The organism is Pantoea sp. GM01 (genome assembly GCF_000282675.1).
Lineage (GTDB): Bacteria > Pseudomonadota > Gammaproteobacteria > Enterobacterales > Enterobacteriaceae > Pantoea > Pantoea nemavictus.
Window position 1 is genome coordinate 1 of the sequence record NZ_AKIU01000081.1, and the last position, 57,671, is coordinate 57,671.

54 protein-coding genes, 2 pseudogenes and 1 other annotated feature (1 of these 57 running past the window's edge) are annotated in these 57,671 nt (G+C 51.0%); of the genes and pseudogenes, 32 read left to right on the forward strand and 24 right to left on the reverse strand.

The features are described 5' to 3' along the window. Positions 1-165: 165 nt before the first annotated feature. Together purU and PMI17_RS20575 are read right to left on the reverse strand one after the other, a co-directional pair. A complete protein-coding gene (gene purU / locus PMI17_RS20570) occupies positions 166-1,014 on the reverse strand; it encodes a formyltetrahydrofolate deformylase (RefSeq protein ID WP_007892358.1) in 849 nt (282 codons plus the stop codon). Between the two features lie 57 nt (positions 1,015-1,071). Next, positions 1,072-1,527, reverse strand: a complete 456-nt coding sequence (locus PMI17_RS20575; RefSeq protein ID WP_007892359.1) for a YchJ family protein — start codon at positions 1,525-1,527, stop codon at positions 1,072-1,074. A 96-nt stretch (positions 1,528-1,623) separates the two neighbouring features. On the opposite strand from PMI17_RS20575, the gene rssA reads away from it, so the two are divergent. From rssA to PMI17_RS20600, 5 genes are all read left to right on the forward strand, one after another. Further along, positions 1,624-2,529 (forward strand): patatin-like phospholipase RssA, encoded by a 906-nt coding sequence (gene rssA, locus PMI17_RS20580; RefSeq protein ID WP_007892360.1) that lies wholly within the window; start codon positions 1,624-1,626, stop codon positions 2,527-2,529. Positions 2,530-2,631: 102 nt separating this feature from the next. After that, positions 2,632-3,648, forward strand: a complete 1,017-nt coding sequence (gene rssB, locus PMI17_RS20585) for a two-component system response regulator RssB (RefSeq protein WP_007892361.1) — start codon at positions 2,632-2,634, stop codon at positions 3,646-3,648. A gap of 193 nt (positions 3,649-3,841) precedes the next feature. Beyond that, on the forward strand, positions 3,842-4,750 hold the full coding sequence (gene galU / locus PMI17_RS20590) for a UTP--glucose-1-phosphate uridylyltransferase GalU (protein WP_007892362.1): 909 nt from the start codon (positions 3,842-3,844) through the stop codon (positions 4,748-4,750). Positions 4,751-4,773: 23 nt separating this feature from the next. Beyond that, positions 4,774-6,117, forward strand: coding sequence for a UDP-glucose/GDP-mannose dehydrogenase family protein (locus PMI17_RS20595; RefSeq protein WP_007892363.1), 1,344 nt, complete (start codon positions 4,774-4,776; stop codon positions 6,115-6,117). Positions 6,118-6,127: 10 nt separating this feature from the next. Beyond that, a complete protein-coding gene (locus tag PMI17_RS20600) occupies positions 6,128-7,135 on the forward strand; it encodes an NAD-dependent epimerase (RefSeq protein ID WP_007892364.1) in 1,008 nt (335 codons plus the stop codon). A 96-nt stretch (positions 7,136-7,231) separates the two neighbouring features. Here the strand turns inward: PMI17_RS20600 and hns are convergent, their stop codons facing one another. Then, entirely contained in the window at positions 7,232-7,639 is a 408-nt protein-coding gene (hns, locus tag PMI17_RS20605) for a histone-like nucleoid-structuring protein H-NS (RefSeq protein ID WP_007892366.1), read from the reverse strand. A gap of 415 nt (positions 7,640-8,054) precedes the next feature. Here hns and tdk point away from each other — a divergent pair, with 415 nt between their 5' ends. Next, a complete protein-coding gene (gene tdk / locus PMI17_RS20610; protein ID WP_007892368.1) occupies positions 8,055-8,675 on the forward strand; it encodes a thymidine kinase in 621 nt (206 codons plus the stop codon). A gap of 60 nt (positions 8,676-8,735) precedes the next feature. Here the strand turns inward: tdk and adhE are convergent, their stop codons facing one another. After that, positions 8,736-11,411, reverse strand: coding sequence for a bifunctional acetaldehyde-CoA/alcohol dehydrogenase (adhE, locus tag PMI17_RS20615; protein ID WP_007892370.1), 2,676 nt, complete (start codon positions 11,409-11,411; stop codon positions 8,736-8,738). Positions 11,412-11,856: 445 nt separating this feature from the next. Between adhE and PMI17_RS20620 the strand changes: the two genes are divergently transcribed. The 7 genes from PMI17_RS20620 to oppF all read left to right on the forward strand — a co-directional run bounded on the left by PMI17_RS20620 (position 11,857) and on the right by oppF (position 20,467). After that, on the forward strand, positions 11,857-12,504 hold the full coding sequence (locus tag PMI17_RS20620; protein ID WP_007892371.1) for a YchE family NAAT transporter: 648 nt from the start codon (positions 11,857-11,859) through the stop codon (positions 12,502-12,504). A gap of 571 nt (positions 12,505-13,075) precedes the next feature. Then, on the forward strand, positions 13,076-14,710 hold the full coding sequence (locus tag PMI17_RS20630; protein ID WP_007892373.1) for an ABC transporter substrate-binding protein: 1,635 nt from the start codon (positions 13,076-13,078) through the stop codon (positions 14,708-14,710). Positions 14,711-14,869: 159 nt separating this feature from the next. Next, positions 14,870-16,510 carry an oligopeptide ABC transporter substrate-binding protein OppA gene (gene oppA / locus PMI17_RS20635; protein ID WP_007892375.1) on the forward strand — a complete coding sequence of 547 codons (1,641 nt, stop codon included), beginning with the start codon at positions 14,870-14,872 and terminating at the stop codon, positions 16,508-16,510. 80 nt (positions 16,511-16,590) lie between these two features. Beyond that, a complete protein-coding gene (gene oppB / locus PMI17_RS20640; RefSeq protein WP_007892378.1) occupies positions 16,591-17,511 on the forward strand; it encodes an oligopeptide ABC transporter permease OppB in 921 nt (306 codons plus the stop codon). A 15-nt stretch (positions 17,512-17,526) separates the two neighbouring features. Continuing rightward, on the forward strand, positions 17,527-18,435 hold the full coding sequence (gene oppC, locus PMI17_RS20645) for an oligopeptide ABC transporter permease OppC (RefSeq protein ID WP_007892380.1): 909 nt from the start codon (positions 17,527-17,529) through the stop codon (positions 18,433-18,435). Positions 18,436-18,446: 11 nt separating this feature from the next. Then, the gene (locus tag PMI17_RS20650; RefSeq protein WP_007892382.1) at positions 18,447-19,466 is read left to right on the forward strand and encodes an ABC transporter ATP-binding protein; all 1,020 of its coding nucleotides are present in this window, start codon (positions 18,447-18,449) and stop codon (positions 19,464-19,466) included. Then, on the forward strand, positions 19,463-20,467 hold the full coding sequence (oppF, locus tag PMI17_RS20655) for a murein tripeptide/oligopeptide ABC transporter ATP binding protein OppF (RefSeq protein ID WP_007892384.1): 1,005 nt from the start codon (positions 19,463-19,465) through the stop codon (positions 20,465-20,467). Before PMI17_RS20650 ends, oppF begins: the two co-directional genes overlap by 4 nt. Before the next feature lie 47 nt (positions 20,468-20,514). On the opposite strand, the gene PMI17_RS20660 is transcribed toward oppF, so the two are convergent. Then, positions 20,515-20,844 carry an HI1450 family dsDNA-mimic protein gene (locus tag PMI17_RS20660; protein ID WP_196761379.1) on the reverse strand — a complete coding sequence of 110 codons (330 nt, stop codon included), beginning with the start codon at positions 20,842-20,844 and terminating at the stop codon, positions 20,515-20,517. 37 nt (positions 20,845-20,881) lie between these two features. Further along, on the reverse strand, positions 20,882-22,342 hold the full coding sequence (gene cls, locus PMI17_RS20665) for a cardiolipin synthase (RefSeq protein ID WP_007892388.1): 1,461 nt from the start codon (positions 22,340-22,342) through the stop codon (positions 20,882-20,884). A 162-nt stretch (positions 22,343-22,504) separates the two neighbouring features. Between cls and PMI17_RS25240 the strand changes: the two genes are divergently transcribed. Further along, positions 22,505-22,678 carry a YciY family protein gene (locus PMI17_RS25240; protein ID WP_007892390.1) on the forward strand — a complete coding sequence of 58 codons (174 nt, stop codon included), beginning with the start codon at positions 22,505-22,507 and terminating at the stop codon, positions 22,676-22,678. Positions 22,679-22,871: 193 nt separating this feature from the next. On the opposite strand, the gene PMI17_RS20670 is transcribed toward PMI17_RS25240, so the two are convergent. Further along, positions 22,872-23,168 carry a YciI family protein gene (locus PMI17_RS20670; protein ID WP_007892393.1) on the reverse strand — a complete coding sequence of 99 codons (297 nt, stop codon included), beginning with the start codon at positions 23,166-23,168 and terminating at the stop codon, positions 22,872-22,874. A gap of 204 nt (positions 23,169-23,372) precedes the next feature. Here PMI17_RS20670 and tonB point away from each other — a divergent pair, with 204 nt between their 5' ends. After that, positions 23,373-24,101 (forward strand): TonB system transport protein TonB, encoded by a 729-nt coding sequence (gene tonB / locus PMI17_RS20675; protein WP_193372789.1) that lies wholly within the window; start codon positions 23,373-23,375, stop codon positions 24,099-24,101. Positions 24,102-24,154: 53 nt separating this feature from the next. Here the strand turns inward: tonB and yciA are convergent, their stop codons facing one another. From yciA to PMI17_RS25855, 4 genes and pseudogenes are all read right to left on the reverse strand, one after another. Further along, entirely contained in the window at positions 24,155-24,574 is a 420-nt protein-coding gene (gene yciA, locus PMI17_RS20680) for an acyl-CoA thioester hydrolase YciA (protein WP_007892397.1), read from the reverse strand. A 54-nt stretch (positions 24,575-24,628) separates the two neighbouring features. Then, positions 24,629-25,168: a septation protein A gene (locus PMI17_RS20685; RefSeq protein ID WP_007892400.1), complete on the reverse strand. Its 540-nt coding sequence runs from the start codon at positions 25,166-25,168 to the stop codon at positions 24,629-24,631. A 59-nt stretch (positions 25,169-25,227) separates the two neighbouring features. Beyond that, on the reverse strand, positions 25,228-25,962 hold the full coding sequence (locus tag PMI17_RS20690) for a YciC family protein (RefSeq protein ID WP_007892402.1): 735 nt from the start codon (positions 25,960-25,962) through the stop codon (positions 25,228-25,230). 27 nt (positions 25,963-25,989) lie between these two features. Then, a pseudogene (locus tag PMI17_RS25855) lies at positions 25,990-26,082 on the reverse strand (YkgJ family cysteine cluster protein); the annotation flags it as partial. A 250-nt stretch (positions 26,083-26,332) separates the two neighbouring features. Between PMI17_RS25855 and ompW the strand changes: the two are divergent. Further along, entirely contained in the window at positions 26,333-26,968 is a 636-nt protein-coding gene (gene ompW, locus PMI17_RS20695; RefSeq protein WP_162830416.1) for an outer membrane protein OmpW, read from the forward strand. Between the two features lie 46 nt (positions 26,969-27,014). Here ompW and PMI17_RS20700 read toward each other — a convergent pair whose 3' ends face one another. The 6 genes and pseudogenes from PMI17_RS20700 to PMI17_RS20730 form a co-directional block, all read right to left on the reverse strand. Then, on the reverse strand, positions 27,015-27,329 hold the full coding sequence (locus tag PMI17_RS20700) for a BON domain-containing protein (protein ID WP_007892406.1): 315 nt from the start codon (positions 27,327-27,329) through the stop codon (positions 27,015-27,017). Between the two features lie 253 nt (positions 27,330-27,582). Continuing rightward, positions 27,583-28,386, reverse strand: coding sequence for a tryptophan synthase subunit alpha (gene trpA / locus PMI17_RS20705; protein ID WP_007892407.1), 804 nt, complete (start codon positions 28,384-28,386; stop codon positions 27,583-27,585). Beyond that, positions 28,386-29,579, reverse strand: a complete 1,194-nt coding sequence (trpB, locus tag PMI17_RS20710) for a tryptophan synthase subunit beta (protein ID WP_007892408.1) — start codon at positions 29,577-29,579, stop codon at positions 28,386-28,388. Before trpB ends, trpA begins: the two co-directional genes overlap by 1 nt. Before the next feature lie 46 nt (positions 29,580-29,625). After that, complete coding sequence (gene trpCF / locus PMI17_RS20715) at positions 29,626-30,987, reverse strand: bifunctional indole-3-glycerol-phosphate synthase TrpC/phosphoribosylanthranilate isomerase TrpF (protein ID WP_193372790.1); 1,362 nt, start codon at positions 30,985-30,987, stop codon at positions 29,626-29,628. Between the two features lie 7 nt (positions 30,988-30,994). Beyond that, positions 30,995-32,588, reverse strand: a pseudogene (trpD, locus tag PMI17_RS25760) (bifunctional anthranilate synthase glutamate amidotransferase component TrpG/anthranilate phosphoribosyltransferase TrpD). Beyond that, positions 32,588-34,150 (reverse strand): anthranilate synthase component 1, encoded by a 1,563-nt coding sequence (locus tag PMI17_RS20730; RefSeq protein WP_007892415.1) that lies wholly within the window; start codon positions 34,148-34,150, stop codon positions 32,588-32,590. Before PMI17_RS20730 ends, trpD begins: the two are co-directional and overlap by 1 nt. Before the next feature lie 23 nt (positions 34,151-34,173). Next, positions 34,174-34,278, reverse strand: a sequence feature (Trp leader region). Positions 34,279-34,432: 154 nt separating this feature from the next. Here PMI17_RS20730 and PMI17_RS20735 point away from each other — a divergent pair. Beyond that, the gene (locus PMI17_RS20735) at positions 34,433-35,317 is read left to right on the forward strand and encodes a PHP domain-containing protein (RefSeq protein ID WP_007892416.1); all 885 of its coding nucleotides are present in this window, start codon (positions 34,433-34,435) and stop codon (positions 35,315-35,317) included. Positions 35,318-35,329: 12 nt separating this feature from the next. After that, the gene (locus PMI17_RS20740; RefSeq protein ID WP_007892417.1) at positions 35,330-35,950 is read left to right on the forward strand and encodes an L-threonylcarbamoyladenylate synthase; all 621 of its coding nucleotides are present in this window, start codon (positions 35,330-35,332) and stop codon (positions 35,948-35,950) included. On the opposite strand, the gene PMI17_RS20745 is transcribed toward PMI17_RS20740, so the two are convergent. Continuing rightward, positions 35,951-36,607: a serine protease gene (locus tag PMI17_RS20745; RefSeq protein ID WP_180821903.1), complete on the reverse strand. Its 657-nt coding sequence runs from the start codon at positions 36,605-36,607 to the stop codon at positions 35,951-35,953. It abuts the gene before it with no gap. 817 nt (positions 36,608-37,424) lie between these two features. On the opposite strand from PMI17_RS20745, the gene rluB reads away from it, so the two are divergent. After that, positions 37,425-38,300: a 23S rRNA pseudouridine(2605) synthase RluB gene (gene rluB / locus PMI17_RS20750; protein WP_007892419.1), complete on the forward strand. Its 876-nt coding sequence runs from the start codon at positions 37,425-37,427 to the stop codon at positions 38,298-38,300. A 37-nt stretch (positions 38,301-38,337) separates the two neighbouring features. Here the strand turns inward: rluB and cobO are convergent, their stop codons facing one another. Both cobO and PMI17_RS20760 read right to left on the reverse strand, forming a co-directional pair. Next, positions 38,338-38,925: a cob(I)yrinic acid a,c-diamide adenosyltransferase gene (cobO, locus tag PMI17_RS20755; protein WP_007892420.1), complete on the reverse strand. Its 588-nt coding sequence runs from the start codon at positions 38,923-38,925 to the stop codon at positions 38,338-38,340. Next, a complete protein-coding gene (locus PMI17_RS20760; protein WP_007892421.1) occupies positions 38,922-39,686 on the reverse strand; it encodes a YciK family oxidoreductase in 765 nt (254 codons plus the stop codon). Before PMI17_RS20760 ends, cobO begins: the two co-directional genes overlap by 4 nt. A 173-nt stretch (positions 39,687-39,859) precedes the next feature. Between PMI17_RS20760 and sohB the strand changes: the two genes are divergently transcribed. Next, on the forward strand, positions 39,860-40,906 hold the full coding sequence (sohB, locus tag PMI17_RS20765) for a protease SohB (protein ID WP_007892422.1): 1,047 nt from the start codon (positions 39,860-39,862) through the stop codon (positions 40,904-40,906). 26 nt (positions 40,907-40,932) lie between these two features. Here sohB and PMI17_RS20770 read toward each other — a convergent pair whose 3' ends face one another. Next, positions 40,933-41,181, reverse strand: a complete 249-nt coding sequence (locus PMI17_RS20770; RefSeq protein WP_007892423.1) for a DUF2498 family protein — start codon at positions 41,179-41,181, stop codon at positions 40,933-40,935. A gap of 371 nt (positions 41,182-41,552) precedes the next feature. Between PMI17_RS20770 and topA the strand changes: the two genes are divergently transcribed. The 4 genes from topA (at position 41,553) to acnA (ending at position 49,279) form a co-directional block, all read left to right on the forward strand. After that, positions 41,553-44,150, forward strand: coding sequence for a type I DNA topoisomerase (gene topA / locus PMI17_RS20775; protein WP_007892424.1), 2,598 nt, complete (start codon positions 41,553-41,555; stop codon positions 44,148-44,150). Between the two features lie 192 nt (positions 44,151-44,342). Continuing rightward, on the forward strand, positions 44,343-45,317 hold the full coding sequence (gene cysB / locus PMI17_RS20780; RefSeq protein WP_007892425.1) for an HTH-type transcriptional regulator CysB: 975 nt from the start codon (positions 44,343-44,345) through the stop codon (positions 45,315-45,317). A gap of 493 nt (positions 45,318-45,810) precedes the next feature. Next, positions 45,811-45,969 (forward strand): YmiA family putative membrane protein, encoded by a 159-nt coding sequence (locus PMI17_RS24990; protein WP_071531079.1) that lies wholly within the window; start codon positions 45,811-45,813, stop codon positions 45,967-45,969. Between the two features lie 628 nt (positions 45,970-46,597). After that, the gene (acnA, locus tag PMI17_RS20790; protein ID WP_007892426.1) at positions 46,598-49,279 is read left to right on the forward strand and encodes an aconitate hydratase AcnA; all 2,682 of its coding nucleotides are present in this window, start codon (positions 46,598-46,600) and stop codon (positions 49,277-49,279) included. Between the two features lie 45 nt (positions 49,280-49,324). Here the strand turns inward: acnA and ribA are convergent, their stop codons facing one another. After that, positions 49,325-49,918, reverse strand: a complete 594-nt coding sequence (ribA, locus tag PMI17_RS20795) for a GTP cyclohydrolase II (RefSeq protein ID WP_007892427.1) — start codon at positions 49,916-49,918, stop codon at positions 49,325-49,327. A 229-nt stretch (positions 49,919-50,147) separates the two neighbouring features. Between ribA and pgpB the strand changes: the two genes are divergently transcribed. The 5 genes from pgpB (at position 50,148) to yciH (ending at position 53,759) form a co-directional block, all read left to right on the forward strand. Beyond that, complete coding sequence (gene pgpB, locus PMI17_RS20800) at positions 50,148-50,912, forward strand: phosphatidylglycerophosphatase B (RefSeq protein ID WP_007892428.1); 765 nt, start codon at positions 50,148-50,150, stop codon at positions 50,910-50,912. 127 nt (positions 50,913-51,039) lie between these two features. Further along, positions 51,040-51,345, forward strand: coding sequence for a LapA family protein (locus tag PMI17_RS20805; RefSeq protein WP_007892429.1), 306 nt, complete (start codon positions 51,040-51,042; stop codon positions 51,343-51,345). A 6-nt stretch (positions 51,346-51,351) separates the two neighbouring features. Then, complete coding sequence (gene lapB, locus PMI17_RS20810) at positions 51,352-52,521, forward strand: lipopolysaccharide assembly protein LapB (protein ID WP_007892430.1); 1,170 nt, start codon at positions 51,352-51,354, stop codon at positions 52,519-52,521. Between the two features lie 207 nt (positions 52,522-52,728). After that, positions 52,729-53,436 carry an orotidine-5'-phosphate decarboxylase gene (gene pyrF / locus PMI17_RS20815; RefSeq protein ID WP_007892431.1) on the forward strand — a complete coding sequence of 236 codons (708 nt, stop codon included), beginning with the start codon at positions 52,729-52,731 and terminating at the stop codon, positions 53,434-53,436. Continuing rightward, a complete protein-coding gene (gene yciH / locus PMI17_RS20820; protein ID WP_007892432.1) occupies positions 53,436-53,759 on the forward strand; it encodes a stress response translation initiation inhibitor YciH in 324 nt (107 codons plus the stop codon). Before pyrF ends, yciH begins: the two co-directional genes overlap by 1 nt. A 69-nt stretch (positions 53,760-53,828) precedes the next feature. On the opposite strand, the gene osmB is transcribed toward yciH, so the two are convergent. Then, positions 53,829-54,047 carry an osmotically-inducible lipoprotein OsmB gene (gene osmB / locus PMI17_RS20825; RefSeq protein ID WP_007892434.1) on the reverse strand — a complete coding sequence of 73 codons (219 nt, stop codon included), beginning with the start codon at positions 54,045-54,047 and terminating at the stop codon, positions 53,829-53,831. Between the two features lie 246 nt (positions 54,048-54,293). On the opposite strand from osmB, the gene araD reads away from it, so the two are divergent. The 3 genes from araD (at position 54,294) to PMI17_RS20840 (ending at position 57,218) form a co-directional block, all read left to right on the forward strand. Further along, a complete protein-coding gene (araD, locus tag PMI17_RS20830) occupies positions 54,294-54,992 on the forward strand; it encodes an L-ribulose-5-phosphate 4-epimerase (protein WP_007892436.1) in 699 nt (232 codons plus the stop codon). A gap of 230 nt (positions 54,993-55,222) precedes the next feature. Then, the gene (gene kdgT, locus PMI17_RS20835) at positions 55,223-56,206 is read left to right on the forward strand and encodes a 2-keto-3-deoxygluconate transporter (protein WP_007892437.1); all 984 of its coding nucleotides are present in this window, start codon (positions 55,223-55,225) and stop codon (positions 56,204-56,206) included. A gap of 145 nt (positions 56,207-56,351) precedes the next feature. After that, positions 56,352-57,218: a crotonase/enoyl-CoA hydratase family protein gene (locus PMI17_RS20840; protein ID WP_007892438.1), complete on the forward strand. Its 867-nt coding sequence runs from the start codon at positions 56,352-56,354 to the stop codon at positions 57,216-57,218. A 15-nt stretch (positions 57,219-57,233) separates the two neighbouring features. On the opposite strand, the gene pdeR is transcribed toward PMI17_RS20840, so the two are convergent. Further along, positions 57,234-57,671: the final stretch of a cyclic di-GMP phosphodiesterase gene (pdeR, locus tag PMI17_RS20845; RefSeq protein WP_007892439.1), read on the reverse strand. The gene runs 1,548 nt beyond the window's last position; 438 of the gene's 1,986 nt are visible here — the last part of the coding sequence; the start codon falls outside the window, past its right edge — the gene reads right to left on this strand; the stop codon is at positions 57,234-57,236.

The following is a 57,671-nucleotide window of genomic DNA, read 5'->3' on the forward strand; positions in this document are numbered from 1 at the left end:
TGGCCGCTCGGGAATCCCACCACTGGCCTGAATCATTGCGTCTTAAAGCGGGGCGCATCATACCAAATGCACTCAGCCTGTAAAGCGCCGTCACATAAAATAAAAATCGTTTGTCCACTTTTTACGCGTGGCGCTGAAGAGTTGAACAGCTCAGCGCCAAAGTGGTTAAAGAATGATCGTGCGATTGCCGTAAACGAATACGCGTTGGCCCAGAACTTTATACAGTGCGCGGCTCAACACATTTTTCTCAACGTCACGTCCAGCACGCATCATCTCTTCTGCGGTATAGCTGTGATCGACGTTAATCACGTCCTGCATGATGATCGGACCTTCATCAAGATTATCATTTACATAGTGCGCAGTTGCGCCAATGATTTTCACACCACGCTCGTACGCCTGATGATACGGACGCGCACCGATAAACGCTGGCAAGAAAGAGTGGTGAATATTGATGATCTGGTTTGGATAGCGCTGAACGAAGGCTGGCGTTAATACACGCATGTATTTGGCCAATACCACGTAATCCGGCTGATAGCGGTCAATTTCGTCCGCCATACGGTTATCGTGCTCTTCACGCGTGTGACCTTCGTGGCTCACCAACACAAACGGAATGTCGAAACGTTCAACCAGCGAGCGCAGGGTTTCGTGGTTACCGATGACCGCTGCAATCTCCATATCGAGACCGCCAAACGCACTTTTCATCAGCAGGTCGCCAAGGCAGTGTGCCTCTTTGGTTACCAGAATCACCACACGGCGGCGTCCGGCACTTTGCAACTCACGGACTGAACCGGTTGGCAGCGCGCTATCGAGATCGGCCAACAAGGTGTTGTCGTTGAAAATCCCTTCCAGCTCTGTGCGCATGAAAAAGCGCCCGGTACGGTGATCGACAAACTCATTGTTCTGCACAATGTTAAGTTCGTGCTTGTAGCAAATGTTGGTGATCTTGGCGATCAGACCTTTCGCATCAGGGCAAATGGTTCGTAAAACTTTTCGTTGGATGGTTTGCGCTTGCATCTCGATCAGAGTCCTGTCAAAGCGATGAATGGTAAAGCCGTTGTGTATCTGTCCAGATTAGCCACAACATTTTTTGTATTTTTTATCGGAGCCACAAGGACAGCGATCGTTACGTCCTAACTCAGGCGTTGTTCCGTCAACATAGTACCAGCGTTGATCCTCGCGAAGAAAGCGCGAACATTCATAGATCGCTGAAGTACGGCCTTTTTCGAGGTAACGCGCAAAAAACGTTACAAAGGCTTCATTCTCATGGCTTCCATCATTACAACGAGTTACATTCAAACCCAGCCATTCAGTACCGGAAAAACTTTCAGATAATAACGTTTCGAGGTCGGCCACGCGTTTACTGGAGTGCCAGGTCGCAGCCAACCACGTAGCATTTTTAACGACATAGGCACTGTAACGTGAGCGCATCAACTGTTCCGCGCTGGACGGGTTCGCTTGGCCATTCAGATAGGGTTGGCAACATAAGCTATACTCCTTTCCGCTGCAGCAAGGGCACTTTTCAGACACGTCATCTCCTGGAAGTGATTAAAGTAAATTAAAGCGTGCGCTATGGTAGCCGACTGTCAGGCGTGATGCTACGTACCAGGCTAATCACGAGGTGAGATGAGAAAAGTCAGGATTGGGCTGGCACTAGGTTCAGGTGCCGCTAAAGGATGGTCACACATCGGCGTAATTACTGCGCTCGAGCGCGCGGGGATTGAAATCGATGTGGTGGCGGGTTGTTCAGTGGGTGCGCTAGTTGGCTCGGCCTACGTAAATGGTCGGCTGGGCGTGATGGAAAAATGGGTGAGCGCATTTCGTTACTGGGACGTTATCCGCTTGATGGATCTCTCCTGGCAGCGCGGTGGGTTGCTGCGCGGCGATAGGGTGTTCAGCCATATTCGACAGCTCATTCCAAATGAACTTATTGATGACTGCGGTAAACCTTTTGGCGTAGTGGCTACCAATTTGAGTACCGGACGAGAAGTGTGGTTGACCGAGGGCGATTTGCATCAAGCTGTGCGCGCGTCCTGTAGTATGCCAGGCTTATTACCACCTATCGCTTACAATGGGTATTGGTTAGTAGATGGAGCAGTGGTTAATCCTGTGCCAATCTCACTAACCCGTGCGTTGGGTGCCGATATTGTTATTGCTGTTGATTTACAGCACGACGCGCACCTGATGCAGCAGGATCTACTATCAGTAACGCCGCAAAGCGGTGAAGAAGCGGCGGCAGTTGAAGCGCTGAGTTGGGGTAAAAAATTGCGTCAACGCATTGTGGGTTTGACGCATCGCCGAGCTAATCAAACGCCGGGTGCGATGGAGATTATGTCTACATCCATTCAGGTACTGGAAAATCGTCTGAAACGTAACCGCATGGCGGGCGACCCGCCGGATGTGCTGATTCAGCCGTTTTGTCCACAAATTTCCACACTGGACTTCCATCGTGCAGAAGAAGCCATCGCGGCAGGCAAGGCCGCCGTTGAGAAGAAAATGGATGAACTATTACCGCTGGTCCGTGGCAGATAGTCAGGTTGTTCATTCACAAGTGTTGCTACTTCAGTCGATTCTGAAAGGCGCAACTGCATTTTATGAACCACTATTGAATTATCTGGTACGCAGGGGGAGAGAATGGAAAAACCGCTAATCGGCAAAAAGATTCTCATTGTCGAAGATGAGGTCGTTTTCCGTTCATTGATAGACAATTTACTGACAAGTTTGGGCGCAAGCACGCTTGAAGCTGGTGATGGCCTTGATGGTTTGACCTTACTGTCCGCACAGTCAGTGGATTTGGTTATTTGCGATCTTGAAATGCCGCGCATGGGGGGCATTCCGTTTGTTGAACGCATTCGTACGCGCGGCAACAACGTGCCCATTTTGATTATCTCTGCCACACAAAATATGGCGGATATTGCGCATGTATTGCGATTGGGCGTTCAGGATGTGTTGTTGAAACCGCTTAAAAATCTCGAACGCTTCAGAGAGGCCGTATTCGAGTGTCTTTATCCATCGATGTTCACTTCAAAGGTGGAGGAAGATGAGCAGCTTTTTCAGGATTGGGATGCTCTGGTAAGCGATCCATTGGCCGCGTCGAAATTACTCAAACAATTACAGCCGCCGGTTCAGCAAACTATCGCCAATTGCCGTATTAATTATCGCCAGCTCACCATGGCTGAACAGCCGGGGTTAGTGCTGGATATTGCGGCATTATCTGATAACGATCTTGCATTCTACTGTCTTGACGTGACGCGCGCTGGAGATAACGGTGTGTTAGCCGCGCTGTTACTGCGTGCATTATTTAACGGTTTATTGCAGGAACAACTCTCTGGACAAAAGCAGCGATTACCAGAGTTAAATGGTCTGCTGCGTCAGGTCAATATGCTATTGCGGCAGGCCAATCTCAGCGGTCAGTTCCCTTTGCTGGTGGGTTATTACCATCGACAATTGAAAAATCTGATACTGGTTTCGGCCGGTTTGAATGCCACGCTGCATATTAATACCCACCAAATTCAACTCAGTAACGGCGTGCCCCTCGGTACAATGGGCAGTACCCATCTCAACCAAATCAGCCAGCGCGCAGATGCATGGCAGTGTCATATTTGGGGTGCCGGCGGCAGGCTACGTTTGATGCTATCAGCTGAAGAATAATCAACCGGATTTAAATTTTCCGCGGGTTAAAGACAGGACCAGGGGCAAGCTTTACACTTGGGTAATAGTCTTAATTTCCGCGGATTAGCTCCATCCAGGATAAATCCGCCTGATAGTAACTGATATACTCATTTCGTTTTTAAACCGACATATCAAGTAATAACTTGAACGGCCTATTAAGAGAGGTATTTAGATGTCTGCCTATAAGACTAAAGTAAAAAAAGCGGTAATCCCTGTTGCAGGTCTCGGTACGCGTATGCTGCCTGCTACTAAAGCTATTCCAAAAGAGATGTTACCGCTGGTCGATAAGCCGTTGATCCAGTATGTCGTGAATGAGTGCATTGCAGCAGGCATTAACGAGATTGTGCTGGTTACACACTCCTCTAAAAACGCCATCGAAAACCACTTTGATACCAGTTTTGAACTGGAATCCATGCTGGAAAAACGTGTTAAACGTCAGCTGCTGGATGAAATCCAGTCAATCTGCCCACCACACGTAACCATCATGCAGGTTCGTCAGGGTATTGCCAAAGGTCTGGGCCATGCGGTGATGTGTGCACATCCACTGATTGGCGATGAGCCTTTTGCCGTTATCCTGCCAGACGTCATCATTGATGAATACGAATCTGACCCAACCAAAGATAACCTGGCAGAGATGCTGACTCGCTATGAAGAGAGCGGTCGTAGCCAGATCATGGTTGAACCTGTAGCTGATGTTACCGCTTATGGCGTAGTTGACTGCCAGGGCGCTGATCTTGCACCAGGCCAGAGCGCGCCAATGGTAGGCGTAGTTGAGAAGCCTAAAGCTTCAGAAGCTCCATCTAACCTGGCAGTAGTGGGTCGTTACGTGCTGTCTGCTGATATCTGGCCGCTGCTGGCTAAAACCCCTCCAGGCGCAGGTGGCGAAGTTCAGCTGACTGACTCCATTGCAATGCTGATGGAAAAAGAGACCGTTGAAGCTTATCACCTGAACGGCGTAAGCCATGACTGCGGTAACAAACTGGGTTACATGCAAGCCTTTGTTGAGTACGGCGTTCGCCATCCAGTATTGGGTAAAGATTTTACCCAGTGGCTCGAAGGCGCTGTAGGCAACAAAAAGTAACTCAATAAACACAGGATAATTCAATGAAAGTCACTGTATTTGGTATCGGCTATGTCGGTCTGGTTCAGGCTGCGGTGTTAGCCGAAGTCGGACATGACGTTCTCTGTATTGATGTCGACGAAAAGAAAGTCGAAAATTTAAAGAAAGGCCATATTCCGATTTTTGAACCAGGCCTGACGCCACTCGTAATGTCTAACTATGAGTCGGGTCGCCTTAAGTTCAGCACCAATGCGGAAGAAGGCGTTAATCATGGTGTGATGCAGTTCATCGCTGTGGGTACTCCACCCGATGAAGACGGTTCTGCCGATCTGAAATATGTGACTGCAGTTGCGCGCACCATTGCACAGCACATGAACGATCATAAAGTTGTTATCGACAAATCTACTGTGCCAGTGGGTACAGCGGATCGTGTTCGTGCGGTAATGACGGAAACGTTGCAAAAGCGCGATGTGAATATCGCTTTTGACGTGGTTTCAAATCCGGAATTCCTTAAGGAAGGCGCCGCTGTTAATGACTGCATGCGTCCGGAGCGTATCGTCGTCGGAACGGATAACGATGAAGTGGTTGAGCTGTTACGTGAACTGTACGAACCGTTCAACCGTAATCATGATCGTATGATTTTAATGGATATCCGCAGTGCAGAGCTGACGAAATACGCGGCAAACTGCATGCTGGCAACCAAAATCAGCTTCATGAATGAGATTTCCAACCTGGCAGAACGTCTGGGAGCCGACGTCGAGAAAGTCCGCCAGGGTATTGGTTCCGACTCGCGTATCGGTTACCACTTCATCTATCCGGGTTGTGGTTACGGCGGTTCTTGTTTCCCGAAAGACGTGCAGGCGCTGATTCGCACTGCTGAGTCTATCGGCTACACACCGCGCCTGCTGCAGGCGGTAGAAGACGTTAACGATTCTCAGAAGAGCAAGCTGCCGAACTTCATCAAGCGCCATTTCGGTGACGATCTGCGCGGCAAGACCTTCGCTCTGTGGGGACTGGCATTCAAACCCAACACTGACGATATGCGTGAAGCTTCTAGTCGTGTGCTGATGGAAACGCTGTGGGAAGCGGGTGCAACGGTTCAGGCGTTTGACCCGGAAGCGATGGATGAAGCCCAGCGCGTTTACGGTCATCGTGATGATCTTAAGCTGATGGGTACTAAGGAAGCCGCGCTGCAGGGTGCGGATGGCTTAGTTATCTGTACTGAATGGCAAAACTTCCGTGCGCCAGATTTCGATGTCATCAAAAATGCGTTAAAACAACCCGTGATTTTTGATGGTCGTAACCTGTATGATCCAGAGCGTATTAGCAAACGCGGCTTCACGTACTATGCAATCGGCCGCGGAGCGTCAATTAAAACCGTAGAATAATGAGGGATGTATGAAGTTTCTGGTCACCGGCGCGGCAGGTTTTATTGGATTTCACGTTAGTCAGCGCTTGCTGGCCGCTGGTCACCAGGTTGTCGGTATCGATAACCTGAATGACTACTATGATGTCAGCCTGAAACAGGCCCGATTGGATCAGAACACTCAACATCCTGATTTTATTTTCGTAAAAATGGACCTGGCGGATCGCCAGGCCATTTCTTCTTTATTCGCTGAGCATGCGTTTGAACGCGTAATCCATTTGGGCGCTCAGGCCGGCGTACGTTATTCGATTGAAAATCCACATGCCTATGCTGATGCTAACTTAATCGGTCACCTCAATATTCTTGAAGGTTGCCGCCATCACAAGATCGGGCATCTTTTATATGCATCATCCAGTTCAGTATACGGGCTCAACCGTAAAATGCCTTTTTCAACGGACGACTCCGTTGACCATCCTGTTTCACTTTATGCGGCCACTAAAAAAGCCAACGAATTGATGTCGCACACCTATTCTCATCTTTATCAATTACCCACGACTGGATTACGCTTCTTCACCGTTTATGGGCCCTGGGGCCGTCCGGATATGGCTCTGTTCAAATTTACCCGTGCGATGTTAGCGGGTGAGCAAATTGATGTGTATAACAACGGGCAAATGACGCGCGACTTCACCTATATTGATGATATTGCAGAAGCGATCGTGCGTTTGCAGGGTGTCATTCCGACATCAGATGATAAATGGACAGTTGAAGCGGGTTCTCCAGCAAGCAGTTCAGCTCCCTATCGTGTTTTCAACATCGGTAATAGCCAACCTGTAAGTTTGATGACTTACATTGAGTCGCTGGAAAAGGCGCTGGGAATTGAGGCAAAGAAAAATATGCTGCCAATGCAACCTGGCGATGTGCTGAGTACCAGTGCTGATACCCAGCCGCTGTATGAAGCAATTAACTTCCGCCCACAAACGGGTGTGGAAGAGGGTGTTAAGCATTTTGTTGAATGGTATCGCCACTTCTATCAACAATAACTGAGCATAAAAAAAGGAAGCCTATGGCTTCCTTTTTCTTACCTGGTGGAAAGTGAATGCACTATTTGCTATTCACAATTCGAAGCACTGAAATGATTACAGCAGGAAATCGTCCAGTTGTTTTCCTTGTTCTTCAATTGCTTTTTTAATTACTGCAGGCGTCCGACCTTGACCAGTCCAGGTGCGGTTTTCACCGTTTTCGTCGACATATGAATATTTAGCAGGACGAGCAGCACGCTTGGCTTTACTGGATGTTTTGGTCTCAGATAATGCCTGCAACAATTCATTCGGATCGATACCGTCTGCAATTAACATCTCACGATACTGTTCAAGCTTGCGGTTACGTTCGGCATTTTCCGTTTGTAGATGCGAATCTTCTTCGCGACGCTCATTGACTACAACTTCGAGTTTTTCCAGCATCTCTTCCAGCGTTTCCAGAGAGCATTCCCGAGCTTGTGCGCGCAATGTACGGATATTATTAAGAATTCTAAGTGCTTCGCTCATTGTCCTAATCCAAAATATATTAAATGGGAGTGGTTCTGCCGTCTCATAATAGTGGTGCGAAAAAATAACTGCAATAGCCAGATTTAAAAGCAAAATGTAAATTAAAAAATAAAGCGTGATTTTAGAACGATACACAAAATATATTTACGCGTTCAGTGATATTTTTAAGCTGAGCCTTTGTAACGCATGCATTATCATCAGCTATTCCTAACACTTCACCAGTAATAGTAATGAATAAAATATCGGCAAAAGTTGTACTTTGCCAAAACGTGCTTTCTTAGTATTGTTGCAGCGAAACGGCGCTTACTAACGATGTTAATTTGAGCAGATGATAAAAAAGAATGCATCGCTACAGCTATACAACTTTATGCTAGACTGCGGCGCAACAGATTCAGGCTGCGATGAGATTTTGCTTATGGCTCAACTTTATTTTTATTACTCTGCGATGAATGCGGGGAAATCAACGGCTTTGCTTCAGTCTTCCTATAATTATCACGAACGCGGTATGCGTTCGCTGGTTTATACCGCTGAAATTGACGATCGTTTTGGCGCGGGCAAAGTCAGTTCACGCATCGGCCTCTCGTCTCCTGCGTTTTTATATAACGCAGAGACGAAGCTGGATCAGGATATTGCCGCCGAGCATGCTAAACAAGCGGTGCACTGTGTGTTGGTCGATGAAAGTCAATTCCTCACGCGTGAGCAGGTTAAAGCGTTGTCTGATGTGGTAGATAACCTTGATATTCCGGTACTGTGTTACGGATTACGTACCGATTTTCGCGGCGAGTTGTTTGTTGGTAGCCAATACTTACTGGCGTGGGCGGATAAACTGGTTGAGTTAAAAACCATTTGTCATTGTGGCCGTAAAGCCAGCATGGTTTTACGTCTCGATGCAAACGGCAAACCTTTCAGTGAAGGCGAACAGGTCGTTATTGGTGGTAATGAGCGCTATATTTCGGTGTGTCGCAAGCATTACAAGCAAGCGATTGATGAAGGTTCGTTAAACGCGATATATGCGTCCCAACAGCCGCATGCATAGCCAACATGCCGGATAAAAAACTAAAAAACCCGCCGGAACGGGTTTTTTAGTTAAAACAATTTAAACTTTCTTCGCTTTTTTCTCGATCTTAACTTCTAGTTTAGTCTCTTCAACTCTATCGCTATAAGATTCTGAAAACTCACGTCCGTAGAAAGTATCCAGCATGATTTGTTTAAGTTCAGCAATCAGCGGATAACGTGGGTTAGCGCCAGTACATTGATCATCAAATGCGTCTTCAGCAAGTTTATCGACTTTCGCGAGGAAATCAGCTTCCTGTACACCGGCTTCGCGGATAGAAGTTGGAATGCCCAATTGGGTTTTCATCTCTTCAATCCAGGCCAGCAGTTTCTCAATTTTCTGCGCGGTACGATCTCCAGCCGCTGAAAGTCCCAGATGATCGGCAATTTCAGCATAACGACGGCGCGCTTGTGGGCGATCGTACTGACTGAATGCTGTCTGCTTAGTCGGATTGTCATTCGCGTTATAACGAATTACGTTTGAAATCAGTAGGGCATTAGCCAGTCCGTGTGGGATATGAAACTCAGAACCCAGTTTATGCGCCATTGAGTGACATACACCTAAGAAGGCGTTTGCGAACGCGATACCCGCGATAGTTGCCGCATTATGCACACGTTCACGAGCCACAGGATTTTTAGCGCCATCGCGATAGCTGGCGGGCAGATTTTCTTTCAGCAGTTTCAGCGCTTGCAACGCCTGGCCGTCAGAATATTCATTCGCTAATACTGACACGTAAGCTTCAAGCGAGTGCGTAACTGCATCCAGACCGCCGAAGGCGCAAAGTGAGCGCGGCATGTCCATGACCAGGTTGGCATCAACAATCGCCATATCCGGGGTGAGGGCATAGTCCGCCAATGGATATTTTTGACCAGTAGCATCATCGGTTACCACGGCAAACGGCGTTACTTCAGAACCGGTACCAGACGTGGTGGTAATAGCAATCATGCGTGCTTTGACACCCATTTTCGGGAACTTATAGATACGTTTACGGATGTCCATAAAGCGCAGCGCCAGCTCTTCGAAATGGGTCTCTGGATGTTCGTACATAACCCACATGATTTTTGCTGCATCCATCGGTGAACCACCGCCAAGCGCAATAATTACGTCCGGTTTAAAGCTGTTCATTTGCTCAGCACCTTTACGAACGATACTGAGCGTTGGATCTGCTTCTACTTCAAAGAAAACTTCTGTTTCGATGCCGTGTGACTTCAGTACACGGGTGACTTGATCGGCATAGCCATTATTAAACAGGAAGCGGTCGGTGACGATAAAGGCGCGTTTAGCACCATCAGTTGCGACTTCTTCAAGGGCAATTGGCAGTGAACCGCGACGGAAGTAGATAGACTTTGGAAGTTTATGCCACAACATATTCTCAGCTCGCTTGGCCACGGTTTTCTTGTTAATGAGATGTTTTGGTCCCACGTTTTCAGAAATGGAGTTACCACCCCATGAACCACAGCCGAGCGTCAGTGACGGAGCCAGTTTAAAGTTGTACAGGTCTCCGATACCGCCTTGTGAGGCCGGTGTGTTGATCAGAATACGTGCGGTCTTCATTTTGTCGCCAAAATAGTGCACGCGTTCAATCTGGTTGTCCTGGTCGGTATACAGACAGGATGTATGGCCGATACCGCCCATGGTCACCAGTTTTTCTGCTTTATCGACAGCGTCGTAGTAATCCTTCGCACGATACATCGCTAATGTCGGTGACAGTTTTTCATGGGCAAATGGCTCAGATTCATCAACCAGCTTCACTTCACCAATCAGAATTTTGGTATTAGCCGGAACGCTAATGCCTGCCAATTCGGCAATCTTCGCCGCGGGTTGTCCAACTATTGCAGCGTTCAGGGCACCATTTTTCAGGATAATGTCCTGAATCGCTTTCAGCTCTTTACCTTGCAGCAGGTAGCCGCCATGGCTGGCAAAACGTTCACGCACGGCGTCGTAAGCGGAATCAACCACAATGACGGACTGTTCAGAAGCACAGATGACGCCGTTATCGAAGGTTTTTGACATCAGGATAGATGCGACAGCACGCTTGATGTCAGCCGTTTCATCAATAACGACAGGCGTATTACCCGCCCCAACACCAATTGCAGGTTTACCTGAGCTGTAAGCCGCTTTAACCATGCCCGGACCACCGGTTGCAAGGATTAAGTTAATATCCGGGTGATGCATTAATTGATTCGAAAGCTCAACCGAAGGCGCATCGATCCAGCCGATAATATCCTTTGGCGCGCCTGCTGCAATCGCCGCTTGTAGCACGATGTCTGCGGCTTTATTAGTCGCGTCTTTTGCACGTGGATGCGGGGAGAAGATAATACCGTTGCGGGTTTTAAGGCTGATCAACGCTTTAAAAATGGCGGTTGAGGTCGGGTTGGTAGTTGGCACTATGCCGCAGATCAAGCCAATCGGTTCAGCAATGGTAATTGTGCCGAAGGTATCATCGGTGGCGAGAATGCCGCAGGTTTTCTCATCTTTATAGGCGTTGTAAATGTATTCAGATGCAAAGTGATTTTTGATGACTTTATCTTCAACAATACCCATGCCAGATTCAGCGACGGCCAGTTTGGCCAGCGGGATTCGTGCATCTGCAGCAGCGAGGGCTGCAGCGCGGAAAATTGCATCAACTTGTTCCTGACTAAAATTAGCGTACTCACGCTGTGCCTTTTTTACACGCTCAACCAGTGCATTAAGTTCGGCAACATTAGTAACGGCCATAGTGCTCTCCTGAAGGAAGTTAAACTCTTTTAGTAAACAAGCCTGAATCCAGAAGTATAGTCCCGCGATGCTTAACTATTGGTCAGGTTGGCGACAATTTGCCTTTGCTTACTAAAAGGGTTTCCTGGTCAAGATGCTTGTAAATCAGGAAATGCTTTCGATGCGGTAAGATTACCCCTGATGGGGTAGGTGAATTTTGATATAGATCAATCCAGACCCAAGCTGACACCTTTCAGCAGGAACTTTCGCAAGTAAAGTTAGCGCGATGTGCCAAACATTCTGAACCCGTAAGCTTCATCCATATAACCTGACATTAATCGCAGTTGAATAAACTGATATATAGCGAAAAAAGCAGCATAAATTTCTGCTCCTGGCACTGGTTTTCTGCCCGGCTTTTGCTCTACATTAAGCGCGATTTTCTTCTCACACCTTACCGGAGCTTCCTTTGAACCCCGTGCTACTCGACCTTTCCGGCTACATTAAATTTTTTGTCGGCTTGTTTGCCCTGGTGAATCCGGTCGGCATCATCCCGGTCTTTATCAGCATGACCAGCTATCAGGCTGTAGCAGAGCGCAATAAAACCAATCTCACGGCCAACCTTGCCGTGGCCATTATTCTCTGGACGTCACTGTTTCTCGGGGATGGCATCCTGCATCTATTTGGCATCTCGATTGATTCTTTCCGCATCGCAGGCGGTATTTTGGTTGTTACCATCGCGATGTCGATGATTAGCGGAAAACTGGGCGAAGATAAACAGAATAAGCAGGAGAAGTCAGAAAGCGCCATTCGCGAAAGCATTGGCGTGGTGCCACTTGCCTTGCCCTTAATGGCAGGCCCGGGTGCCATCAGCTCAACAATCGTTTGGAGCACGCGTTATCACAGTTGGCAGAACTTAATTGGCTTCACTATTGCGATTGCGATTTTCGCCTTCTGCTGTTGGCTGCTGTTTCGCGCAGCACCTTTAATGGTACGTGTACTGGGTCAAACTGGGATTAACGTCATTACCCGAATCATGGGATTATTACTGATGGCGTTGGGAATTGAATTTATTGTCACCGGCATGAAATCGATCTTCCCCGGATTACTCAATTAATCAGGTTATTTTCAGATTTTAAATGGCGATTGAACCAAAATGGTGCGCTCTGACATTTCATTGCACCATTTTGGTAATTTTATTCATGTTTCTTAACTCATTCCCTATAACATCACTTTTACTACTTACATCCCTCTGCGCATCTCAAAACTCACATCTTATTGTGATTATTGTCACAGTTTAATGCTCTGAATAATCACGTTGAATTAGAATTCATGAAAAGCGAATGACTTAATTAAAGGCAATTTATGCGTGTTTTTGTTCATTTCGCAGTTAAATGGGTAAAAACTATAAGCTAAAGATAATAATGAATAAACTTGCAGCATTAAAATCATTTAGTGATTTTCAATCAATAGGTTGCATGATTTTTTGGCTTGAAAATTAACACTTCTCCTTACCTACTGAACGTGATAAAAGAGAATCTGCTAACATTTTTGCAGTTTAGCTTTGGCGTGCGGGCATCAGTTCTGATAATTTTCGGCACATCACAAATTTTTTATCTGATAGCGACAAATGTGTACGCTTTTTGCTTAAAGGCTATCGGGGTTATGATTAAGGTTGATATTTGTTGATGAAATGCATGGTAGCGCAAACGGCCGCACGTTCACTTATTGCGTTGTGCCTAACGGGAGTTTTGGTACAAAGTCAGGCAGCACAGGTACCAGCGGGTACGCAGTTATCAGATTCACAACGAATGGTGATCAATAACGGTAGCGAAGTTGCAACGCTGGACCCGCAAAAAGCGGAAGGTGTGCCTGAGTCCAATGTGATGCGTAATCTGCTGGAAGGGTTAGTTGAAACCGATAATAACGGTCAACTCGTGCCGGGTGTGGCTAAGCAATGGCAAAGTAATGAAGGGCGCATCTGGACTTTTACGCTGCGTGACGATGCGCGTTGGAGTAACGGCCAGCCCGTTACAGCACAAGATTTCGTTTATAGCTGGCAGCGTCTGGCTGATGCAAAAACAGCCTCACCTTATGCCAGCTATTTGCAGGCGGCGCATGTCGCGAATATTGATGCCATTTTATCGGGCAAAGCGGCTCCCACTGATCTTGGCGTTAAAGCCTTAGACGATCATCATCTGCAAGTCACGTTATCCGAACCCGTTCCCTATTTTGTTGCCATGCTGGCTCACAGCGCGATGAAACCGGTCTATCGTCCGGCGATTGAGCAATGGGGCGAGCAGTGGACGCAACCGCAGCATTATATTGGCAATGGTGCTTTTACGCTGAATGAATGGGTAGTGAATGAAAAAATCACGGTTAAGCGCAACCCATTCTATTGGGATAATGCCCACACAGTGATTGAAGAAGGGGTGTTTTTACCGATCTCTTCGGGAAACAGTGATATTAACCGCTATCGCAGCGGCGGCACTGATATGACTAATAGCGCGGTGCCGCCTGAAATGTTTAATAAATTACAGCAGGATCTTGGGGATGAAGTCAAAATCAGCCCGCTGCTGTGTACCTTTTATTACGAAATCAATAATAAAAAAGCACCGTTCAATGATGCGCGGGTGCGCACCGCATTAAAATTAACGCTCGACCGCGACATTATTGCCAAAAAGATCATGGGCCAAGGGCAGATTCCTGCCTATGGTTTGACGCCGCCATTTACCCAAGGCATTACACTTTCTCCTCCCGCCTGGGCGCAACAAACCCAGACAGCACGCAATGCCGCCGCCAAACAATTGTTGGCTGAAGCCGGTTTCAATGCGCAACATCCCCTGCGATTCACGCTGCTGTATAACACCTCAGAACAGAATAAAAGGCAGGCGATTGCGGCGGCATCTATGTGGCAGAAAAACCTTGGCGCGGTGGTGACGTTGCAGAACCAGGAGTGGAAAACGTTGCTGGAAACGCGACATCAGGCGCAATACGACGTGGTTCGTGCCACCTGGTGCGCGGATTACAACGAGCCCTCAACTTTCCTCAACATGTTGCTGAGCGGCTCATCGATTAATACCGCATTTTACCAAAGCTCTGCTTTTGACCAGCTCATGAAGCAAACGCTCTCTACTACGGATGAAGCTAAACGCGCCTCGCTTTATCAACAGGCTGAAGCTCAACTGGATAAAGACTCGCCGATAGTGCCGGTCTACTACCGCGTAAGCGTGCGGCTGGTGAAACCTTGGGTGGGTGGATTCACCGGTAAGGATCCGCAGGACATGCTGGCGTTGAAATACTATTACATAAAGAAACATTGAGTAATGTGGCGATCCGGCGCTACAGTCGGGCGGCACTTTACCGTGGTAAACCCTGAAGGGTGATTAGGGTCTTCGTACAGACAGGCGGAGTTCACCTGGAAACGGGGTACGCCGGGCGTTTAATCGACCTGGTGAAGATAATAAAACTGGAGCGTAATAATGAACAACATCACGAAAAAAAGCCTGATTGCTGCAGGCGTATTGGCAGCAATCGGCGCGCTGGCAGGGAATGCCGCGCTGGCAGCAACAGTGCCAGCAGGCGTTGAATTGGCAGCAAAACAGGAATTGGTTCGCGGTAACGGCGATGAAGTACAGTCGCTTGATCCACATAAGATTGAAGGTGTGCCAGAAGATAACATCGCGCGAGATCTGTATGAGGGTCTGATCACCAGCGACAGCGATGGTAAACCGGTACCGGGCGTGGCGGAAAGCTGGGAAAACAAAGATTTCAAAGTCTGGACTTTCCACCTGCGCAAGAATGCCAAATGGTCCAACGGCGAGCCGGTTACGGCACAAGATTTCGTTTACAGCTGGCAACGTCTGGTCGATCCGAAAACCGCATCGCCTTATGCCAGCTATCCGCAATATGGTCACATTGTGAATGTCGATGACATCATCGCCGGTAAAAAACCGACGTCCGAGCTGGGTGTAAAAGCCATCGACGATCACACGCTGGAAGTGACGCTGAGCGAGCCGGTACCGTACTTCTATAAGCTGCTGATCAACTCCGTTATGTCGCCGGTTTACAAACCAGCAATCGATAAATTTGGCGACCAGTGGACCCAGCCGCAGAACTGGGTGGGCAACGGCGCTTTCAAACTTGAATCACACGTCATCAACGAACGCGTTGTGCTGGTGCGTAACACGCAGTATTGGGATAACGAACATACCGTACTGAACAAAGTCACCTTCCTGCCAATTAACTCTGAAGTCAGCGACGTTAACCGTTACTTCTCTGAAAATGGCAGCGATATTACCTACAACAACATGCCAATCGAGCTGTTTAAAAAACTGCAGCGTGACAACGGTAAAGAGTTGATGGTGAAGCCGTACCTGTGCACCTATTACTACGAAATCAACAACCAAAAAGCGCCGTTCACCGATCCACGCGTACGTACCGCACTGAAACTGGGTCTGGATCGCGACATCATGGTGAACAAGGTTCTGGCACAGGGCCAGCAACCGGCTTACAGCTTCACGCCGCCGGCTACCGATGGTATGGAACTGCTGCCGCCGGATTGGTTCAAGTGGGATCAGAACAAGCGTAACGAAGAGGCGAAAAAGCTGCTGGCCGAAGCGGGTTATACCGCGGATAAACCGCTGACCTTTAACCTGCTCTACAACACCTCCGATCTGCATAAGAAACTGGCGATCGCCGCGTCTTCCATCTGGAAGAAAAATATCGGTGTGAACATCAAGCTAGAGAACCAGGAGTGGAAAACCTTCCTGGATACGCGTCATCAGGGCAACTTTGATGTGTCTCGTGCAGCATGGTGTGCGGATTACAACGAACCTACGTCGTTCCTGAATATCATGTTGTCTGATAGCAGCAGTAACACCTCACACTATAAGAGCGCTGACTTCGATAAAGTTATTCACGATGCAGTTAAAGCTGCCGACGACAAAGCGCGCGTAGCGGATTACCAGAAAGCTGAGCAGATTCTGGATAAAGACAGCACCATTGTGCCAGTTTACTACTACGTCAACGCACGTCTGGTGAAACCTTACGTGGGTGGTTATACCGGTAACGATCCGCTGGATAAAACCGTCGATAAAAATCTGTATATCATTAAACATTAATAGCACTCAGGCTATCGATAGTGGCGGTGCTGCGGCACCGCCTTTTTACTTTGTGAAGCAACAGCCTGGTAGGTACGGCAATGTTAAAATTCATCCTGCGTCGGCTCCTGGAAGCCATCCCGACGCTGTTTATCCTCATCACCATCTCATTCTTTATGATGCGACTGGCACCCGGCAGTCCATTTACCGGCGAACGTGTGCTCTCGCCTGAAGTGATGGCCAATATCGAAGCGAAATACCATCTCAATGACCCGATTGGGAAACAGTATCTCAGCTATCTGGTCCAGCTGGCACATGGCGATTTTGGTCCATCGTTTAAATATAAAGATTATTCAGTGAACTACCTGGTAGGCCATGCCTTCCCGGTTTCAGCCAAACTCGGCCTGGCGGCATTCTTCCTTGCCGTGGTGCTGGGCGTGACGGCGGGCGTCATCGCTGCCTTAAAGCAAAACAGTTTGTGGGATTATGCCGTGATGGGGGTCGCGATGACCGGCGTGGTGATCCCCAGCTTTGTCGTTGCACCTTTACTGGTGCTGGTCTTCGCGATCACTTTACGCTGGCTGCCCGGCGGTGGCTGGAACGGCGGCCAATGGAACTACATGCTGCTACCGATGGTGGCGCTCTCGCTGGCCTACATCGCTAGTATTGCGCGTATTACCCGCGGCTCGATGATTGAAGTCATGCACTCAAACTTTATCCGCACGGCACGCGCCAAGGGTTTACCGTTGCGTCGTATCGTACTGCGTCATGCGCTCAAGCCCGCCATGCTGCCGGTTCTTTCCTATATGGGACCTGCGTTTGTCGGCATCATCACCGGTTCTATGGTTATTGAATCCATCTATGGTTTGCCGGGCATTGGCCAGCTGTTCGTGAACGGGGCACTGAACCGTGACTATTCGCTGGTGATGAGTCTGACTATTCTGGTTGGCGTGCTGACCATTCTGTTTAACGCGATCGTTGATGTGCTGTACGCCGTGATCGATCCGAAAATCCGTTACTGATTGTGGAGCTCGCCCATGATGTTAAGTAAGAAAAACAGCGAAGCTCTGGATGCCTTCAGTGAAAAACTGGAAGTCGAAGGGCGCAGCCTATGGCAGGATGCGCGTCGCCGCTTTATTCACAACCGTGCTGCGTTCATCAGTCTGTTGGTGTTACTGGTGATCACGCTGTTCGTGGTGTTTGCACCGATGTTGTCGCAGTTCAAATATGACGATACCGACTGGGCGATGATGTCTGCCGCGCCGGATACCGTTTCTGGCCACTGGTTTGGTACCGACTCATCGGGGCGCGATCTGCTGGTGCGCGTCGCAATTGGTGGTCGTATCTCACTGATGGTCGGCATCGCTTCCGCCTTGATCGCGGTACTGGTGGGCACGCTCTATGGCTCATTAGCCGGTTATCTGGGCGGTAAAATTGATTCAGTCATGATGCGTATCCTCGAGATCCTCAACTCCTTCCCGTTCATGTTCTTCGTCATCCTGCTGGTAACCTTTTTCGGTCGCAACATTCTGCTGATCTTTGTCGCGATTGGCATGGTGTCGTGGCTGGATATGGCGCGTATTGTGCGCGGTCAGACATTAGGCCTGAAGCGTAAAGAGTTTATCGAAGCGGCGCAGGTGGGCGGGGTGAGCACCTTCAATATCGTGCTGCGTCACATCGTGCCTAATGTGCTGGGCGTGGTTGTGGTGTATGCCTCGTTGCTGGTGCCGAGCATGATTCTGTTCGAATCCTTCCTCAGCTTCCTTGGCCTTGGGACGCAGGAACCGCTCAGCAGCTGGGGCGCTCTGCTCAGCGACGGCGCCAACTCAATGGAAGTGTCGCCGTGGTTGCTGATGTTCCCGGCAGGTTTCCTGGTGGTCACGCTGTTCTGTTTTAACTTTATCGGCGATGGCCTGCGTGATGCCCTCGACCCGAAAGATCGTTAAGGAGTTTCCCGATGACCATTCATGAATTTCAGCCAGCAATGGCTGCGCGTGCGGGAAACAGTAACCTGCTGCTTGATGTGAAAGATCTGCGCGTCACCTTTAGTACCCACGACGGTGATGTCACTGCTGTGAACGACCTCAATTTTTCACTGCATGCGGGTGAAACACTGGGCATTGTCGGTGAGTCCGGATCGGGTAAATCACAAACCGCGTTTGCCTTGATGGGCCTGCTGGCAAAAAATGGTCGCATTGGTGGTTCAGCCAAGTTCAACGGCGCGGAGATCCTTAATCTGCCGGAGAGCAAGCTGAACAAGCTGCGTGCCGAGCAAATTGCGATGATTTTCCAGGACCCGATGACCTCGCTCAATCCTTACATGCGTGTCGGCGAGCAGTTAATGGAAGTGCTGAAGCTGCACAAAGGGATGAACAGCGCACAAGCGTTTGAAGAATCGGTGCGTATGTTGGATGCGGTAAAAATGCCGGAAGCGCGTAAGCGCATGAAGATGTTCCCGCACGAGTTCTCTGGCGGTATGCGCCAGCGTGTGATGATCGCCATGGCGCTGCTGTGTCGGCCGAAACTGTTAATTGCCGATGAACCCACTACAGCGCTCGACGTTACCGTGCAGGCGCAGATCATGACGTTGTTAAATGAACTGAAGCGTGAGTTCAATACTGCGATTGTGATGATTACCCACGATCTCGGCGTGGTCGCGGGCATCTGTGACAAAGTTCTGGTGATGTACGCCGGTCGTACCATGGAGTACGGTCGCGCACGCGATGTGTTCTATCAGCCTGCGCATCCTTATTCCATTGGGCTGTTAAGCGCGGTACCGCGTCTGGATGCCGAAGAGGGTGAGTCACTGACCACCATTCCAGGTAACCCGCCAAACTTGCTGCGCTTACCGCAGGGCTGTCCGTTCCAGCCTCGTTGCGCCTACGCCATGGACATCTGTTCCAAGGCACCGCCGCTGGAGCCTTTTGCTGAAGGTCGTTTGCGTGCCTGCTTCAAGCCGGTGGAGGAATTAGTATGAGCACCGTAGTTGAAGAGAAAAAAGTTCTGCTGGAGATCGCCGATCTCAAAGTGCATTTCGAGATTAAAGATGGCAAACAGTGGTTCTGGCAACCGCCGCACACCTTGAAAGCGGTAGATGGTGTCAGCCTGCGTCTGTACGAAGGTGAAACGCTCGGTGTCGTCGGTGAATCGGGCTGCGGTAAATCGACGCTGGCGCGCGCTATCATTGGGCTGGTGAAAGCCACTGAAGGACGTGTAGCCTGGTTAGGGCGCGATCTGCTGGGGCAAAGCCAGGAAGAGTGGCGCCAGGCACGCAGCGACATCCAGATGATCTTCCAGGATCCGCTGGCGTCGCTGAATCCGCGTATGACCATCGGCGATATCATCGCTGAACCGCTGCGCACCTATTATCCGAAGATGCCGCGCCAGGACGTGAAGGATAAGGTGAAAACCATGATGATGAAGGTTGGGCTGCTGCCAAACCTCATCAACCGTTATCCGCATGAGTTCTCTGGTGGTCAGTGTCAGCGTATTGGTATTGCGCGTGCACTGATTCTCGAACCGAAGTTGATCATCTGTGATGAGCCGGTATCAGCGCTGGACGTGTCGATTCAGGCGCAGGTGGTTAACCTGCTGCAGAAGTTACAGCGCGAAATGGGGCTGTCGTTGATCTTTATCGCGCACGACCTGGCGGTGGTGAAACACATCTCCGATCGCGTGCTGGTTATGTATCTCGGTCATGCGGTTGAGTTGGGTACTTACGATGCGGTGTATAATAATCCGCAGCATCCCTATACTCGTGCACTGATGTCAGCCGTGCCCATTCCCGATCCGGATCTGGAGAAGAACAAGCAGATTCAGCTGCTGGAAGGGGAGTTGCCGTCGCCGATTAATCCGCCATCGGGATGCGTGTTCCGTACGCGTTGTCCGATTGCCGGACCAGAGTGCGCCAAAACGCGACCGCTGCTGGAAGGCAGCTTCCGCCACGCGGTATCGTGCTTAAAAGTCGATCCGCTCTAAAACAAAACGCCGGGCAAATGCCCGGCGTTTTTTCTCTCAGTCGTCGCTTACTCGCGCCAAAGGATATGGCAGAGTTTATGATCTTTTTCACGGCACAGCAGAACACGCGCAAACACATCGGTAATCGGCTCGCCGTCAGCTTCACCTAATCCAATCACCACTTCAGCGAAGAAGTCAGGGTTAAGATCAAAATCGACATGTTCCTGCCAGTCTTCTGCAGGATCGAACAGTTCTGCGCCACCGCGCTCTTCAAACTGCAAATTGAAGAGAATAATGTCAGCGGGATCGAGGTTGTCGCCAGCTAGCTCAAGAAAAATATCGTAAGCCTGCTCCAGCGTTTCATCTTCAGTAAGGCGATTATTTAAATCCATGGTCATTCCTGCTTGCCGTGAGGCGGTAATATTTTCGCTCGTTTTACAGTAAAGGACTAAAGAAGTAAAACAGTCGTTCAACGATGCGTTGCCACCAGGCACGTTTCGCCCAGCGCGCACCATCCAACAAGCGTGAGCGAGCGATATAATCATCCTGTACGGTGGCGAGATCGCTGCCGAAGCCGTCATCATCAACCACCAGTGTGATCTCAAAATTAAGCCACAGGCTGCGCATATCCAGGTTGACGGTGCCGACCAAACTCAGTTGCCCATCAACCAGCACGCTCTTGGTATGCAGCAAGCCATCTTCAAATTGATAGATTTTTACGCCGGCTTCCAGCAGTTCGGTAAAGAAGGCACGGCTTGCCCAGCCCACCAGCAGCGAATCATTGTGGCGTGGCACAATGATGCTAACTTCCACCCCGCGCAAGGCAGCGGTACAGATAGCATGCAGCAGGTCATCACTCGGTACAAAGTAGGGCGTCGTCATGATCAGCTGCTCACGCGCCGAATAAACCGCCGTGAGCAATGCCTGATGAATCATATCTTCCGGGAAGCCGGGGCCGGATGCTATCACCTGAATGGTATGGCCGCTCTCCTGCTCGAACGGCATCACATTGCCATCTGGTGCTGGCGGCAGAATGCGTTTACCGGTTTCAATCTCCCAGTCACAGGCATACACAATGCCCATTGTGGTCGCGACCGGACCTTCCATGCGTGCCATTAAGTCAATCCACTGGCCAACGCCCGCTTCCTGTTTGAAAAAGCGCGGATCGACCAGGTTCATACTGCCGGTGTAGGCGATGTAATTATCAATTAACACCACTTTACGGTGCTGCCGTAAATCCATGCGGCGCAGGAACACACGCAGCAAGCTGACCTGTAGCGCTTCAACCACATCAATGCCCGCATTACGCATCATATTGACCCACGGACTGCGGAAGAAGGTGACGCTGCCTGCTGAGTCCAGCATTAAGCGGCAATGCACGCCACGGCGCGAGGCTGCCATCAGCGATTCCGCAACCTCATCGGCTAATCCACCAGGATGCCAGATATAGAACACCATCTCAATATTGTGGCGAGCCAGTTGGATATCACGAATTAATGCGTGCATGACATCGTCGGCGTTGGTCAGTAGCTGTAGCTGGTTACCTTTAACACCCGCGATGCCCTGACGATGACGACACAAATCAAATAACGAACGCGCGACATCACTGTGTTCAGTAGCGAAAATATGGCGGCACTGTTTAAGATCGTTCAGCCATTTAGCGGTGGAAGGCCACATGGTTCGCGCGCGTTCGGCGCGCCGTTTGCCCAAATGCAACTCTCCAAATGAGAGATACGCGATTATACCCACCAGCGGCAGTATGTAGATGATCAGCAACCAGGCCATTGCTGAGGTGACCGCACGACGTTTCATCAGAATTCGTAGCGTGACACCCGCAATCAGCAGCCAGTAACCAAACAGCAGCAACCAACTGATAAGGGTATAAAATGTGGTCATTAAGTGGACGTCCTGTTCGCGCTTTGTTATGCAAAGTTTACGTGCTGATCACAGGTAGTGAAACCTTTAATCGTGAATGACGTTTCGATGAAGCTTTCGATTTGGCATTTGCTAACAGATCTTTATAATGCCTGCCGAGTTTAGCCGGTCTGAGAGGGTATGATGAGACGCAGCAAAAATGAAGTGGCGCGCTGGAGAATGTTACGTCAGGTACACCGCCGTCGTTCTCGTTGGCTGGAAGGGCAATCGCGTCGTTATAAACGCATCCATACTATTCGTCATCAGGTGGCGCAGCAGCATCGCCGCTCCATCCTGTTTATCTCACAAATGGTGTGATTAGCCTGCGCGGTCATCAAGCGCCGGCGCGTAGCACCAGCAGGACGTTGACCATCTGTACCGCTGCCGCTAGCACAATCATCATGACAATTTGCTGCCGAGCGTGGCGCCAGCTGTGCCGGCGCCATACAACAAGTGCTCTGCCGATGAGCGCTAAAGCAAGCACCAGCAGTAAAACGGACTGCCACATAGATCAGAAGACGCGCTTGAACGGCTTAACCGCGACTTTCTCATACACACCTGCGGCAATATAAGGATCATCCTTGGCCCATGATTCCGCCACTTCCAGTGACGAGAATTCGGCAATGATCACCGAACCGGTGAAACCCGCCGGACCAGGATCGTTACTGTCAACCGCTGGCAGCGGGCCCGCAGCAATCAGTCGACCTTCATCTTGCAACAGCTTTAAACGAGCAAGATGTGCGGGACGTACCGAATTGCGTTTTTCCAGTGAATCAGCGGTATCTTCCGCATAAATGACGTAAAGCACGATGGGATACTCCCGTTAGACTTGCCGAAATTGCGTGACACGTTAAGTGATCGTTAATCAGAGTGCAAACGAAAGATAAATACGCTGTCATTCAGCGCAATCAGGGTTAAAAAAGCCCTTTCTGACGGCGCTTGCACATCGCTTATTGAAACTGATTGCTATTTGCATTTAAAATCTGCGCTTCACTCAATGAACATGAATGATATGACCACGTTGACTACGCCTTTGCCTACACGTACCCCCATCGCTGTAATTTTATCCGTGGTACTTCACGGTTCGTTGATTGCTGGCATTCTCTATGCATCGTTTCATCAGGTAATTGAAGTACCAAAAGCATCGCAGCCCATCAGCGTTTCGCTGGTAGCGCCTGAAGTGCAACCCGAGCCCGCTCCAGCGGAGGTGACGCCACCGCCGCCAGAACCTGAGCCGGAGCCAGAAGTTGCGCCTGAGCCACCTAAGGTTGAGCCGGTGCCGATTCCTAAACCGGAACCCAAGCCGAAGCCTAAGCCTAAACCGAAGCCAAAGGTTGAGAAGAAGCCGGAGCCAAAACCGCGTCAGGAAGTGAAGCCGCAGGAAAATCCGGTGAAACAGGAAGCGCCAACCACGCAAACGCGCCCAACTACCGCGCCAAAAGCCAATCCGACCGCGACCCCCAGCGTTTCCGATGGGCCGAAGGCAATGAACGTCAGCAAGCCTGCGTACCCAGCGCGTGCGTTTGCGCTCCGGGTTGAAGGGCGTGTGCGTGTACAGTTTGATGTGGATAGCGATGGACGTGTTGATAACGTCGAGATCCTCTCTGCCGAACCGCGCAATATGTTCGAGCGGGAGGTTAAGCAGGCGATGAAGAAATGGCGCTATCAGCCGGGGCGTCCTGGCAAGAATTTAACGATGAATATCGCGTTCCGCATCAATGGCGGCGCCAATATCGAATAAGCGTAGGCAGAGAATGGGCAAAAAAAAGCGGTCAACTGACCGCTTTTTCTGCGTTATAGATCACTCAAATTACTTCTGCCGGGCGGCAACGGGCGCGATTGACCGGTATTGTCGACCGCCACGTAAACAAACACGGCTTCAGTTGCGCAGTACGTTTGACCGATGGGTTCGGACGAGACTTTCTTAATCCACACTTCTACATTTATGGTCATTGAGCTGTTGCCGGTGCGAATGCAGCGGGCGTAACAGCTCACTACATCACCAACCGCCACCGGCTTCAGGAAGGTCATTCCATCCACGCGCACGGTGACTACCCGACCTTCGGCAATTTCTTTGGCCTTAATCGCGCCACCCATGTCCATCTGCGACATCAGCCAACCACCAAAGATGTCACCGTTAGCATTGGTATCCGCCGGCATTGCCAGGGTACGCAACACCATTTCGCCTTGCGGCGACTTATGTTTTTCGTCCATTGCTCAGTTCTTCTGCAGGTGAAGAGAAGCCCGACGATGTCGGGCGGAGTGTTATTATTTTTGTTCTTGTTGCGGCATCTGTCGCCAGATATAAACGCCGCTTAACAGGGTGAAGAGTAGAGTCAGGCCGGTCAGACCGAACACCTTAAAGTTAACCCAAAACTCTTGCGATAACCAAAATGCAACATAAATATTTGCCAGGCCGCAGGCGAGGAAGAAGATGGCCCAGGCAACGTTGAGGTTACGCCAAACGCCTGATGGCAGCTGCAGCTCTTTACCCAACATGGTTTGAATCAGCGGCTGCTTCATAAACCACTGGCTATATAGCAGCGCCACCGCGAACAGAGAATAAATTACCGTCACTTTCCATTTGATGAACTCATCGTTATGGAACACCAACGTCAGCGTGCCAAATACCGCAACCAGCACAAAGGTGAAAATGGTCATCTTTTCCAGCTTGCGGTAAAGCACCCAACTGACGACCAGCGCCAGGCCGGTGGCGACAATTAGCGCGCCGGATGCCACAAAGATGTCGTACAGCTTGTAGAAGATGAAGAAAACCACCAGGGGAAGAAAATCGAGTAACTGCTTCATAGCGTTTCCAATTAGGGCAGGAGCGTACAGTTAGGGCGCTCAGATGAGCGCCATAACGATTAACGTAACAGCATATACAGCCGGTACAGATAAATAATCAGCACAGCAGAGACCAGATTACCCAGCGCATTCAATAGCACGGAGGCGATGTTAGCGGGCAGTACCGTCAGCGATGAAAAGAAGAACATCAACACAATCTTCGCCAGCAGCCATAGCACAATCGCAGGCGCAATCACCTTAATATTCTTCCAGGCGAGGCGCATGCTAGCGCGCATGGCACCTATTACACCGAGCTTCTCATTAGCAAGAATCACTGGCGCCAGCGAAAACAGAATCGCCAGAATTACGCCTGGCACCATCAGCACCATAAAGCCCAGTTGCACCAGCAGGGTGATCAGGAAAGTTTGCAGCAGCAGCTTTGGCAGCATGGGTGCTGAAGCACCGATAGCGCGCAGCGCGCTGACGCGCTGTCCGCCTGACACCATCGGGATCAGCATTAGCATGCCGCCCAGCAGCAGCGTGTTACCAATCAACGCGGCAAATGTGCCTGCAGCAGAAGCGCGCAGCAGAATACGTTGCTGATCCGGCGACATATTTTGTACCAGCTCAAACAGCGATGATGCGCTGTCATCGGACTGGCTCAACAATGATAACTGGTCTTCACCTGGCGTTAACGCGTGGCCGACGATCACAGTAATGAACGACGTCAGCAGCGCCAGCAGTAAAATAGTAACCAACTGATGGCGCAAAAAATTTCCTGTGTCACGGTATAACGAGCTTGCCGTGATAGACATGTAAACTCCTTGAAAGAACCGGATTAATTAACCCGGCGATTGTACATGTTCTACTGGCGTGCTGGCACCCGCATTGCGATAACTTTCTGTCATCTCTGGTAAAGAAGGGTGAAAAAACGCAGTAAATGCGCAGCATGTTGGGGTTGCTAACGGGTGCCGCGCTCATCCTATGCTGAAAATGCAAACTCATTTCAGTTTGAAACCTTCACAGCAAGATTACAAATTCACCGCGCAGGGCCAAAATTGATCTGAATCAATCCATTGTTTTTTAAGTAGTTAATTTGAAATGATGCAGATGATCTTTTAGCTAAAAAGAGGTAGATCTTGGGCCGCAAATAATTTTGAGACCCTACTTTTTCGCAAAGGAGTGATGATGAAACTGGCAAAATGTGCACTGCTGATAGCCCTGGCAATCCCACAACTGGCACTGGCTCATGAAGCGGGTGATTTTTTTATGCGCGCGGGTAGCGCCACCGTACGTCCGACCGAAGGCTCTGATAATGTGCTGGGTATGGGCGGCTTTAACGTCAGCAACGATACGCAGCTGGGGTTGACCTTTACTTATATGGCGACGGACAACATCGGCGTTGAGCTGCTGGCAGCCACGCCGTTCCGTCATAAAGTCGGCCTCGGTGCTACCGGTAATCTGGCCACCGTGCGCCAGCTGCCACCAACACTAATGGCGCAGTATTATTTCCTCGACAGCAAAAGCAAAGCGCGTCCATATGTGGGCGTCGGTATTAACTACACCACTTTCTATGATGCCAAATTCAATCAGACGGGCGAGGATGCCGGTTTAAGCGATCTGAGCGTCAAAGATTCATGGGGCATGGCGGGACAGGTGGGGCTGGATTATCAAATCAACCGCGACTGGATGCTGAATGCATCGCTGTGGTACATGGACATTGATACAGAAGTGAAATTCAAAGCGAACGGTGAGCAGCAGAACATCAACACACGAATCGATCCGTGGGTGTTCTTCTTCGGCGCGGGATATCGTTTCTAACTTACGTTTAGAAAGGAAGCGGGCGACCAAAAGGTCGCCCGTTGTGTTATTTAATCTGCATATTGTTGACCACAGATTTCACGCCCGCCACGCTACGCGTAACAGAAACTGCGCGATTAGCCATCTGCGGTGAACTAACAAAACCACTCAGCTGCACTTTACCCTTAAAGGTTTCCACGTTGATCTCGGTGGATTTCAGCGCTTCGTCATTCAAAAGCTGAGCCTTAACTTTGGTGGTTACAACGGTATCGTCGATGTATCCGCCTGTGCCTTCTTTGGTTGCTGTTGGAGCACATGCGCTAAGTGTCAGCGCCATTACCGCAGCCATCATAATTCCTGCAACGACTTTAAAAAAATTCATTGGTTATCTCCCTGTCTTAGATGATGTTTCGCCGCATTGGGGCGGCGCAGTTAATTGTGGTCTGGCGTTGCGAAATCGGCAAATAGCCGTGAGTGAAAAAGATGAAAAATTTCTGATTTTTGCCACTTATTGATCCAATCATAGTGATTGCGGGGCAGCAAAGGCTGAGAGTGCCAGAGAAAATGAGCAGAGAAAGGTTTGTGGCGATAAAAAAGGCCTTATCCGCGTCGGCGAAAAAGGCCTTGAAGGATTTTTAGCGGGTGGCGGCTTTCAGGTTGCTAACAAAAGTTTTCAGTTCGCTAAGCAGCGTGGTCGGATCGTTCTGGTTACGCTCAATGATCTTCACAATCGCAGAACCCGAAATCGCACCGGCCGCGCCTGCAGCAATCGCCTCTTTTACCTGGCCGGGTTCAGAGATGCCAAAGCCCTGCAGCGGCGGCGCAGCATTGAACTCACGCAGCTTTTCAATCAGGTGATGCAGCGGCAGGCTGGCACGATTTTCCGAGCCGGTTACACCGGCCCGAGACAGCAGATAGGTATAACCGCGACCCTGTGCAGCGATCTCACGCAGCAGCTCATCGTCGGCATTTGGCGGACAGATAAAGATCGGTGCCACATTATGGCGCATCGCGGCCTGACGGAACGGCGCGGACTCTTCCAGCGGCACATCAGCAACCAGCACCGAATCGACACCCACCGCTTCACACTGTGCATAAAAGTTGTCAATACCTTTGCTGAACACCAGATTGGCATACATCAGCAGGCCAATTGGCAGATCGGGGTATTTCTGACGAACGGTCGCGAGGATTTCAAAACACTGCGCCACGGTGGTGCCCGAAGCAAAGGCACGCAGCGTTGCACCCTGAATGGTAGGGCCATCGGCCAGCGGATCTGAGAACGGGATGCCGAGCTCTAACGCATCAGCACCACCTGCCACTAAGGTATCAATGATTTTCAGCGACAGTTCAGGTGAAGGATCTCCGAGGGTGACGAAGGGGACAAACGCGCCTTCTTGCTGCGCCGACAGACGTTGAAACAGCTGGTTATAACGCTCCATCAGATCTCTCCCTTGGCTTTTAAAATATCGTGAACGGTGAAGATGTCTTTGTCGCCGCGACCGGAGAGGTTAACCACCAGCAGCTGCTCTTTTTCCGGATTCTCACGAATCATTTTCAGTGCGTGTGCCAGCGCGTGTGAGGATTCGAGCGCAGGGATAATCCCTTCCGCGCGACACAGCTCTTTAAAGGCGCTCAGCGCTTCGTCATCAGTAATTGAGACATATTCAGCGCGGCCGATGCTGTTCAGATGCGCGTGCTGTGGACCGACTGATGGGAAGTCCAGACCCGCAGAAATCGAGTAAGACTCTTCAATCTGGCCCTCTTCGGTCTGCATCATCGGTGCTTTCATCCCGAAGTAGATGCCTACGCGACCATGTTTCAGTGGCGCACCGTGTTCACCGGTTTCAATGCCGTGCCCAGCGGGCTCAACGCCGATCAGACCCACGCTCTCTTCTTCGATAAAATCAGCAAACATGCCGATTGCGTTCGAACCGCCGCCTACGCAGGCTAACACCGCATCTGGCAGACGACCTTCGCGCTCCAGAATCTGCGCTTTCGTCTCTTCGCCAATCATGCGCTGGAATTCACGCACAATGGTCGGGAACGGATGCGGGCCAGCCGCAGTGCCGAGCATATAGTGCGCGGTTTCATAGCTGCCAGACCAGTCGCGCAACGCTTCATTACAGGCATCTTTCAGCGTAGCGGAGCCGCTATGTACCGGAATCACTTCTGCGCCCATCAAACGCATACGGAATACGTTGGGTGACTGACGTTCGACATCTTTCGCGCCCATATAGATGCGGCATTTCATACCGAGCAGTGCGCAGGCTAACGCCGAGGCCACGCCGTGCTGACCTGCGCCGGTTTCGGCGATAATCTCATTTTTGCCCATACGCTTGGCCAACAGCGCCTGACCGAGCACCTGGTTGGTTTTGTGCGCGCCGCCGTGCAGCAGATCTTCACGCTTCAAATACAGGCGGGTTTTAGTGCCTTTGGTCAGGTTGCTGCACAGCGTTAACGCAGTTGGGCGTCCTGCGTAGTTCTTCAGCAGGTCAGTAAACTCGGCCTGAAATTCAGGATCGCGCTGTGCTTCAACAAAGGCGTTTTCCAGCTGGCGCAGGGCTGGCATCAGGATTTGCGGCACATATTGGCCGCCAAACTCGCCAAAATAGGGATTCAATAACGTGGTCATTTCTTCATCTTCCTTATTCGGCCCGCACGCTGGCGGGCAAGCGAAATTAATAGGCGCGCAGCGTGCGGAATACCGCCGCGACTTTGCTGGCATCTTTAATGCCTGGCGCAGACTCTACGCCGGAGTTGAAATCAAGGCCGGCACAGCCTTGCTGCGCGGCTTCGACACAGTTATCTGCGCTTAGGCCACCGGCCAGCAGCACGTTGCTCAAATCCTGGCCTTGCAGCAGGGACCAATCGAAACGCTGGCCGGTACCACCCTGGCCGTTATCTAACACGTAGCGATCAACATGTGGCCAGTCGCGTGCAGGTAAGTGATCTTTGATGCTCAACGCTTTCCAGATTTTTATTTCTGCTGGCAACGCCTGACGCAGTTCCGCGACGAACGCCTGGTCTTCATCGCCGTGCAGCTGAACCGCCGCCAGTGTTAATGTCGTGGCTTTGGTGACAACGTCACTTATGCTACTATTGCGGAAAACCCCCACATACTTCAGCGGAGCGGCAGCCTGCACCTCTTTTGCCTGTTGACTGCTGATTTTACGCGGCGAGCCTTCGGCGAAGATCAGCCCACCGTAAATGGCGCCGGCTTCGTGCGCAGCAAGCGCATCTTCGGCGCGGGTTAAACCGCAAACCTTATTATCACCCAGCAGCACGCGACGCACGCCAGCGGTCAGGTCAGCTTCTTCCATCAATGCGGATCCAATCAGGAAACCATTGGCAAAATGACTTAATTCGCGCACTTGCGCATAGTTATGAATGCCCGATTCACTGATCACGGTGACGCCATGGCCGAGGCGCGGCGCCAGCTGACGTGTGCGGTTCAGGTCGATAGACAGGTCACGCAGGTCGCGGTTGTTAATCCCAACCACTTTGGCTTCCAGCGCAATGGCGCGCTCCAGCTCTTCTTCATTACTCACTTCGGTTAGCACGCCCATTTTCAGGCTGTGTGCCACGGCGGCAAGTTGACGATACTGTTCATCGTCCAGTACCGATAACATCAGCAGAATGGCATCCGCCTGGTAATGGCGTGCTAAATAAATCTGATAAGGATCGATGATAAAGTCTTTGCACAGTACCGGTTGAGTGATAGCGGCGCTGACGATCGGCAGAAACGCAAAATCGCCCTGGAAATATTTTTCATCGGTTAACACCGAAACCGCAGAAGCGTAGTGACGATAAACCCCAGCGATGGTCGTGGGATCGAAGTCCGCGCGAATTAGCCCTTTAGAGGGTGAGGCTTTTTTGCATTCCAGGATGAATACGGTGCGCGAGCCACGCAGCGCATCGTAAAAATGGCGTGCCGCAGGTTGCAAATCGTTCTGGAAGGTTGCCAAAGGCTGCTGAGCCTGACGCGCTTCAACCCAAACGGCTTTGTCTTGTACGATCTTCTCTAAAACAGTGCCCTTAATACTCATCTCATCCTCTCGCTGCCAGAGCAACAACGCGCTCATAAGCCTGTCTGCTGCGAATGGCAGCGATGGCACGCTCTGCGTTGTCGCGCAAATCTTCATTTCCGAATACTTTCAGCAACATTGCGACGTTCACCGCAACGGCCTGCTCATGGGCGGGCTGGCCTTTACCCTGGAGTAAACGGGTCAGAATGTCACGGTTTTCTTCCGGGGTGCCGCCCGCCAGCGCTTCTTTATCGTGGAAACCAAAACCAAAGTCTTCGGGTGTCAGCTGATATCCGGTGATTTCACCATCGCGCAGCTCTGCCACTTGAGTAGGGCTGTGCAATGCAACTTCATCCATTCCTCCACCGTGTACCACCGCCGCGCGCTGGTAACCTAACACTTTCAGCGTTTGTGCAATCGGTAAAACCAATTCCGGGCTGTATACGCCAATCACTGCCAGCGGTGGACGCGCGGGATTAATCAGTGGACCCAGTACGTTAAACAGCGTGCGCGTCTTCAACTGTTGACGTACCGGCATGGCGTGACGAAAACCGCTGTGATACTGCGGTGCAAACAGGAAGCAGACGTTGAGATCGTCCAGCGCCTTGCGTGCTTGCTCTGCCGGCATATCCAGATTGATGCCAAACGCCGCCAGCAGATCGGAAGATCCCGATTTACTCGAGACGCTGCGGTTGCCGTGTTTCGCCACTTTTAAGCCGCAGGTCGCCGCGACAAAGGCGCTGGCGGTGGAAATATTAATGCTATTACTGCCGTCGCCGCCGGTACCTACGATATCGGCAAAGGTGTAATCCGGGCGCGGAAACGGCTTAGCATCTTCCAGCAGTGCGGAAGCGGCACCGGCAATTTCCTCGGGACGCTCGCCACGCACTTTCATGGCAATCAATGCGGCAGCGAGCTGTGTCGGCTCCAGCTGGCCTTTAATAATGGCGCTAAACAGCTGGTGGCTCTCTCCCTGGCTGAGGGTTTCTGATTGATAAAGTTTTTCCAGAATAGTTTGCATCATAATCTCCCTATTATTTCGCCAGCGCCCAGGCCAACGTCTGTTCTAATAAACGCGCGCCCTGAGTGGTGAGAATGGATTCGGGGTGGAACTGGAAGCCACATACCCGGTCGGCATCATGGCGTACGGCCATCACCATGCCGTTGTAGCTGGCGTTAACGGTTAACTCTGCGGGCGTATTACTGCCTACCAGCGAGTGATAGCGTGCCACTGGCAGCGGATTGCTGAGTCCGGCAAACATGCCTTCGCCGTCATGAGTAATAGAAGACGCTTTTCCGTGCAGGATTTCGCCAGCCTGGCCAACATGACCGCCATAAGCTTCAACGATTGCCTGATGACCGAGACAAATACCGATAATCGGCAGACGACCGCGCAGCGCTTGCAGCAGGTCGGGCATGCAACCGGCATCTTTCGGCGCGCCCGGACCTGGCGACAGCATCAGAATCGGATTTTCCATCTGCTGCAGGCGTTCGATCAGTACGTCAGCGGGCACATTGTTGCGATAAATCACCACGTTATGGCCGAAGGTACGCAGCTGATCAACGAGGTTATAAGTAAAGGAGTCGATGTTATCGAGCAGCAGGATATCGGCCATCAGAAAATCTCCTTGCAGTGATGGGCTGTTGCTATGGCACGTAATACCGCACGCGCTTTGTTGCGGCTCTCGTCCGCTTCGGCCTGGGGCTGAGAATCGAGTACCACACCGGCACCGGCTTGCACGGTAGCCACGCCGTCTTCGACCCAGGCGGAACGGATCACGATGCAGGTATCGAGGTCGCCGTTGGCCGTGAAGTAACCCACGGCGCCGCCGTAGCTGCCGCGACGTGTGCCTTCTTTCTCGGCGATTAGCTGCATTGCGCGCACTTTCGGCGCGCCGCTCAGCGTGCCCATGTTCATGCAGGCGCGATAGGCGTGCAGCACATCAAGGTCTTCACGCAGCGTGCCCACCACGCGTGACACCAAATGCATCACAAACGAGTAGCGGTCAACCTTCGTCAGATCAGCAACGTAGCGGCTACCGGGTACACAGATGCGTGCCAAATCGTTGCGCGCTAAATCGACCAGCATTAGGTGCTCCGCCATCTCTTTATGGTCAGTACGCATTTCAAGTTCGATACGGCTGTCGAGATCGCGGTCCAGCGATCCATCGGCATGGCGACCGCGAGGGCGCGTACCGGCAATCGGGTAGATCTCAATCTGACGCGAGGTAGCGTCATATTTCAGCGAGCTTTCCGGCGACGCGCCAAACAGGGCGAAATCCTGGTCCTGCATAAAGAACATGTAAGGACTCGGGTTGCTGTTTTTCAGCGTGTCATATGCGGCCAGTGGTGAAGGGCACGGCAGCGAGAAGCGACGTGAAGGTACCACCTGGAAGATTTCACCGATGCGAATCGCTTCCTGCATCTCACGCACTACGCTGCAATACTCTTCGTCGCTCTGGCTGGTGCTCAGCGCCATCTGCTCGACGCGCTGAACGGGCAGTGCGGGCGCCGCCTGGGTCATTTGACCGCGCAGTTGTTCAATGCGGCCTTGCAGACGCTGGAACTCGCTGGTAGATGGAGTGAACAAACTGGCCTGCAGGCGCGCGCTGCGCTGCTGGTGGTCGATCACCAATAAGGTTTCAGCCAGATAGAAGCAGTAATCCGGGCAGCGCTGTTCGTTGCGCAGTTCTGGCAGATCTTCAAATCCCGCCACTAAGTCATAGGCAAAAAGGCCACCCAGCAACATCGCTTCGCGCTCTTCTTCTGGGCTGTTAACCAGTTGCGGAATCAGGCGCAGGGCATCAAATACTGAGAGTGCTTTCAGGCGTGAATCTTCATCTTGTAGACCCTGTGGCTGAGTGAAATGCAGCTCGCGGCCATCAGGACGTACTTCAATACGTACGTCAGATGGCAGCGCTTCATCCAGCAGCGGCAAGATAGCGCGACCATTTTCGGATAACGCTTTGAGGGTAACGACATTGCCCAGCGCACTGACGCGCAGCGCGCTATCGACGATGAGCAGACTTTTCAGGTTTTGTTTGCTGTCGATATCCGCAGATTCAAGCAGCAGAGTTGCTGGACGTGCGCCGCATAACTGATGAAACACTGCGGCCGGATCTTCGCGGTAGGGCGCGGTACCGGTTATCAACTTCAATGTAGGTTTCGCAATAGCCATAATGGATTCTCTGAATTTCGCTCAAAAAAAAGCCCGCTCGGTGGCGGGCTCAGGTATCTGCACAGCGGTTACGCAAGTTGTGCACGACGACGTCGCCCGTTAAAGGGATCATCGCGCCACCAACCCGTTAAATGCGTACCCAAAATAGCCATGATTAAATACCCGTTACGTGTGAACTTGTGTACTAGTTAACTGGTTCGGGCGAAAAAAGTCAATACCCTTTTTCAGCCCAAGGCAAAATCGTTATCATGCCTGCCAGTTTATGCCGTTGCTGGAGTTCTCTTGTCAGACATTGCTCGTTTTCCCCTTTACGATTTACATAGCCACACGTTGGCTTCAGACGGCCTATTGACGCCTACCGCGCTGGTGCAACGTGCGGTTGAAATGAAAGTCGGTGTGCTGGCTATTACCGATCACGACACGGTGGCGGGGGTAGCAGAGGCGCAGGCAGCGGCAGTGACCCAGGATCTGCCAATCCGCGTGCTGGCCGGTTTAGAAGCCTCCACCTTATGGGAAAATCACGAAATCCATATTGTGGGGCTGAATGTGGATTGCCAGCACCCCGCGCTGACAGCATTTCTTGTGCATCAGCATCAGTGTCGCCTCGACCGTGCACAGCAGATTGCCGAACGCCTAGAGCGCGCACGAATTCCCGATGCGCTGGCTGGCGCGCAGCGTTTGGCGCAGGGTGGCCTGATTACTCGCGGCCATTTTGCCCGTTATCTGGTAGAAATCGGCAAAGCCGACAATATGGCGCAGGTCTTCAAGAATTATCTGGCGCGCGGGAAAACCGGCTACGTGCCTCCGCAATGGTGTACAATTAAACAAGCCATTGATGCCATTCATCATTCTGGCGGCTATGCCGTTTTAGCGCACCCAGGTCGTTATGGCTTGTCGGCGAAATGGTTAAAGCGGCTGATTGCGCATTTTGCTGAAGTGGGCGGTGACGCGATGGAAGTCGCGCAGTGCCAGCAAGCGCCGAACGAGCGCACGCAGTTGGCCACCTATGCGCGCGATAATCAGTTAGCAGGGTCACAAGGATCAGATTTTCACCAACCTTGTCCGTGGATAGAGCTAGGACGTAAATTATGGCTACCGGGTGGCGTAGAGCCGGTTTGGGAACGGTTCCCGGAGTTGGCGCCCAGCGTTGCTGTTACAGACAGGTGATATGAGGTTTTTATGAGTCAATACTTTCACATTCATCCCGACAATCCGCAGCCGCGCCTGGTTAATCAGGCGGTCGATTATCTGAATAAAGGCAGCGTGATTGTGTACCCAACCGATTCTGGCTACGCGCTGGGCTGTCGGCTGGAAGAGAAAAATGCCATGGAGCGCATTTGTCGTATTCGCCAACTGGATGGTAATCACAACTTTACGTTGATGTGTCGCGATCTGTCAGAACTGTCGACCTATGCGCAGGTGGATAACTCTGCGTTTCGTATCCTGAAAAACAATACGCCAGGCAACTACACCTTCATTTTGAAGGCGACAAAAGAGGTGCCGCGTCGATTGATGAATGACAAACGTAAAACCATCGGGCTGCGCGTGCCATCAAATCCCGTGGCGCTAGCGCTGCTGGAGCGTTTGAATGAGCCGATGATGTCGACTTCACTGATGTTACCGGGCAACGACTTTACGGAGTCCGATCCCGAAGAGATTCAATACAGCATTGGCAAGCTGGTGGATCTGATCATCGATGGTGGCACGCTGGGACAGCAGCCGACTACGGTGATCGATCTCACCAGCGATGCGCCGGTGGTGGTGCGTGAAGGCGTCGGTGACACGCGCCCGTTCCAGTAATCATGCATGGTCAGGCGTGGCGTTCAGCGTCTGACCGATATTTGATTGCAGCCAAGTTTTGAAATCTCCGTACGGAATATACAGAGAGACATCTTTTAAGATGACTTTCTTACTGCGCACATTTGAAATTTCGTGACTGTAACCGACAATAACACCACCAATAGTTTGGTCAGCATTATATACCGCACCACCTGACATACCTTGCACTACGCCCGCATTGGATGCCATTGCCATGCAGGGTTTTTTATTCCACTTATTGGTGATAGCCGTGCGCGCCAAATTAACGCCGCTCGATTCCACCGGCATGGCGGAAATAAAGCTATAACCGTACATCTTAATCGGTTCGCCCACAGCGCCGCTGCGGAATTTAGCCAGCGTTTCCGGACTGTTTTTATGATAGATAATCGCGACGTCGCAATAAGGGTGATAAGCCTTCACGCGTTGAACGGCGGTTTTCGCTACGTGAGCCGCTGTCAGACTATATTCTGGCGTCAGAGGAATGGTTGTGCCGAGGATGCCCAAACCCAATACAGTTGGGATGCCTGTCACGCTCATATCAACGTGTTGCATCGCAGTACGGCTGTACTCAGTATGGCCCACAGAACAACCGCTCAGTGCCAGCGCCGCAAGCGCAGGCCAAAGCAGAGAGGTTTTCATGGCAGTGATCTTCATTATAGCATGTCACTAAAATCCCTGGTGAAGACTTTCGACATGCGAATTAAATTCATTCCGTAAATGAATAAACGCGTTAATTCCCGCACGCGCCGGTTTATATTATCAGTGAAATTACACAGTGTTCGTTAATGACTTGTTAGCAAAACGAAGGTGATTCGTAAGCGTAAGATTTTATATAAATGCGACACACTGGATTTCAGGCTTAAATTTTACACAGTTTTTTTATCAGAACAATTCATCAAATTTAATCTTAATCAATAAATACAAAAATACAGACTTAATCCAACCTTTAGAGCCAATACGCTATAAATTTAGATTTGATATTAGATTGAAACCCATTTAAGTCTGTTATTTGGAGTTTTGTGCTGTTTTGTTGTTTTTATCTGGATTTAACGTTTGTACTATTCCAGAAGCGTGGCGAGCTCTGCTATCCACTTAGTCTTGCATGACGCTAATGTATCATGCAGCTAATATTGATGCATTTATAGGGCACAGGAGGTTAGAAGCAAATGAAAATAATTCAGACACTTGGCGGCGATGCGCGGAATAGCAATGGGGGAGATCTATCAATCTGCTGAATGTTTCATCCACTGGCACGGCAAGGGGCGTTTTTGTCAGGCCAACTATTATCGGCAGCAAAGGAAAAGGTGTTAACAAAACTTGCGTTAGTGTAAAATCGCGGGCCGCCTGAGATTGCATAAGCGATGCACAGCGGTAACAGATTCTGATATGGGAATTGGTAATCCCTGTATCGCACCTCTTCTTACCACGACGCCTGGGAAGGCGACAACGAGGCTCCATGAGCGAAAAATTACAGAAAGTTTTAGCGCGCGCCGGTCACGGTTCGCGTCGCGAAATCGAAACCATGATTTCAGCCGGACGCGTTAGCGTTGACGGCAAACTGGCGACGCTTGGCGATCGCATCGAAAGTGATAAATCACTGAAAATCCGTATTGATGGTCATCTGGTTTCCATCGCTGAATCGGCGACCGAAGTGTGCCGCGTGTTGGCGTATTACAAACCGGAGGGTGAACTCTGCACACGCAACGATCCAGAAGGGCGTCCAACCGTCTTTGATCGTCTGCCGCGTCTGCGTGGTTCACGCTGGATTGCCGTTGGTCGTCTGGATGTGAATACCTGCGGCCTGATGCTGTTCACCACCGATGGTGAACTAGCTAATCGCCTGATGCACCCAAGCCGCGAAGTTGAGCGTGAATATGCGGTGCGTGTGTTTGGTGAAGTGGATGACGACAAAATCCGTCAGCTGAGTAAAGGCGTGCAGCTGGAAGATGGTCCAGCTTCCTTTAAAACGATCAAGTTTGCTGGCGGTGAAGGTATTAACCAGTGGTATAACGTGACGTTGACGGAAGGACGCAACCGCGAAGTGCGTCGTCTGTGGGAAGCGGTTGGCGTGCAGGTGAGCCGCCTGATGCGTGTGCGCTACGGTGACATCCAATTGCCGAAAGGCCTGCCACGCGGCGGCTGGATAGAGATGGAGTTACCGGCGGTAAACTATCTGCGTACTTTAGTCAGTATGCCGGAAGAGACCGTGACCAAAGTGGCGGTTGAGAAAGATCGTCGTCGCACCAAGGCTAACCAGATTCGTCGTGCGGTAAAACGTCACGGTGTGGTGAGTAACAATCCGCGTCGCAATACTACTAAACGCGGTTCCTGATGCGATGACTGACGCCGCGTTCTGCGGCGTCAGTCTATTACCAATCAATTCCTTGCTGTGCCTGAATTCCCGCATCAAACGCATGTTTCACCGGACGCATTTCCGTCACGGTATCTGCCAGATCCAGCAATCTACGATGGCAACCACGGCCAGTTACGATCACGCTCTGCTGCGCGGGACGTTGTGCTAGCGCCTGCACCAATTCATCTAAATCCAGATAATCCATGCTCACCATGTAGGTGATTTCATCGAGGATTACCAGATCGATGCTTTCATCCGCTAACATGCGTCGCGCCTGCTGCCACACCAGCTGGCAAGCGGCAGTGTCGGTCTCGCGGTTTTGCGTATCCCAGGTAAACCCGGTGGACATCACCTGAAACTCGACGCCGTGCTGCTCCAGTAAGTTGCGTTCTCCATTTGGCCATTCGCCTTTAATAAACTGTACCGCCGCCACTTTTTTACCGTGCCCGCAGGCGCGCAGTGCGGTGCCAAAGGCGGCGGTCGTTTTACCTTTACCGTTGCCGGTGAACACCATCAATATGCCGCGCGTCTCGGTGGCGGCGGCGATACGGGCATCAACCTGTTCTTTGAGGCGTTGCTGGCGCTGCTGATGGCGATCGCTCATGCGGTTGCCGGCCCCGCTTTGCGTCCCGGCTGCGCATCAAAGCTGGTGCCCGTTTTACGACGACTGTCGTCGCCCATTAAATAGAGATACAACGGCATTAAATCAGCCGGTGTTTTAAGCAAGTTCGCATCCTCTTCCGGGAAGGCACTGGCCCGCATTTTGGTGCGTGTGCCGCCAGGATTAATGCAGTTGACTCGCAGATGACGATTTTTATATTCATCGGCCAACACCTGCATCATGCCTTCAGTCGCAAATTTTGAAACCGCATAAGCGCCCCAGCCGGCACGTCCAGTGCGACCCACGCTTGACGTGGTAAAGACCAGCGAACCCGCATCCGATTTCAACAGCAGCGGCAGCAGCGCCTGGGTTAAATAGAAGGTGGCATCAAGGTTAATCTGCATCACATCACGCCAGATTTGAGGATCAAGCTCCTCCAGCGGCACAATCTCACCGAGAATGCCGGCATTGTGCAGCACGCCATCCAGGCGCGGTACCAACGCAGCGACCTGTTCGGCCAACTGCTGACAGCTTGCTGGCGTGGCGTCGGCAAGATCCAATAACAGTGAGGCAGCAGGCTGCTTGTTCAATTGATTAATGGCCTGTTCGGTTTGCTGCAGCGTCTGCGGATTGCGTCCCAACAGAATGACGCGCGCGCCATAACGCGCATAAGTCAGCGCCGCTTCACGGCCAATGCCGTCGGAAGCGCCAGTGACGAGGATAATGCGATTTTCCAGCAGATCGCTTTTCGGTTGATAATGCACAGCGATGTCCTTTGCTCGGGTCAGAAGGTTTTTGGCTTTATGCCTTAAATTGCCGCCCGGTGCAATCGCTCAAGCTCGCATTCTGTGCCGCCTGCGGGCATTTCACGCGACGACAACGTTTAAAGCGGGTAAACTTAAATCTGTTGTAATTTACTGTTTAATAAGGCGGCAGAATGGATTTTTTCTCCAGTTACGGATTATTTCTGGCTAAAGCCGTCACCGTGGTGGTGGCGATCGCAGCTATTGTTCTGATTGTGCTCAACGCCGCGCTGCGCAAACGTCACAGCGGCGGCCAACTGCGCCTGACGCATCTCGACGATGACTATCGTGAGATGAAGGAAGATTTGCAGCTCGCCAAAATGAAACCGCAGGCGCAAAAAGTATGGCTCAAGCAGCATAAAAAAGAAGAGAAGCAGAAGGCTAAGAACGATAAGCGCAACGCCAAAGCGGGCGTGAGCGAGACGCCGAAGCCAACGCTCTATGTGCTCGAGTTCAAAGGCAGCATGGATGCAAGTGAAGTCACCTCGTTGCGTGAAGAGATCTCTGCGGTGTTGGCCGTCGCCACGCCGGGTGATGAAGTGCTGCTCCGCCTGGAAAGTCCTGGCGGCGTGGTGCACGGCTACGGTCTGGCGGCTTCACAGTTGCAACGTCTGCGCGATGCCGGACTGCAGCTGACCGCGGTGGTGGATAAAGTTGCTGCCAGCGGCGGTTACATGATGGCCTGCGTAGCGGATCGCATTGTTGCCGCGCCGTTTTCCATTATTGGTTCGATTGGCGTCGTTGCGCAGATCCCCAACTTCAACCGATTGTTGAAGCGTAATAATATTGATGTCGAGCTGCATACTGCTGGGCAATACAAACGTACCTTGACACTGTTTGGCGAAAACACCGAAGAAGGGCGCGAAAAGTTTCAGGAAGACCTTAATGAAACCCATCAACTATTTAAAGACTTCGTGCACCAGATGCGCCCCTCGCTTGATTTGAATAAAGTGGCGACAGGTGAGCATTGGTATGGTGCTCAGGCGCTGGATTTAGGCCTTGTTGATGAAATTGGTACCAGCGACGCATTGATTATTCAGCATATGGAGCGCTTTACCGTATTGGGTGTGCACTATGCCCGCAAACGTAAAATGATGGATCGCTTCACCCACAGCGCCAGTCTGGCTGCTGAGCGGTTGATTCTGAAAATGTGGCAGCGCGGCGAGAAGCCGCTGTTGTAAACGAGCCCGGCGAATGCCGGGTTTTTTTATGCCAGGTGATATTGAGCGGAGAGTTCCACGGCAAGGTATTTGAAGACATTAAACACCGTGGTGGTTTTGGCTGTAGGCAAGCCTTCATCATCAAGAAAGTAGGGACCACGAAACACCAAAACATCACCTTGCTGAATCACATCATTGGCTTCTAATCCGACAAAATAATTATCGTGCTGCGTGATTAACTGATTAGCTATTTCCAGTAACGCCTGGCGTGAAATAGATTCCGTTGGCACTGACATTGTTTACCTCATTTTTTGACAGCCAATTTTCTCCTTCTATATTACTTGCGAGTCATCGCGTTCAGCAAATCAGCATTGCGTCATAAAACTGGCGTAAAATTAGGCAGAATGCTAATTAAGTTGCGTAACGGATTTTATCAGGTAGAGTGTGGGCGATTCAGCTTTCAGGGAGATCACACCCGGATGTGTGGTTCTGTCAGATGGAAAACTCGCTCCTAATCATAAAGTTGCAGAAGTCGACGCAATCTGACCTGAGATTATCCCTGCTGCCTTGAAATGACAAATGCTGGCAGCAATATTGAACCCATTGGGTTTTGGGGCCTCCAATTCTCTCCCGTTTATCAGGACGTTTCATTTAGGTAAAGGTACATATGGGTAAAGCACTCGTCATCGTTGAGTCCCCGGCAAAGGCCAAAACAATCAATAAATACCTCGGTAATGACTACGTGGTGAAATCCAGCGTCGGTCATATCCGTGATTTGCCGACCAGCGGTTCGACTGCCCGTAAAAGTGCCGACGGGGAAAAGACGAAAACTGGCAAAAAGGTAAAGAAAGATGAGAAAGCCGCATTGGTCAACCGCATGGGTGTCGATCCCTGGCATGGTTGGGAAGCGGATTATCAAATTCTGCCTGGCAAAGAAAAAGTCGTCGCTGAGCTGAAAAACCTGGCTGCCGATGCCGACCACATCTATCTCGCAACGGACCTTGACCGCGAAGGGGAAGCCATTGCCTGGCACCTGCGGGAAGTGATCGGTGGCGACGATAAGCGCTTTAGCCGTGTGGTGTTTAACGAAATCACCAAGAATGCGATTCGTCAGGCGTTTGAGAAGCCGGGCGAACTTAATATTGAACGTGTTAATGCGCAGCAAGCGCGCCGTTTCATGGACCGCGTTGTGGGTTACATGGTCTCGCCGCTGCTGTGGAAGAAAATTGCCCGTGGTCTGTCGGCCGGTCGCGTACAGTCGGTTGCTGTGCGGTTGGTGGTAGAGCGCGAGCACGAAATCAAAGCCTTCGTGCCGGAAGAGTATTGGGAAATCGATGCTGATTTCGCCACGCCGAAAGGCGCCGATCTTGCCATGCAGGTTACACATCAGAATGACAAAGCGTTCCGCCCGGTTAATCGTGAGCAAACTCACGCCGCGGTCGCCATTCTGCAAAAAGCGCGTTATGAAGTGCTGGATCGTGAAGACAAACCGACCAGCAGCAAACCTTCTGCCCCGTTCATTACGTCTACCTTGCAACAGGCAGCGAGCACGCGTCTCGGCTTTGGTGTGAAGAAGACCATGATGATGGCGCAGCGTCTGTATGAAGCCGGTCACATTACTTATATGCGTACCGACTCCACCAACCTGAGCCAGGATGCGGTGGCGATGGCGCGTGGCTATGTTGAAAGCAGCTTTGGTAAGAAATATCTGCCAGATGCGCCGAACACCTATGCCAGCAAAGAGAACTCGCAGGAAGCGCACGAAGCGATTCGTCCTTCAGATGTGAATGTCGTGGCAGAACAGCTGAAAGATATGGAAGCTGACGCGCAAAAACTGTATCAGCTGATTTGGCGTCAATTTGTTGCCTGCCAGATGGTACCGGCGCAATATGACTCAACCACGCTGACGGTGGGCGCGGCTGAATTCAAATTGAAAGCGAAAGGGCGCACGCTGCGGTTTGATGGCTGGACGCGTGTAATGCCAGCGCTACGTAAAAATGATGAAGATCTGACGCTGCCGCCGGTTGATGTTGGCGACATGCTGGATTTGAAAGAGCTGATGCCCAGCCAGCACTTTACCAAGCCGCCGGCGCGCTTCAGTGAAGCCTCGCTCGTACGTGAGTTGGAAAAGCGCGGTATTGGTCGTCCATCGACCTATGCATCGATCATTTCCACCATCCAGGATCGTGGTTACGTGCGTGTCGAAAACCGCCGTTTCTACGCTGAGAAAATGGGGGAAATCGTTACCGATCGTCTGGAAGCGAATTTCCGCGAGCTGATGAACTATGACTTCACTGCGCGCATGGAAAACAGCCTCGACCAGGTGGCTAATAATGAAGCCGAGTGGAAAGCCGTGCTCGACTCCTTCTTCAGTGATTTCAGCCAGCAGTTAGATCACGCTGAAAAGGATCCAGAAGAGGGCGGCATGCAGCCGAACCAAATGGTTATCACGTCAATCGATTGTCCGACGTGTAGCCGACCAATGGGGATTCGTACAGCCAGTACCGGCGTGTTCCTTGGCTGCTCAGGATATGCTTTGCCGCCGAAAGAGCGCTGCAAACAGACCATCAACCTGATTCCGGAAAACGAAGTGCTTAACGTGCTGGAAGGCGATGATGCTGAAACCAACGCGTTGCGCGCCCGTCGCCGCTGCCAGAAGTGTGGTACGGCAATGGACAGCTATCTGATCGATAACCAGCGTAAGTTGCACGTCTGCGGTAATAACCCAGAGTGCGATGGCTACGAAATCGAGCAGGGCGAGTTCCGTATCAAGGGTTATGACGGTCCAATTGTTGAGTGCGAAAAATGTGGTTCTGAAATGCACCTGAAAATGGGCCGTTTCGGTAAATACATGGCTTGTACCAACGACGAATGTAAAAACACCCGTAAAATTCTGCGCAATGGTGATGTCGCGCCGCCGAAAGAAGATCCGGTGCCGCTGCCAGAACTGGCATGTGAAAAATCGGATGCATACTTCGTGTTGCGTGACGGCGCTGCGGGTGTGTTCCTGGCGGCTAATACCTTCCCTAAATCGCGTGAAACCCGCGCGCCGCTGGTAGAAGAGCTGCAGCGCTTTGCCGATCGTTTGCCTGAAAAACTGAAATATCTGTCGGAAGCGCCTGCTGCCGATCCAGAAGGGAACAAAACGCTGGTGCGTTTCAGTCGTAAGACTAAGCAGCAGTACGTTTCATCAGAAAAAGACGGCAAAGCCACGGGTTGGTCAATGTTCTACATTGATGGCAAGTGGCAGGAAGCGAAGAAGTAAATCTCCCTAAGGCCAGCATCAGCTGGCCTTTTTCCCATCCTTATAGCTAAACGTTCTACATTCTTCCTTTAACTGATATAGTGGTTATAGATTCTTTTCGTCTCGCTGATTCGCTTTCCCTCCTTTAATACCATTAAGGTGTCAATACGCCTGCTGGGAATGCACCTCTGTCGCTACCAGGAAGATATAACTATGAAATTGCAGCAGTTGCGTTACATCGTCGAAGTGGTTAATCACAACCTTAATGTCTCGTCGACCGCCGAAGGCTTATATACCTCGCAGCCTGGCATCAGTAAGCAGGTACGTATGCTGGAAGATGAGTTGGGCGTGCAGATCTTTGCCCGCAGTGGTAAACATCTGACACAGGTAACGCCTGCAGGTGAAGAGATAATCCGTATTGCACGTGAAGTGTTATCAAAAGTGGATGCGATTAAATCTGTTGCGGGTGAGCATACCTGGCCGGATAAAGGGTCGCTTTATGTGGCTACCACGCACACCCAAGCGCGTTATGCTTTACCTGGCGTGATTAAAGGCTTTATCGAACGCTATCCGCGCGTTTCACTGCATATGCACCAGGGATCGCCCACGCAGATTGCTGAAGCGGTATCCAAGGGCAATGCTGATTTCGCCATCGCCACGGAAGCTCTGCACCTCTATGACGATCTGATCATGCTGCCGTGCTATCACTGGAACCGTGCAATTGTAGTAACGCCAGACCATCCTCTGGCAGGTAAATCGAATGTGACGATTGAAGAGCTCGCTGATTTCCCCTTAGTGACTTACACCTTTGGCTTTACCGGGCGCTCAGAGCTTGATACCGCGTTCAACCGCGCGGGATTAACACCGCGCATTGTATTTACAGCGACCGATGCGGACGTGATTAAGACGTACGTGCGTTTAGGCTTAGGTGTGGGGGTGATTGCCAGCATGGCTGTAGATCCGATTGCCGACCCCGATTTGGTTCGTATTGAAGCATCAGAGATCTTTACGAATAGCACCACCAAAATTGGCTTTAGACGCAGCACCTTCCTGCGCAGCTATATGTATGATTTCATACAACGTTTTGCACCACATCTGACGCGTGATGTCGTGGATGCAGCGGTTGCATTGCGCTCCAATGAAGACATTGAAGCCATGTTCCGCGACATCAAGTTACCCTTCAAGTAAATTCCTAACTCATTCTTTTGCCAAGGTGTCCAGTGGGCACCTTAGGAATCCCATAGCGCTTAGCGCCAGTAGTACTTCAAAAAAAATCATTATTTTTATGTAAATGAAACATGGGTCACATGTTTTTCTATTGTTAGTTCTTAAATGCGAATCAGTACACAATTTTTACGATGCTACTTTGCAGCTCGCCAGGAATATTCCCATACTCTAGTTAAGAGTTGATGGAGAAGGGCTTTTTTACTGGGTTACTAAATTAAACTCAAATTTAGATTGGATCTAATTTGTCGATAACCCAAATTTACAATGTAACTATTTAATTAATAGTTATCGTGGCAATTAAATTTATCTCATCAATTTTTTGTGTTTTGATAAATAGCGTTAATCGTTGTGCTCAATAAAAATAACTGGATTTTCGGTCTTAACAAGTTTAGGATTCGTCCTAAATCTTAATCGTTGTCATCAATCGTTTTATTGAGAGTGATTATCAAAAACTATGAACACGAGAATAACTGTACAGCCGGCCTTCCGGACTAAAAGCACCAAAGTTGAGCGTTCTGGTAATACTCGTCGCAAAGCTTGGTTGACTGTCTTCGCTGCTTCAGCACTGTTCTGGGTAGTGGTGGCGTTAATGATTTGGCGTATGTGGGGTTAAGCCATGTGGGCAAATACACTCAGTCGTAAACATCCAGTATCTGCGCGTCAGCCGCAAACGCCTGCGTGCAAAGTGAAAGACGTTGTTTCCACTGAACAGCAAGTAACGATTCCTACTTCGTGGGAACTCAGTGAAAATCAGCGCAATTTTATTGAATCCTTCATGGATATGAAGTCGAAATAACGCAGTCTGCGTTGCGTACCATATACATATATTTAGTCCCTCTTTTTGCCGGATTATCCGGTGGGCAAGTTAAAAGCCCGTCCTTTAACACTCAGCATTAAAAAAACGGTGTCATCAGTACAACGCTGAAGACGGTGGACTTTTTTTGCCCGGAATCCGGGAGGGAGTGAATGATGAACATTAATACAACGACGTTATCCTGGTTTAGCGTATATACCTTTTCGTTTGCTTTTTGGGCAGCAGCCTTTTGGGCAATGATGTAAACCCATAACTTAAATTAAACTGTTCTATTTAAATGCCCTGACAAACGTCGGGGCATTTTTCATTGTGTTTTAATGTGTCATTTCGTGTTGTTATCAAAACGTTAACGGGAATGTGGTCTATCTTTAAGTTAAACCTTGCAGTCACTGAGGTTTAAAAAGAGATTTACTTACATGGAGGCGCTATGTCGTTAACGTTACGTGAGCAGAGTCAGGACACGCTGGATGTTCGGGCAAAAAAATATCATTACTACAGCCTGCCTAAAGCCGCTCAGCAATTGGGCAATATTGATCGCTTGCCCAAGTCAATGAAAGTCCTGCTTGAAAACCTGTTGCGCTGGCAAGATGGTGACTCTGTCACGCTTGAAGATATTGAAGCGCTAGTCGCTTGGCAGAAAGATGCCCACGCCGATCGCGAAATTGCCTACCGCCCCGCGCGTGTATTGATGCAGGATTTTACCGGTGTGCCCGCAGTGGTGGACTTAGCCGCCATGCGTGAAGCGGTAAAACGACTGGGTGGTGACGTTGCTAAAGTCAATCCATTATCCCCGGTTGATTTGGTTATTGACCACTCGGTCACCGTAGACCATTTCGGTGACAACGAAGCTTTCGGTGAGAACGTTCATTTAGAGATGGAGCGTAATCACGAACGCTACGTCTTCCTGCGCTGGGGGCAAAAAGCCTTTAATCGCTTCCGCGTTGTGCCGCCGGGCACTGGGATTTGCCATCAGGTCAACCTGGAGTATTTGGGTAAATCAGTTTGGCATGAAACCCTAAATGGGGAAGACGTTGCCTACCCGGATACGCTGGTTGGTACCGATTCACATACCACAATGATCAATGCGCTTGGCGTGTTAGGGTGGGGCGTTGGCGGTATTGAAGCCGAGGCTGCCATGTTAGGCCAACCGGTTTCTATGCTGATTCCTGATGTAGTGGGCTTTAAACTCACAGGGAAACTAAGCCCCGGTATTACCGCAACCGATCTGGTATTAACCGTCACGCAAATGCTGCGTAAACATGGCGTGGTCGGCAAATTCGTTGAATTCTACGGTGATGGCTTAGCTGACTTACCGCTTGCCGATCGTGCCACTATCGCCAACATGGCTCCTGAATACGGAGCAACCTGCGGCTTCTTCCCTGTTGATGACGTCACATTAAGTTATATGACGCTTACGGGCCGCGATGCAGAGCAGGTGGAATTGGTTGAAGCTTACGCCAAACAGCAGGGCATGTGGCGTAACCCAGGCGACGAACCGGTGTTCACCAGCTCCCTGGCACTGGATATGGGTACTGTTGAATCCAGCCTTGCGGGACCCAAACGACCACAGGACCGTGTTTCACTGGGCGATGTTCCGACTGCATTTGATGCCAGTAATGAGCTGGAAGTCAATCAGGCTCAAAAACCGCATAAAACCGTCAGTTACCGCGACAGTGAAACCGGAGATAGCTATCAGCTGGATGATGGCGCGGTGGTGATCTCGGCGATCACTTCCTGCACCAATACTTCAAACCCGAGCGTATTGATGGCTGCCGGTTTGCTGGCCAAAAAAGCGGTTGAACGCGGTTTGATGCGCAAACCATGGGTCAAAGCTTCGCTGGCGCCGGGATCGAAAGTCGTTTCTGATTATCTGGCCGTTGCGCAATTAACACCTTATCTGGATGAGCTGGGTTTCAATCTGGTCGGGTACGGTTGTACCACCTGTATTGGTAACTCGGGTCCGCTGCCGGATGCTATAGAAAGCGCGATTAAAGAGGGCGATTTGACGGTCGCCGCGGTGCTTTCCGGTAACCGTAACTTTGAAGGACGTATACATCCATTAATCAAAACTAACTGGCTAGCATCACCACCGCTCGTCGTTGCTTATGCCCTGGCGGGCAATATGAAAATCAACCTTCAGTCCGATCCGCTTGGACAGGATCGGCAGGGTAATGATGTGTTTTTGCAAGATATCTGGCCATCGCCGGAAGAGATTGCGGAAGCGGTGCAGAAAGTAACCAGCGATATGTTCCACAAAGAGTATGCCGAAGTCTTTGATGGCACGCCGGAATGGCAGCAAATTAAGGTGAGTGAGGCGGCAACCTATGATTGGGATGGCGACTCGACTTACATTCGCTTGTCGCCGTTCTTTGACGACATGGAGAAAACACCGAAGCCGGTACAGGATATTAAAGGTGCGCGAATTCTGGCCATGTTGGGCGATTCGGTCACCACCGACCACATTTCGCCGGCAGGAAGTATCAAAGCTGAAAGTCCAGCTGGGCGCTATTTACTTTCGCACGGTGTTGAGCGTACCGATTTCAACTCGTACGGTTCACGTCGCGGCAACCATGAAGTGATGATGCGCGGCACCTTTGCCAATATTCGCATCCGCAACGAAATGGTGCCGGGCGTAGAAGGCGGTTATACCAAACACTTCCCGAGCAACGAACAGCTGGCGATATACGACGCCGCGATGAAGTATCAGCAAGACGGCGTGCCGTTAGCAGTGATTGCCGGTAAAGAGTACGGCTCAGGTTCCAGCCGCGACTGGGCGGCAAAAGGACCGCGCTTACAAGGGGTGCGTGTGGTCATTTCAGAATCTTTTGAGCGTATTCACCGCTCTAACCTGATTGGTATGGGGATTCTGCCACTGGAATTTCCGCAAGGCGTAACGCGCAAAACGTTGCAGCTTACTGGGGAAGAGTTCATTGATGTTGCGAACCTCTCGCAACTCAAGCCAGGTGGCACGGTTGCTGTGACGCTGACGCGTGCAGATGGCAGTAAAGAGACGTTGGAAACACGCTGCCGTATCGACACCGGTAATGAATTGACCTATTACCAGAACGACGGTATTTTGCACTACGTGATACGCAACATGCTGAACTAAAAGAAAAGCCGGGATTTCCCGGCTTTTTTATTTGTTAGCATCCGCTTAAGACTTGGGTAATAAGTGACCCATTTTTTCGGCTTTGGTATCGAGATAGTGAGCATTTTTCGGGTTACGCCCGACAACCAGCGGCACGCGTTCTACGATATTGATGCCGGCTTCTGTCAGGATCTCAACTTTACGTGGATTGTTCGTCAGCAAGCGCACTTCATTGACGCCCAACAGTTTGAACATATCTGCGCACAAGGTGAAATCACGCTCATCGGCGGCAAAGCCGAGCTGATGATTCGCTTCGACGGTATCGTAACCTTTATCCTGCAGAGCATAGGCGCGGATCTTATTTAACAAACCGATATTACGACCTTCCTGACGGTGATACATCAGAATGCCACGACCCTCTTCCGCAATGGCCGTTAGCGCGGCTTCCAGCTGAAAACCACAATCGCAGCGCAGGCTGAACAGGGCATCGCCCGTCAGGCATTCAGAATGGACGCGCGCCAATACCGGATTGTGATCGCTAATATCTCCGAAAACCAGCGCGACATGGTCGTGGCCGGTTGCCAGTTCTTCAAAACCAACCATCAGGAAATCTCCCCATGGCGTGGGCAGTTTGGCTTCTGCTACCCGTTTAAGCTGCATGTGACTCTCCAGAACCTTCAGAGGATGCGCTATCATCATGATAACGCACGGGCCCACGTGGCCCGATGAAACTTACGCTATTGTGCCACAACCCGAACTCTCGCCGTTAATCGGTCAGAGTGATTGTAGTGATAAAGCACAATTATCCAAGCCGCAATGGGTATGTTATTCTTTTTTCAGCTAAAGTTATGCATGTCGCGCGGGTTAATGCGGATCTAAAAGGAAGCGAATGTTAAAAATCATTCAGCGCACCACCTTCGGGGCGTTTTTATTATTGCTGATGCCACTGGGTGTCTGGTTATCGGGCTGGCAATGGCAGCCGGGGAAAAGTGGCGATCTGCAGCGTGTGCTGTTCTGGATGACCGAAACGGTAACCAGCCCATGGGGGATTCTCACCAGTATCATCCTCAGCGCGTGGGTGCTGTGGTGTTTACGCTTTCGTCTCAAGCCGGCAATTTTGCTCATCCTTATTATGAACGGCGCAATTCTGGCCGGTCAGTACACCAAATCCTCCATAAAAGAACATGTTCAGGAACCGCGTCCTTATGTCATCTGGCTGGAAAAAAGTCATGGCATTACCGGCGATGAGTTCTATCAACTGCATCGCCAGCAGCGTAGCGAAATGGTTTCAACTTTACTGGCCAACGATACGCAACTGCCACAGTGGTTAAAAAATCATTGGGCGTTTGAGACCGGTTATGCGTTCCCTTCCGGACACACCATGTTTGCCGCCAGCTGGGCGCTACTGGCAATCGGTTTACTTTGGCCGCGCCGCCATATCGCTACGGTAGCGGTATTGTTTGTTTGGGCGACCATGGTGATGGGCAGCCGCTTAGTGTTAGGTATGCACTGGCCGCGGGATCTGGTTATGGCAACCCTGATTTCCTGGCTGCTGGTGACGGTAGCAACCCTGTTAGCCCAGCGCTTCTGCGGACCCTTAACCATTCCGCCAGAAGAACATCGGGAGATCGCGCAACGCGATGATGGATTGTAATTTGGCTGCTTGCCCCCATATGATTGATTGCGCTTACAGAAAAATGCGCTAACTGATGTGGGTATAGCAGCATCAACGGCGCTTTTTTGGCATACTTCTACTGGATAACCTCTCGACAGGACGCATTGTGAAATATTTGCTTATTTTTCTCGTGGTTTTGGTCATTTTTATCATCTCCGTGACGCTCGGAGCGCATAACGACCAAATCATCACCTTTAACTATCTGCTTGCGCAGGGCGAATTCCGGATTTCAACATTGCTGGCCAGTCTGTTTGGCGCTGGGTTCATTCTGGGATGGGCGATTTGCGGCCTGTTCTGGTTACGTTTACGCGTATCACTTGCTAACGCGCAGCGAAAACTCAAGCGGATGCAGGCGCAGAACGAACAAGCCACGACGGTGACTACGACGTCCACTGCTGGCCGTCGGGATTAATTTTCGATGCTTGAACTGCTGTTTCTGCTTCTTCCCGTTGCTGCGGCGTATGGCTGGTACATGGGCCGACGTAGTGCGCATCAGGATAAGCAACACGAAGCGAATCGCCTGTCGCGTGAATACGTTGCGGGGGTTAACTTCCTGCTTTCTAATCAACAGGACAAAGCGGTCGATCTGTTTCTCGACATGTTGAAAGAGGATAGCGGCACGGTCGAGGCGCATCTTACTCTGGGTAATCTGTTCCGTTCACGTGGTGAAGTCGATCGCGCCATTCGCATCCACCAATCGCTAATGGAGAGCGCCTCGCTCAGTTATGAGCAGCGCCTGCTAGCGATTCAGCAGCTTGGCCGCGACTACATGGCCGCCGGGTTATACGACCGCGCAGAGGATATGTTTGGTCAACTGGTCGAGGAAACCGATTTTCGTATCGGTGCCTTGCAGCAGTTGTTGCTGATTCATCAGGCGACCAGTGACTGGCAAAAAGCCATCGAAGTGGCGGAAAAACTGGTCAAGCTCGGCAAAGATAAGCAGAAGGGTGAAATCGCCCATTTCTATTGCGAACTCGCATTGCAGGCGTTAAGCAGCGACGATCTTGATCGTGCCATGAGCTTATTGAAGAAGGGCGAATCAGCCGATCATCAAAGCGCCCGTGTCTCCATCATGATGGGGCGCATCCTAATGGAGCAGGGCGAGTACGCGAAGGCTGCAAGCCGATTGCAGCGCGTGCTGGAGCAGGACAAAGAGCTAGTTAGCGAGACGTTGCCCATGCTGGAAACCTGCTATCAGCGCCTTAATCAGCCAGAGAATTGGGCACAATTTCTACAGCGTTGCGTTGATGAAAATACCGGCGCCGCAGCCGAGCTTTATCTTTCCGATATCCTCGAACAGCAGCAGGGCCCTGAAGCCGCGCAGCTCTATATCAATCGTCAACTCCAGCGTCATCCAACCATGCGTGTGTTTCATCGTTTGATGGATTTCCACCTGCACGAAGCGGAAGATGGACGCGCGAAAGAGAGCTTGATGGTGTTACGCGATATGGTCGGTGAACAGATTCGCACCAAACCCCGTTATCGCTGCCAGAAATGTGGCTTTACCGCTCATGCACTTTACTGGCATTGCCCATCATGCCGGGCTTGGTCTTCCGTTAAACCCATCCGCGGACTCGACGGCCAATAACAATGGCCGTGTTGTCTTTGTTTTATCGCCCTAATTAGTTACAACATACTTATAGCGTGAGTAATATCGCAACCTTCGACTGTCGTGCATTTAGCCGTTAAACAGGCTGGTTGATGCGGAACCACGATTGTTGTATCCGGCCTGGGCAGGTAGAATGCTTGCCGTTTGTCCATCGCGCCTGCGGGTGCCTGTCACTGAGGAAACGTTATGCCTGCAACCACTTCACCAATTCTGGTGGCACTCGACTATCACGAGCTCAACAGCGCGCTGCAGTTTATTGACCGCATCGATCCGAGCCAGTGCCGCCTGAAAGTCGGTAAAGAGATGTTCACGCTGTTTGGTCCATCTCTGGTGAAAACATTGCAGCAACGCGGTTTTGAGGTGTTTCTTGACCTCAAGTTTCATGACATCCCGAACACCACTGCGCATGCAGTGGCGGCAGCGGCCGATCTCGGTGTATGGATGGTGAATGTGCACGCCAGCGGCGGGGCTCGCATGATGAATGCAGCGCGTGAAGCGTTGGTGCCTTTTGGTAAAGATGCGCCAATGCTGATTGCGGTTACCGTACTGACCAGCATGGATGAGGACGATCTGAAAGGCTTAGGCATTACGCTGTCTCCAGCGCAGCAGGCTGAACGCCTGGCGCGTTTAACGCGTGATTGCGGTCTGCACGGCGTTGTTTGTTCGGCACAGGAAGCCGCACACTTCAAACAGGTAATCGGCCAGGATTTCGCGCTGGTGACGCCAGGCATTCGGCCGGCAGGCAGCGATGCCGGCGACCAGCGCCGTATTATGACGCCGCAGCAGGCAAAACTCGCCGGCGTAGACTATATGGTAATTGGACGTCCGATCACCCAATCCGCCGATCCTGCCGCTACGCTGCAGCAGATCCTGCAAAGTTTACAGGAGGCATAATGGCTCACGACAATCGACTGGTTTATTCCACTGAAACCGGACGCATCGCGCCAGAAGAAGAAAAAGTCGCCCGTCCTAAAGGTGACGGCATTGTGCGCATTCAGCGTCAGACCAGCGGACGCAAAGGAAAGGGCGTATGCCTGATAACCGGCGTTGACCTTGATGATGCTGCACTGGAAAAACTGGCTGCCGAACTGAAGAAAAAATGTGGCTGCGGCGGGGCAGTGAAAGAGGGCGTGATTGAGATTCAAGGTGACAAGCGCGATCTGATCAAAACGTTGCTGGAAGCCAAAGGTATGAAGGTGAAGCTGGCCGGCGGTTGATAAAGTTCGGGCCACCTTGTGAGTGGCCCGTTGTTAAGTAGATGCGCTGCGTAGCCTGATTATTATAATTTACTTGCTAATCTGATGGCCGATGATACCGCCGACGGCCGCGCCGCCTACCGTGCCCAGCCCGCTACCATTGGTCAATACTGAGCCGCCAATGGCACCCGCACCCGCACCAATTGCAGTGTTGCGGTCGCGTTTTGACCAGTTTGAACAGCCGCTCAGCGCGACAACTAAAGTGGTAGCCAATACGACAGCCGTAAAATGTTTCATTGTTGTAGTCATTAACTTCTCCTTGATTGTTAACACCGAGGTAACTCTTTAAGTATAGATGTTACATTGCACTCGGCAGGGTAAAACGGTCCTAAACTGCGAGTTTGTAACCCAGTTTTTATTTAATGCTCAAAACCAACCCACGCCACACATTTACAGCCTCAGCCACTTTCCGCAGCTTTTACAGCTAATCCTTCCATAACGCTTTTAGCGCCAGCTCCGCACAATTCAGTTATCACAGTTTGCAGGAGAATAAACATGCTGGAAGCGTTAAAGCAGCAAGTACTGGAAGCCAATCTTGATCTACCGCGTTACAACCTTGTCACCTTTACCTGGGGCAATGTGAGCGCTGTGGATCGCGAACAAGGCCTGCTGGTAATTAAACCGTCAGGTGTTAAGTATGAACAGATGCAGCGCGACGATATGGTAGTCATTGAACTAGCCAGCGGTAACGTGGTTGAAGGTAAAATGCGCCCGTCATCAGATACCGCGACGCATCGCGCACTCTATCTCGCCTGGCCAGAGATTGGTGGCATCGTACATACGCATTCACGCCATGCCACCATATGGGCACAGGCTGGACGCGAAATTATCGCCTTGGGCACCACACACGCCGACGACTTTTACGGCACGATTCCCTGCACACGACCGATGAAGCGTGAAGAGATTGAGCAGGAGTATGAGTGGAATACCGGTCAGGTGATTATTGAAACCTTTGCTCAGCGCGGCATTCAGCCATCCGCCATTCCCGCCGCGCTGGTGAATTCGCATGGACCTTTTGCCTGGGGTAAAGATGCACATGCTGCGGTGCACAGCGCGGTAGTCCTTGAAGAGGTGGCCTATATGGCGCTGCATACGGAACAGCTGCGCACTGAGTTGCCGCCCATCTCGCAAACCTTACTGGACCTGCATTATCTGCGTAAGCACGGAAAGAACGCCTGGTATGGACAAAATTGATTGGATTTAAAAGACTTAGGCGCCTATGGGCGCCTTTCTTTTAGCTTGTCTTTATCTGGTATGGCGATGCGCATCATAAATACAAAATGATCAATCAATAAAATTAAAACAACGTTTCATAAATAGATGTGCGATCACTTTTTTCCTTCCCGTAGCCCGTTATCTTGCTCGCCATGCCATCCGGCAAATCATAAAACACCTCCCTCTGGCTCAGTTAAGGTGACATAACTATGCATATCAAACGTGCAATCGATAAAATTCCTGGCGGTATGATGCTGATCCCGCTGTTTCTGGGCGCGCTCTGTCATACCTTTTCCCCTGGTGCGGGCAAATACTTCGGTTCGTTTACTAATGGCTTGATGACCGGCACCGTACCAATTCTTGCGGTATGGTTCTTCTGCATGGGCGCATCCATCAAACTCAGCGCAACGGGCACGGTGCTGCGTAAATCGGGCACGCTGGTGCTGACTAAAATCGCTGTAGCCTGGGTGGTTGCGGCCATCGCTTCACGCGTAATGCCCGAGAATGGTGTGGAGGTCGGAATGTTTGCCGGGCTTTCGACGCTGGCATTAGTGGCGGCAATGGACATGACCAACGGCGGTTTGTACGCCTCAATCATGCAGCAATACGGGTCGAAAGAGGAAGCCGGCGCATTTGTCCTGATGTCACTGGAGTCGGGGCCGTTGATGACGATGGTGATTCTTGGAACCGCGGGTATTGCGTCGTTTGAACCGCATGTATTTGTCGGAGCGGTGCTGCCGTTTATCGTAGGATTTGCGCTGGGCAATCTCGATCCCGAACTGCGTGAATTCTTCGGCAAAGCGGTACACACCTTAATTCCGTTCTTTGCCTTCGCGTTGGGAAACACCATCGATTTAACCGTCATCGCTCAGACCGGCTTGTTGGGCATCATGTTGGGCGTCGCCGTTATCATTGTCACCGGCATTCCACTGATTATTGCCGACCGTCTGATTGGTGGCGGTGATGGCACCGCAGGCATTGCAGCCTCAAGCACCGCCGGTGCTGCTGTGGCGACGCCGGTATTAATCGCCGAGATGCTGCCCCAGTTTAAACCGGTCGCACCCGCCGCCACGGCTTTAGTCGCGACGTCGGTGATCGTCACTTCTGTTATCGTGCCAATCATCACCGCTGTTTATTCACGACGCGTTAAGCGTTCTCATGTTGCCGTAGGGCAGCGTGCCGCCATCAAGTAAGCCCGCTAATGCTTCCCCGGCCGATGGTCGGGGATATCTCTGGATTTTGCTTTATAAATCAATCTCTCATTTGGTCTGGCCTCACTCTGGATTACGCTGATGTGGCGTTTAACGCACTACATAAACATAAACAGAGGATGAGACAATGACAGTAATTAACCAACCGACATGCAGACTGTTCACCGAAGTTGGACAAACCACACAGCTCGCCGCCTACTATGAAGAGGGGCGCCGTACTATGTGGATGATGCTGCGTGCGCAACCGCGCCCAAGTTTCAACCACGAATTAATTGAGGAGATCATGAACCTGAGCTATTCAGCCCAGCGTTCCGGTCTGCCGATTGACTTCTGGGTGACGGGTTCGTTGGTACCGCAGATGTTTAACGCCGGTGGCGATTTGCGCTTCTTTGTCGAGTGCATTCGTAACAACCGCCGTGAAGCGCTGCGTGCCTATGCGCGCGCCTGTGTGGACTGCATCCACTCCGCAGCACGGGGTTTTGATACGGGTGCGGTAACGCTGGCGATGATTGAGGGCAGTGCGCTCGGCGGTGGCTTTGAGGCGGCGCTGGCGCATCACTTCATTCTGGCGCAGAACAGCGCACGCATGGGTTTCCCGGAGATCGCGTTCAACCTGTTCCCGGGCATGGGCGGCTACTCATTAGTGGCGCGTCGCTCTGGCATGAAGCTGGCCGAAGAGCTGATTATGGAAGGAGAGTCACACAGCGCGGAGTGGTATGAAACGCGTGGTCTGGTCGATAAAGTGTTCCAACCGGGCGATGGCTATCGCACCACGCGGACCTTTATCGATACGTTGCGTCCAAAGCTCAACGGCGTGCGTGCCATGCTGAAGGCGCGTCAGCGCGTGCTGCAGTTATCACGTGCTGAGTTAATGGATATCACGGAGGACTGGGTTGATTATGCCTTCACGCTGGAACCGAAAGACATTGCTTATATGGAACGTCTGGTACAACTGCAGAACCGTCATAGCGCATCCTTGCGCAAAGCCGGCTAATCTCGCAAACCAGCGTTAGACGCGGGCAGGATGCTTAGCCAGCCAATGCCCGAGCTGTTCTGCGGGCATTGGTTTTGCATAATAATAACCTTGACGCCCATCGACACCGTTGGCCATCACAAACTTCTCTTCGGCTTTCGTTTCAATGCCCTCGGCAATCACCTGCAGCTTAAGGGCTTTGGCAACCGCGACAATCGCACGGACCAGCGACTGCGCGACAGGTTGCTTATTGATATTACGCACAAAGCTCTGATCCAGTTTTATGGCATCGATAGGGATGCGCGCCAGCTGGGAAAGCGAGGAGTAACCGGTACCAAAATCATCGAGATGAATTTGCGCACCCAGTTCCTGGAACTGCTTCATCAGCATCAGCGCGCCAGCTTCATTCTCAATCAAACAACTTTCCGTTAATTCGATATCGATCGGGCAATCCGTCAGGCCAGCTTCGGTCAG

Excerpts from the sequence above, each read along its gene's own strand:
- purU (WP_007892358.1), bottom strand. The coding sequence starts at position 1,014 with ATGCAAGCGCAAACCATCCAACGAAAAGTTTTACGAACCATTTGCCCT.
- rssA (WP_007892360.1), top strand. The coding sequence starts at position 1,624 with ATGAGAAAAGTCAGGATTGGGCTGGCACTAGGTTCAGGTGCCGCTAAA.
- rssB (WP_007892361.1), top strand. The coding sequence starts at position 2,632 with ATGGAAAAACCGCTAATCGGCAAAAAGATTCTCATTGTCGAAGATGAG.
- galU (WP_007892362.1), top strand. The coding sequence starts at position 3,842 with ATGTCTGCCTATAAGACTAAAGTAAAAAAAGCGGTAATCCCTGTTGCA.
- PMI17_RS20595 (WP_007892363.1), top strand. The coding sequence starts at position 4,774 with ATGAAAGTCACTGTATTTGGTATCGGCTATGTCGGTCTGGTTCAGGCT.
- PMI17_RS20600 (WP_007892364.1), top strand. The coding sequence starts at position 6,128 with ATGAAGTTTCTGGTCACCGGCGCGGCAGGTTTTATTGGATTTCACGTT.
- hns (WP_007892366.1), bottom strand. The coding sequence starts at position 7,639 with ATGAGCGAAGCACTTAGAATTCTTAATAATATCCGTACATTGCGCGCA.
- tdk (WP_007892368.1), top strand. The coding sequence starts at position 8,055 with ATGGCTCAACTTTATTTTTATTACTCTGCGATGAATGCGGGGAAATCA.
- adhE (WP_007892370.1), bottom strand. The coding sequence starts at position 11,411 with ATGGCCGTTACTAATGTTGCCGAACTTAATGCACTGGTTGAGCGTGTA.
- PMI17_RS20630 (WP_007892373.1), top strand. The coding sequence starts at position 13,076 with ATGAAATGCATGGTAGCGCAAACGGCCGCACGTTCACTTATTGCGTTG.
- oppA (WP_007892375.1), top strand. The coding sequence starts at position 14,870 with ATGAACAACATCACGAAAAAAAGCCTGATTGCTGCAGGCGTATTGGCA.
- oppB (WP_007892378.1), top strand. The coding sequence starts at position 16,591 with ATGTTAAAATTCATCCTGCGTCGGCTCCTGGAAGCCATCCCGACGCTG.
- oppC (WP_007892380.1), top strand. The coding sequence starts at position 17,527 with ATGATGTTAAGTAAGAAAAACAGCGAAGCTCTGGATGCCTTCAGTGAA.
- PMI17_RS20650 (WP_007892382.1), top strand. The coding sequence starts at position 18,447 with ATGACCATTCATGAATTTCAGCCAGCAATGGCTGCGCGTGCGGGAAAC.
- oppF (WP_007892384.1), top strand. The coding sequence starts at position 19,463 with ATGAGCACCGTAGTTGAAGAGAAAAAAGTTCTGCTGGAGATCGCCGAT.
- PMI17_RS20660 (WP_196761379.1), bottom strand. The coding sequence starts at position 20,844 with ATGACCATGGATTTAAATAATCGCCTTACTGAAGATGAAACGCTGGAG.
- cls (WP_007892388.1), bottom strand. The coding sequence starts at position 22,342 with ATGACCACATTTTATACCCTTATCAGTTGGTTGCTGCTGTTTGGTTAC.
- PMI17_RS25240 (WP_007892390.1), top strand. The coding sequence starts at position 22,505 with ATGAGACGCAGCAAAAATGAAGTGGCGCGCTGGAGAATGTTACGTCAG.
- tonB (WP_193372789.1), top strand. The coding sequence starts at position 23,373 with ATGACCACGTTGACTACGCCTTTGCCTACACGTACCCCCATCGCTGTA.
- yciA (WP_007892397.1), bottom strand. The coding sequence starts at position 24,574 with ATGGACGAAAAACATAAGTCGCCGCAAGGCGAAATGGTGTTGCGTACC.
- PMI17_RS20685 (WP_007892400.1), bottom strand. The coding sequence starts at position 25,168 with ATGAAGCAGTTACTCGATTTTCTTCCCCTGGTGGTTTTCTTCATCTTC.
- PMI17_RS20690 (WP_007892402.1), bottom strand. The coding sequence starts at position 25,962 with ATGTCTATCACGGCAAGCTCGTTATACCGTGACACAGGAAATTTTTTG.
- ompW (WP_162830416.1), top strand. The coding sequence starts at position 26,333 with ATGATGAAACTGGCAAAATGTGCACTGCTGATAGCCCTGGCAATCCCA.
- PMI17_RS20700 (WP_007892406.1), bottom strand. The coding sequence starts at position 27,329 with ATGAATTTTTTTAAAGTCGTTGCAGGAATTATGATGGCTGCGGTAATG.
- trpA (WP_007892407.1), bottom strand. The coding sequence starts at position 28,386 with ATGGAGCGTTATAACCAGCTGTTTCAACGTCTGTCGGCGCAGCAAGAA.
- trpB (WP_007892408.1), bottom strand. The coding sequence starts at position 29,579 with ATGACCACGTTATTGAATCCCTATTTTGGCGAGTTTGGCGGCCAATAT.
- PMI17_RS20730 (WP_007892415.1), bottom strand. The coding sequence starts at position 34,150 with ATGGCTATTGCGAAACCTACATTGAAGTTGATAACCGGTACCGCGCCC.
- PMI17_RS20740 (WP_007892417.1), top strand. The coding sequence starts at position 35,330 with ATGAGTCAATACTTTCACATTCATCCCGACAATCCGCAGCCGCGCCTG.
- PMI17_RS20745 (WP_180821903.1), bottom strand. The coding sequence starts at position 36,607 with ATGAAAACCTCTCTGCTTTGGCCTGCGCTTGCGGCGCTGGCACTGAGC.
- rluB (WP_007892419.1), top strand. The coding sequence starts at position 37,425 with ATGAGCGAAAAATTACAGAAAGTTTTAGCGCGCGCCGGTCACGGTTCG.
- cobO (WP_007892420.1), bottom strand. The coding sequence starts at position 38,925 with ATGAGCGATCGCCATCAGCAGCGCCAGCAACGCCTCAAAGAACAGGTT.
- sohB (WP_007892422.1), top strand. The coding sequence starts at position 39,860 with ATGGATTTTTTCTCCAGTTACGGATTATTTCTGGCTAAAGCCGTCACC.
- PMI17_RS20770 (WP_007892423.1), bottom strand. The coding sequence starts at position 41,181 with ATGTCAGTGCCAACGGAATCTATTTCACGCCAGGCGTTACTGGAAATA.
- topA (WP_007892424.1), top strand. The coding sequence starts at position 41,553 with ATGGGTAAAGCACTCGTCATCGTTGAGTCCCCGGCAAAGGCCAAAACA.
- cysB (WP_007892425.1), top strand. The coding sequence starts at position 44,343 with ATGAAATTGCAGCAGTTGCGTTACATCGTCGAAGTGGTTAATCACAAC.
- PMI17_RS24990 (WP_071531079.1), top strand. The coding sequence starts at position 45,811 with ATGAACACGAGAATAACTGTACAGCCGGCCTTCCGGACTAAAAGCACC.
- acnA (WP_007892426.1), top strand. The coding sequence starts at position 46,598 with ATGTCGTTAACGTTACGTGAGCAGAGTCAGGACACGCTGGATGTTCGG.
- ribA (WP_007892427.1), bottom strand. The coding sequence starts at position 49,918 with ATGCAGCTTAAACGGGTAGCAGAAGCCAAACTGCCCACGCCATGGGGA.
- pgpB (WP_007892428.1), top strand. The coding sequence starts at position 50,148 with ATGTTAAAAATCATTCAGCGCACCACCTTCGGGGCGTTTTTATTATTG.
- lapB (WP_007892430.1), top strand. The coding sequence starts at position 51,352 with ATGCTTGAACTGCTGTTTCTGCTTCTTCCCGTTGCTGCGGCGTATGGC.
- pyrF (WP_007892431.1), top strand. The coding sequence starts at position 52,729 with ATGCCTGCAACCACTTCACCAATTCTGGTGGCACTCGACTATCACGAG.
- yciH (WP_007892432.1), top strand. The coding sequence starts at position 53,436 with ATGGCTCACGACAATCGACTGGTTTATTCCACTGAAACCGGACGCATC.
- osmB (WP_007892434.1), bottom strand. The coding sequence starts at position 54,047 with ATGACTACAACAATGAAACATTTTACGGCTGTCGTATTGGCTACCACT.
- araD (WP_007892436.1), top strand. The coding sequence starts at position 54,294 with ATGCTGGAAGCGTTAAAGCAGCAAGTACTGGAAGCCAATCTTGATCTA.
- kdgT (WP_007892437.1), top strand. The coding sequence starts at position 55,223 with ATGCATATCAAACGTGCAATCGATAAAATTCCTGGCGGTATGATGCTG.
- PMI17_RS20840 (WP_007892438.1), top strand. The coding sequence starts at position 56,352 with ATGACAGTAATTAACCAACCGACATGCAGACTGTTCACCGAAGTTGGA.